Origin of the sequence: Hyunsoonleella aquatilis, from assembly GCF_014270105.1 — a bacterium.
GTDB classification, from domain to species: Bacteria; Bacteroidota; Bacteroidia; order Flavobacteriales; family Flavobacteriaceae; genus Jejuia; species Jejuia aquatilis.
The window spans coordinates 403,701-461,371 of the sequence record NZ_JACNMF010000001.1; the positions used below are offsets into that span (position 1 = coordinate 403,701).

The window sequence follows — 57,671 nt, forward strand, 5'->3', positions numbered from 1 at the left end:
ACAAATGGTTTGGGCCACTGTTTCGCCCATCATGCGCCCCGTATACCAAACGGCTTCGATAGGTCGGCGTTGGCCAATGGCTTCATGCTGTTCGGCGCAATCGCCAATGGCATAAATATCTTTTACGTTGGTCTCCAAAAAACGATTCACTTTTACACCCCTTCCAGTTTCAATTGCAGAATCCTTTAGAAAATTAATATTCGGGGAGACCCCAGCAGTCAACCCAACCAAATCACAGGCAATTTCTTCACCAGTTTCCTGAATCACCACAGATTTTACCTTTCCGTTTTTATCAGCTTTAATCTCTTTTAAATTAGAAGATAAACGCAAATCGATGTGGTGGTTTTTAATATGGCGGTTAATCATTTCACTTTCACCTTCAGGCAAAACACCATTCCAAAAGCTACTTTCTCTAACTAAAAAAGTAACGGGGATACTTCTGGAATTTAGCATTTCGGCAAGTTCAATCCCAATCAATCCACCTCCAACGATCACGGCGCGCTTACAAACTTTATTATTCGGGGCATATTTTTCCAGGTTTTCCAAATCTTGCTTGTGGTACATGCCCATAACGCCATCCAAATCCTGTCCGGGCCAACCAAATTTATTGGGTTTGCTTCCGGTAGCAATAATCAATTTATCGTATGGAAGTGTATCACCTTCAGCAAAAACCAAGGTTTTTTTATCGGTTTCAATCTCCTTTACAAAGCCTTTTTTAAGGTTGATTCGGTTTTTCTCCCAAAACCAATTTTCGTAAGGTTGGGTATGTTCAAATTTCATGTGTCCCATATACACATACATCAGTGCGGTTCGCGAAAAGAAATAATCAGTTTCTGCGGAAACAATGGTAATTTTTTTATCGGATAACTTTCGAATGTGCCTTGCGGCGGTCACTCCCGAAATTCCGTTTCCTATGATAACAATGTGATCCATAATTTTGTGGTTGCTGTGACATTAGGTCGCACCTAAAGATAAGAACTTAAATGCAAGCCCCTAATTTAGAACAAGTTTAAATTGACCTATTTTTGTAAGGAGTTTTACAGTTTTAAGACGCTAAAAATTTCTTATTTTTTTTGAAAGTTTCTTAAAATACGTCAGACTTAGGTTTCAGAAAATTAAAATTCAAATCGATAAAAATGAAAAAATATATCGCTATATTAGTCATCTTCACAGTTAGTTTTTCAGCTACCGCGCAGGACTTAAAAACATTTTTTAATAAGGCAGATGCTTTTTTTAAAGCCAATGTAGCAAACGGAAGGGTAGCTTATGATAATATCCATAAAGACCCTTCACAGTTGAATGAAGTTTTAAAAATTGCCGAAGGGATTTCAGTTTCAAAAGACAATGCCAAAAACTATCAAGCCTTTTGGATTAACGCTTATAATTTATCTGTAATTAAGGGGCTGATCGATAAATACCCCACAAAATCACCTTTGGACAATGCTGGATTTTTTGATAAAACGAAACACAGTGTTGGAGGCAAAAGCATCACTTTAAATGACATAGAACATAAATTGCTAAGAGGTAATTTTACGGAGCCAAGGTTTCATTTTGTGTTGGTTTGCGGTGCCGTTGGGTGCCCACCTTTAATTAACGAGGCATACATGCCCGACACTTTGGATGCTCAATTGGAAACCCAAACTAAAAAAGCCATTAATGGAGATTTTATTAGAGTGAATGCCAAGAAAAATCGAGTGCAAGTGTCTCAAATTATGGAGTGGTATAAAGAAGATTTTAAAACAAAAGATACAGACGAAATCGATTTTATCAATCAGTATAGAACCGAAAAACTGGAAGGCAAATGGAAGCTGAGTTACTTCCCCTATGACTGGACAATTAATAAACAATAGAACACTGAAAGACCTGTCAGGTTTTCAAAACCTGACAGGTCTGAGAAAAACCAATAAACCAAAAATTAAAACAATGAAAAAGATAATAGCAGTATTAGTATTAATTACCATTTCGTTTAACGGATATTCCCAGGAAGATGATCAAGAAGAAAAGCGCAGTGTCATTCAAACCTATACCCCTTCAATTCTGTTGAAAAAAGGGCAGTGGGACATTAAATGGTTCAACAATTTATATACCGAAACCAAGGATTTGTTTGGAAATCAGGAGGGTACTCAAAAACAGGATATTGCAAGAAAAACATTTTTTACCTCCTCAGTTGATATTTTTACCGGTGTCTCTGAAAACAACAATTTCAACGTTGGTTTGTTATTTGAGATTCGATCTAATGCCATTGGAGGCAGAAATGCTCTAGATGTGTTTTCTTTTGATGGCGAAAGAGGGACAGCACGCTCAGGTTTAACATCGTTTGCACCGGCAATTAAATTTAACCCGATAAAAAGTGTGGGGAATTTCACTATTCAAACCGCATTTCATATTCCACTCATCGATAATGAAACCGAGGATGGGGTGTTCTTGGACCAAGATGGATTCATTTTTCAAAATAGATTCTTCTACGATTACAGTTTTGCAGGTGGAGATTGGCAATTGTTTACTGAATTGAACACGGAATATAATTTTGGAGAGCAAGCAAGTTTTGCCTACAACAGTTTGCGCTTAACTCCAGGTGTGTTCTTGAGTTATTTTCCAAGCTCAAAGTTTACTGTACTTGGTTTGGTGCAACACCTTCAGTTGATTTCTTTTGGTGGCAATGACCAAGGGGCAAACGATTTTAATCAAAATGCGACTATTTTTGGAGGTGGTGCTAAATATCAATTAACAGACGAATTGAATATTGAATTTTTGTATTCCAATTTTGCCTTTGGTAAAGCCACTGGCTTGGGCCAAACCTTTAATATCGGTATAAGGGCGTTGTTCTAAAAAACAAAACCCAAAAAATAGTAACTTAGGAGTTTTTATATTGCTATGTAAATGCGATTATTTAAGCTCCTTTTTCTCATTTTATGTATCAGCCTGGAAGCTTGTACAGCGCAAAGCGACAAAATCAACGGCGTAAGCTTTGTGGCGGCCAATGCTGAGGTGTCTGAAGCTCATGTAAAACCTGTAGTGGATGTCAAGGCAAATTATGTTGCCATTATGCCTTTTGGATTTATTCGGGATTTGAAACACCCGAATATTGTTTACAATACCCACAGGCAATGGTTTGGAGAGACAGCAAATGGAGCTCGGCAATATGTGGGTGAATTGAGAAAAAAGAATATTAAAATCATGCTGAAACCTCAGATTTGGGTGTGGCATGGCGAGTTCACTGGATTTATCGAAATGAATAATGAAACGGATTGGACCACTTTGGAAGCGTCGTATTCAAAATTCATTTTAGAGTATGCTCAGTTAGCGGAAGAGCTAAAAGTTGAAATATTTTGTATCGGCACCGAACTGGAGCGATTTATTAAACACAGACCAGAGTATTGGCATCAGTTGGTTTTGAAAATAAGAAAAATGTACAAAGGAAAGTTGACGTATGCAGCTAATTGGGATGAGTTCAAACGCACGCCATTTTGGAATGAGATGGACTTTATTGGGATTGACGCCTATTTTCCCGTGAGCGACAGCAAAACTCCAACTTTAGAAGAGTGCTTGGAGGGCTGGAAACCCCATGTGAACATAATTCGTGAATTATCCGAGGCGGTCGATAAACCTGTATTGTTTACTGAATTCGGATACAGAAGTGTTGATTTTACTGGTAGAGAGCCCTGGAAAAGTGATAGAAATATGGGGGCTGTAAATTTAGAGGCCCAGGCCAATGCCACAAAGGCCCTGTTTAAAACCTTTTGGAAAGAAGACTGGTTTTCAGGCGGTTTTGTTTGGAAATGGTTTATTGACCACACAAATGTTGGAGGAGAAAAAAATACAAGGTTCACTCCGCAGAATAAGCCTGCAGAAACTATTATAAAATACTATTTTAAGTCAAGCCGATGAGAAGTTTAATTACACTATTATTTGTTAGTTTTTTAATGTCGTGCGTGTCCGATGATTCGGAATCCATCCTGTTTAATAATGAACATATTTTATCCGAATTCATTAGCGATAAAACCTTTAGCGAAAATGAAGTCATTGCTTGCTCGGCAAGTGATAATGAGGCGCCCGATTTGATTAATGTGTATTTCTATCCCGAAATGGGGTCAACAGATTTTAGGCTTTACGAATCCTTTGCTGAGGATGGGAAAGATTTTTCTAAATATCAATTGGTGAATTTGAATTCCGAACCGTTATTTCAAGGCGCGATGCAAGTATTTAAAATCCGCTCCCAAAGTAAATGGTTTGTCGTAACTTTTGAATTGGATAACACTATTGAAATATCCACGCCCATTCGCTCAAAGGTGTTTTCGCAACCAACCACTTGGAGCGATGTTGTATCCATTAATCAAGAAGAGTCACTAATGCCGGTATTTTCATGGGACATTAATTCCGTTGAAAACAATGCTATTTTCTTTCAAGTTATTGCAACTGAAGACCTTCAATTCCTATCCGGAACCTATACCCAAGAAAATAAATTCCAATATTATAATTTAAATAACGTAGTTTTGAATGTTACCCAAGGTACCCCACCAAATCTTGTAAAAGGTGAAACTTACGTATTTACATTGATGGACGTCAGCTTGGATAATTGGGTAAACGAGGTAATTATGACCCCATTTGTGGCCGAATGATGAACAAAATCCTGTTTTTTGGTTTTCTTTTAGGTGTTTCTTTCTGTTTGAAGGCTCAGAACGCTATTGTTGCCGATGTAAAGGTTCAGGGCAACGAAAAATTGAAGACGTCTTTTATAAAAAAAATCGCTTCCATAAAAGCGGGTGATGTATTGGATTCCCTTCGGATTGATGCCGATATAAAACTTTTAAAGCGACTGCCTTCCATATCCCATGCGTCGTATCAAGTATTTCTAGCTGAAGATGGCAAATACAACGTGTTTTATAACATCGAGGAAAATTTCACCTTGATTCCTTCAGTCAATTTTTATACCACGGATAATGACGAATTTGCTTATCGCATTGGGCTTTACGAATTCAATACCTTTGGGAGAAATATCATTTTTGGAGGTTTTTACCAGAAGGATGTTTACGATTCATACGCCATAAATTTTAGGGCACCATTTTTGTTTTCGAGGCATTTTGGACTCGCTGTGAATTATCAGGATTTGACCACTCTGGAACCTGTGTTTTTTGATGACAGAACCGAAGACGATCAATATAAATACAATAATGAGAGCTATGAAATTTTAGGGCTGTATCGCTTAAATTTCAATAATCGTTTTGAGTTGGGTGTGAATTATTTTACTGAGGATTACCAATTTAGAGGGGATAATGTGAATAACAGGCCCGAATTGAAGGTGCATAAATGGCTCTTAAAAGGCATTTACGAGTTCAATAACCTCGATTATTTTTACCAGTACGTTGACGGGTTTCGAAGTATTTTAAACCTGCAATACGTTACCTCAATGGACGCGATGTTGCCAGATTTTTTTATCGGATGGAACGATTTTTTCTATTTTAAAAGAATTGGGGAACGGGGCAATTGGGCCAATAGATTACGAATGGGGTTATCTTCAAATGACGAAACGCCTTTTGCGCCATTTTCTGTTGATAATAATTTGAATGTCAGGGGTGTTGGGAACACCATCGATAGGGGTACCGGGGTCGTCGTACTGAATACCGAATATCGACATACCCTGTATGAGAAAAACTGGTTTGTACTTCAGGGGAATGTGTTTGTTGATGCCGGTTCATGGCGCAATCCCGGTGGTGATTTTGGTGATTTTAGTAAGGCTGATAACGTTAAGGTGTATCCAGGATTGGGCCTGCGTTTTATCCATAAAAAAATCTATAATGCAATCTTCAGGATAGATTATGGCTATGGTATCAGCGAAAATGCCACCAAAGGTTTTGTGTTTGGTATTGGGCAATATTTTTAAAACATCCTATTCCAAAACGATCACCAAATCATCAGAATTTACCATAATTCCAGTTTTTAAAACAATCTTTTTAACTGTGGCATCCGTTGTGGCCGTAATTGTAGTTTCCATCTTCATGGCTTCGATGATAAATAAAGGCTGGTTTTTTACAACTTTTTCACCGCGTTTTACCAGAATAGTGGATAGCATCCCTTGCAGAGGAGCCCCAATTTGATGCTCGTCGTCCTTATTGACCTTTACATTTTCCACTTTATCTATCTTGATTGAAGTGTCCTTGATTTGCACACTTCTGCCTTGTCCGTTTACTTTAAAATAAACGGTAACCATACCGTCATCATTAGGTTTGCCAATGGAGTCCAGGGTTACCAATAAGGTTTTTCCTTTATCTAAATGGACAATGATTTCCTCGCCTATGTCCATGCCGTAAAAGAAATTTTTGGTGGGCAGGTTCATAAGATTGTCATATTTTAAATGCTTATTGTAAGCATCCGTAAACACCTTTGGATAAAGCTGATAGGATAAGAAATCCGTAAAGTCTATATTTCTGCTTAAATCGTGTTCAAATATTTTTTTGAAGGCTTGATATTCCTTTTCAATATCTACCGGGGGCATGTGTGCATTGGGTCTATCAGTATAAGGTTTTTGATCCTTCAGCACCAGTTTTTGAAGCTTTTTAGGGAATCCGCCTACTGGCTGTCCTAATTCGCCTTTAAACAGATCCACCACCGATTGCGGAAATGAAATGCTGTCGCCACGCTCGATGACATCTTGAATAGATAAATTATTACTTACTAAATACTGGGCCATATCACCAACCACTTTAGAGCTGGGGGTAACCTTGATTATATCGCCAAAAAGTTTGTTTACCTCTCCGTACATTTTGGTGATTTCATGAAAACGTGCCTCCAGTCCTAAACCTTGTGCCTGCGGTTTCAAATTTGAATATTGTCCTCCAGGTATTTCATGCTTGTAAACCTCTCCGGATCCTGCTTTTAACCCAGATTCAAAAGGATAATAATATTCCCTGACCGCCTCCCAATAATTAGAATATTCGTTTAGGGAATCTATGTTTATGTCGCTTGCCCTTTCGTGAAATTTCATCATCTCTACCAGTGAATTGAAGTTAGGTTGAGATGTTAAACCAGATAAACCGCCAAGGGCGACATCGACTACGTCAACACCAGCTTCAATAGCTTTTAAGTATGTTGCCGCCTGAATGGACGAAGTGTCATGGGTATGCAGATGGATGGGAATTTTCAATTCGGACTTTAATGCTGAAATAAGCTCGTAAGCGGCATAGGGCTTTAATAGGCCCGCCATATCCTTTACGCCCAAAATATGGGCACCGGCTCCTTCAATTTCTTTGGCAAGATTTACATAATAGTTTAAGTTGTATTTTTTGTTATCAGGATTGAGAATATCATTAGTGTAACAAATGGAGCCCTCGGCCAAACCTTTCGTTCGAGTTCTCACATGTTCTATACAAGGGCCCAAGGATTTCATCCAGTTGAGCGAATCGAAAATCCTGAATACATCAACGCCGTTTTTCCAGGATTTTTCTACGAATTCACCTATAATATTATCTGAGTATGCCTTGTAGCCAACACCGTTGGAGCCTCTTATGAGCATCTGTAACAGTAGATTGGGCATAGCTTTTCGCAACAATCGCAGTCTTTCCCAAGGATTCTCTTGAAGAAAGCGTAGGCAAACATCAAATGTAGCACCGCCCCAAACTTCCATACTGAAAATATCAGAATGATTTTTGGCATAGCCTTCAGCTACTTTCAGCATGTCGAAGGTGCGCATTCTTGTAGCCAATAAACTCTGGTGGGCATCGCGCATAGTGGTATCCGTAAAATGAATTTTCTTTTCATTTAATAACCATTGTGCAAACTTATCGGGTCCCATTTTGTTCAACAAGTCTTTAGTGCCTTCTGGGTATTGGGCATTGGCATCAAACTTGGGTACACTTGGTTTAACGAAGGTTTTATTAGGGTCCTTCTTTTTAACGTCAGGATTGCCGTTAACAATAACATCGCCTAAATAGGTAATCAATTTTGTTGCTCTGTTTCTGGGTGCTTTAAAGACGAATAAATCCGGGTTTGATTTTATAAAATTAACCGTTACCAAGCCTTGTCTAAAGGTGCTGTGCTTTAGAATATTATCAAGAAAGGGCATGTTTGTTTTTACGCCTCGAATCCTGAATTCGGCCAATGCCCGGCGGATTTTTCTACTGGCACCATCAAGTGTCCGGCCATGTGCGGTAACTTTTACCAGCATAGAATCGAAAAAGGGCGATATTTTCGCGCCCTGATAAATACTACCAGCGTCTAATCGAATGCCAAACCCCGATGCACTTCTATAAGCGGAAACTGTGCCATAGTCCGGTTTAAAATCGTTTTGGGGGTCTTCCGTAGTTACACGACATTGAAGGGCAAATCCATTAATTTTTAAAGATTCTTGGTTTGGTATTTTTATTTGTTCATCTGATAGTCTGTAACCCCCGGCAATAAAAAGTTGTGTTTTTATCAAATCAATGTTGGTAATAACTTCCGTTACAGTATGCTCTACCTGTACCCTTGGGTTGACTTCAATAAAGTATATGTCATCATCTTCTACTAAAAATTCTACAGTACCAATGTTGTTATAGTTTACTGCTTTGCAAATTTTTATGGCATAGTCGTACAATGCTTGTTTGGTTTCGTCCTTCAAACCATAGGAGGGTGCAAACTCAATCACTTTTTGGTAGCGCCTCTGCACGGAGCAATCCCTTTCAAATAAATGCACCATGTTTCCATGACTATCTGCAACTATCTGTATTTCAATGTGCTTTGGGTTTTCAACAAATTTTTCTAAAAACACAGTATCGTCGCCAAAGGCATTCAATGCCTCTCGTTTACTCTCGTTATATGCTTTTCTCAGTTCTTCTTCTTCCCTGATGACTCGCATCCCACGACCGCCACCACCAGACGACGCTTTTAACATAATAGGATAACCAATTTTTTCTGCTTCAGAAATGGCAACCTCTATATTTTTTAGGGGTTTTTCGTTGCTCCTAATGATCGGAATATTATTATCAACAGCAACTTGTTTTGCCGTAATTTTATCGCCCAAAGCCTTTAGAACAGACACATTTGGGCCAATAAAAATAATTCCGTTGTCTTTACAGGCTTTTGCGAAATTAGCATTTTCGGATAAAAATCCATATCCGGGATGAATGGCATCTGCACCGTTATCAAGAGCAATTTTTATAATGGCACTTATATCCAAATAAGGTTTTAGAGGTTCATTGTCTTCACCGATTTGGTAGGATTCGTCCGATTTGTACCTGTGGAGGGAATATCGGTCTTCATAAGTGTAAATACCAATAGTTTTTAAATTGATTTCTGTGCAGGCCCTAAAAATTCTAATAGCGATTTCGCCACGATTGGCAACGAGTACTTTTTTGATTTCCAATGAATTGTTGATTTTGGTGGTTTAGTTATTTGCAACTAAATATACTTAAAGTCTGTAGAATAATGGAATATATGCTCTATAAATTCTTTTTTTTAATCTTAATTTGATTTACGTATGAATGTTTATTTTTTAGAAACTACTAGCTTTGTGGAAAAATGAAACAGCATGAGGATATTTGCAATAGGAGACATTCACGGTGGCCTAAAAGCGTTGGTTGAACTTTTAAACAAACTGCAAATCAAGGAGGAAGACCGCCTAATTTTTATGGGAGATTACGTGGATGGCTGGAGCGAATCTGCTCAAGTGGTTCAGTTTTTAATTGAACTATCCGAAAAGTTCGAATGTATCTTCATCAAAGGTAACCATGACGTTTGGTGCGAGGAGTGGTTGCGCGATGGCGATGTCAATAAAGTTTGGTATATGCATGGCGGAAAGGAAACCATGGAAAGCTATGAAGGTTTTAGCGATGCCCAAAAAACAAAGCATTTAGCATTTTTTGAAAATCTAAAAATGTTCCATTTGGATGAAGAAAACCGATTGTTTCTTCACGCAGGTTTTACTTCAATGCACGGTGTGGAAAAAGAAGTGTTCAAAACCACTTTGTATTTTGACCGTACCCTTTGGGAAATGGCACTCACAATGGATAAACGCATTGAAAAGAATTCCGAACTATATCCAAAGAGGCTCACCCATTACAATGAAATCTACATTGGGCACACACCAACCATCAACTACAAACGCTACGAACCAATGAACGCCATAAACGTCTGGAATATCGATACGGGTGCTGCCTTTTTTGGCCCGCTTTCAGCCATAAATATTGACACGAAAGAGGTTTTTCAAAGCGATGTGGTGAAAGATTTGTATCCCGATGAAATGGGAAGAAACCGCTCTTAGGCGTTTACCAAATTTTCTTTGTAGTAACAAATCAGTTCCTGTGCCGAGGCACCCATCCTATTTTTTAAATGGATACGCCAAAAATGATATTGGGTTTTCCATATGCCATGTTTTCGATAGCATCTTGCCGAAGTTGTTAACCATTTAGGTATGACAACAAACTGCTTTTTTTGATACAGTTTTTTAATTAAATCGTTGTCTTCGTAAATGGTGAAGTTTTCATCGTAGCCACCAATGTCATTAAATAGTTTACGGGTAATAAACTGGCTTTGGTCACCGCCTCGGCATGCACGAAAGGGCAGGGCAGTTAACCAACCTGCCAATTTTAACCACCAATGGTCGCTATCGAAACGCATTCTAAAACAGCCTGCTGGCTTGTCTTTTTCAACTGCTTCAACAATAAATTGGTCAAAATATTTTGGGGGATAGGAATCAGCATGCAAAAAGTAAAGTACATTGCCCGTAGCATGTTTTGCTCCGGTATTCATTTGTTTGGGGCGTCCTTTTTCGGAATGGATGAGTTTAATTTTTGAGCCATTAGACCTCACAGGTTTTAAAAACTTGTGAGGCCTAAAAGAAGAAATCTTGTTCAAAGTACCATCGGAACTACCACCGTCTGAAATAATAATTTCCAAGTCATTCGCATTAAATGCATTTTCAATGAGATGATGCAACAGTTTTTTTATGTTGCTAGCTTCGTTTAAAACAGGTATGATGATTGATAATTTGTTCATTTAAAAAAATTTTTGTCATTCTGAACTCGATTCAGAATCTATATGAGATACTGAAATAAATTCAGGATGACGCTAGTGTCATTCATTCAAATCCCAATTATAATCCTTAAAACGAATTTTTGCTTCTTTTGATATGCCTACTTCAGAATATGTATTCAGAAAATCAATCAAAGAACCATTTTGCTTAAAATCCTTTCCAAACCATTGAAAGATTTTGGAAAGCTCCAACCGGTTTTCTGAAATTATATTTCTTTCAGAATCACTCAAAAAATCTTTTGTAGCCTTCGTCAATTGCTTTTCTAAATTGGAAGCGGTGAACGCTTCGTTTTGAAGTTTTGGACATGAATAAGACGCACAAACAATAGCAAAATGGATACGTGGTTCGTCCATTTTTCTTAAAATTTGATGCTCGATTTCATCCAAATTGTACCATTTTTCACCCAGCTTCCAATGGCGCTGTTTCCATGGGTTTTTAATGTCCTTAATGCTTTTTACGGGGTAATGTCGTAAAATCAAATCCACGGTCATGGCGTTGTAGGCATTGATCCAATAGGCGAGTTTTTCTTGTTTGGGAGTGTTGTTGTTTGGCAAGTTTTTGTCGAGTTCTTTGATATAATTGTTTAGACTTTTCCTATCGGATTTGAAGCCTTGGTAATTTACATTTCCAAGTTCTGAAACATGTTTTTGAAGTAAATCATTAAAAGTAGAATGACTAAAATTTGCAGAATCCGTGTCATCTTTTTGAATAGATTCCTCAATAATTTCGGTGTGCTTTTCGGACGCATTAACATCCAACGAATCTATGATTTCAGGGATATCCGTAGAGGGTGACTGTAAAGTGTCTGAGCTTATAGAGGGTTTTGGAGCGGAAGTTGAAGGTGCCTTAGCGACCGTTTTTTTAGTCCCGGAACAGGATATCATAAGGACTAAAAAAACAAAAATTAGTAGGTATTTCATTTGAAGCTTAGATTTCCAGATTAATTTGCCTCTTCACTTTCTGACATAAGCGGATACAGTTCTTGTTTTATAAAATCCTTGGGAAAGGATTCGTCACCTTTAAAGCCCAGTTCAATATCTTTTCCGTTATACGGGATATAATCCGTATTAAAAATATAATCCCAAATACTCAGGGTTAGTCCGTAGTTGACACCAAACCTAACATGTTTTGGTAAATCTTTGGCATGGTGCCAAATATGCATCTTTGGGTTGTTAAAAACAAACTTGAGCACGCCGTAGTTCCATCCCAAATTGGCATGGTTTAAATGGCCGATTGCAATGGCAAAAAAATAGACGATGGCGACATCCTGTGCATTGTAGTTGGCGATTAGTGCCAAAGGAATATATAACAAGGATTTATAAACCACGGGCTCCATCCAATGGTATCGCAGATGTGCCGCGAAGCCCATTTCCTTTACGGAATGGTGCACTTTATGAAAATTCCAAAGAAAAGGAATCCGATGTAGGAGCCGATGTGTATTCCACTGCACAAAATCACTGACCAAAAAGAAAATTAACAGACCCAACCATTTTGGAAGATCATCGGAATCAAACAATTGAAAGTCGGAAAGCGCTAGTCCAATACCTGACAAGGCATCGTTTAAAAGTTCCGAAGCTACATTGGAAAGGGCGATTAAAATGATAAGATTTAACAAAAAGAAATTGAAGAACATATAAAAGGTGTCCAGCCAAAAATCCTTCCGGAATATGGGTTGGTCCTTCCGCCAAGGAAACCATAGTTCCAAACACCAAACCAACAGGGAAATACCGATTAAACCATAAAAATAATTGTCCCAGTGGTTTTGAAATAGTATCTCATTTTTTAGATAGTTCCAATACCCAGAATAGGAATTTTTTATGAGCTCAACATATTTATCCAATCACAAGAATATTCTTTGAATTAAAAAATTAACAACAGCCTCCACCGTCATAATGATAGGTAGATTCACTGATAAAAATGTCATCCCGACCCAAATCGGCTAAAGCTTTGGCCGTTTTATCACAAACTGCTAAGGGTTGATTTTTCAATAAAATATGGCCCTTTTTATCGTCCACAAATTCCTCCTCGCCATAATAAATGGCAGCCTTCCCGGTAAAAACGCAGGGCCCGTCTTCGGGCATAGGGTCTTTAATGGCTGCTACTTCAATAGATTCGATATAAATCAACTCGTCTGTATCATAATGGTTTGGACTTAATACTCTGTAAGGTTTTCTTGCCCTAATTTCAATCGTGCCGAAACCGGCATCGGTTAACATTTTAACGTATTCTGAAATAGGCAAGCTACCGCTTAGGCAAAGGGCTCGTAATCTGTCGTCGTTGCGAAGGTTTTCATTCATTGGTTGCTCGCAGGTAGGATCGCTCATTACCAATCTTCCGTGAGGTTTTAGGACACGATACATTTCAGCGATGGCCTTTTTTAAGTCGTCTGCTTTAAAAATGTTAAATAAACAATTTTGCGCTGCTACATCTATGCTGTTATCTTCAACAGGCAAGTTTAAGGCATCCCCTTTTTTGAGCTCTACAAATTCACTTTTAAACCATTCGTTTTGTTTTTCGGCTTCTATGAAATTCTTTTTCGAGGCCTCCAGCATTTCCTCAACCACATCCACGCCAATCACACCGCCTTTTTGGCGATTGAAATAGGAAAACTGCAATAATTCCATGCCGCCACCAACGCCAACATAAAGCATTTTTGGGTTGTTGGTCAAATCTCTGGCATGAACGGTTGAGCCACAGCCATAATTCATCTCCTGCATGATTTTCGGGATTTTCAGTCCTGGCAATTCCCAAATAGGATTGGTGGTGCAACATAAGCCTACATCGGGGGTTAAAGCGGCTTCTTTATATACGTCGTGGGTCGTGTCTAGGTATGTGCTCATTTTTCAGTGTTCAGTATTCAGTGTTCAGTGATCAGTATTCAGTTGACGGTGTTCAGTATGTCGTTTTCCGTGGACTGCATACTGCCACTGCCAACTGTTTACTATAAAGATTCTATTAATTCTTTGAAGAGGTGCACCATATCGGGTTCCGCTTTGGTAGCCATCGCTATGATTTCCTCAATATTTACGGGTTCCAAATTATCTGGGTCGCATTCATCTGTTAAAACTGACACGGCGGCCACTTTCAATTTTAAATGATTGGCGACTATGATTTCAGGTACCGTGCTCATTCCAACGGCATCGGCACCCATAATTTTCAACATTCTATATTCGGCGCGGGTTTCCAGTTGGGGGCCAACAACGCTAACGTAGACGCCTTCGTGCAATTTGATGCCTTTGGATTTTGCAATGCTTTTAAACTTGGTATTGATGCCGGCATCATAAGGCGCACTCATATCCACAAAGCGTTCCCCGAATTGGGACACGCCTTTGAACGCCAATGGCGAACTTCCTTGAAGGTTGATGTGATCTTCTATCAGCATTAATTCCCCTTTTTTGAAATTCAAATTGATAGCACCTGCGGCATTCGAAACTAAAAGAGTTTTAATGCCCAATTGTTCCATAATTCGAACTGGATAGGTGACATCCTGTAAACTGTAGCCTTCATATAAATGAAAACGCCCCTGCATTACTACGACTTTTTTTCCGGCCAGTTTTCCGAAAATTAACTTGCCCTTGTGGAACTCAACAGTAGCAGTAGGGAAGTTGGGAATGTGGTTATAACTTACTTCTTTTAAAACTTCAACGTCATTGATGAGTTGCCCAAGTCCGGTGCCTAAAATGATGCCAATTTCAGGGCTGTCAAAGCCTTTTTCTTTTAGATAGTCTACCGTTTCGTTTATAAACTTAATCATTCAATTGTTTGATTTTTTCTTGAAGTTCCGCGTTCGATTTGTAAAAATCAGAAGCGATAAGATCTTCAAATGTGTCAATATCATTCAAGGTTTCTAAAATACTAAATGTAATGTTTTTTGACTTTAATTCGCTTAAAGTTTCTTGAAGCAAAATAGACTGGCTCCAAGGTTTGTTTTCGAAGACGCAATCGTGGATTTTAGAGAGTCCAATCAAATAATAACCCCCGTCTATCGCTGGGCCAAATACTGTTTCAGAATGCTCCAAGGCTTTTAGCCCATTGTAGATATGAGAGGCATTGATATCCGGTAAATCCGATCCAATTAAAACGATTCGCTCATATCCATCCGCAAATCCTTGGCCGAAGGCGTTTTTCATTCTGGTACCTAAGTCTTCACCTTGTTGTACAAACTTTTCGAAACCGACCCATTTGGTGTCCAAAATGGCATCTGAAAAATAAATGCGCTTATCTGCTTCAACCTCGGATGTCGCCTTTTCGGTAATATCCACTAATTCTTTATAAACTTCAAAAGCACCTTGATTGCCAATGGTTTTGGCCAATCGGGTTTTTACTGTGCCAAGCTTAATATTTTTTACAAAAACGATGACGAGACCTTTAGTCATATACCTTTATGCCTTTTTTGAGCCATTTGCTCCATGATGCCGAAAATGTATGAATCGAATCCGTGGGGATTTCTTTTGAATTTAGGACTTCCAGGTCATTGTTTTTCCATTCAAAAATACCGCCATATAAATTTAAAACATTAGTGTATCCTGCCTTTTTTAGTTTTTCGGCAATATCCTCGGAACGGATGCCTAAAGAACAGTACACCACTATTTTGACGTTTTTATCGGGCAGTTGGTTTATTGTGTTTTCCAGATTGAAATGGTCGTAGCCTACACAAATGGCATCTTTTAAATGACTGGTTTTGAATTCTTTTTCTTCTCTCGAATCTAATAGAATGACCTCGTTTTGTATTTGATACAAAGAGTCCACCGAAATATAGGGGATGGATTCTGTGTTTTGCTGCTTCAAAAGCTTAGCCAATTTCTTTTGGGAAAACCCTGCAAAAGCACTACAAATAAATAAAAGTAGTATTATGTTTTTCATCTGAAGAATTTATGCAACTGTACCCTGGCAACTACTTCCGGCACCAGCAGTGCATCCATAACAATGTTGCGAAATTACAATATTCCTGCCTTCTAAAAGATTTTCATTATAGTCTGAAATGTGTTTCACCTTGCTATTTACAGGCAATTCCAGCATTTGGTTAAAATCGCAGTCGTACAAATAGCCGTCCCAACTTACAGAAAGTGTGTTGGTGCACATTACATTTGCTACTGCCATGGGGTTATAGGCTTCAACCAATTGATACATGTAATCCTCATAATTTTCAGAGGCAATTAAATAATCCAAGAATCTTGAAATTGGTAAATTTGTTATGGCGAAAAGGTTATGAAAATGGATATCAAAATCCTCTAAAAGTGCCTTTTTAAAGTCTTTCTCCATTGAGGCTTGATCACCGGGTAAAAAAGCTCCCGAGGGATTGTACACCAAATCCAAACGCAAACCGCTGCCCGGCATGCCATAACCTTCGGCATTCAACATTTTTAGTGCCTCAATGGAAGCGTCAAATACCCCGTCACCACGTTGTTTATCTGTTTTTCCCCGTGTCCAATGGGGCATGGAGCTAACGACATGCACATTATGTTTTTTAAAGAATGTAGGTAAGTCGTGATATTTTTTATTGGCTCGAATAATCGTCAAGTTAGAACGTACAATAAAATCTTTGATACCTGCTTTTGCTGCTTCCTCCACAAACCATCGGAAATTAGGGTTCATTTCGGGTGCGCCGCCCGTTAAATCCAAGGTGTGCGCGCCAGTGTTTTTAATCACTTCCAGACATTGTTGCATGGTGTCTTTGGTCATGATTTCTTTTCTGTCGGGGCCGGCATCTACATGGCAATGCGTGCACACTTGGTTGCACATATAGCCTACGTTGATTTGCAGGATTTCCAGTTTTTGCGCCTTGAGCGGAAACTGATTGGTTTCAGCGATTTTTGAGGCAAACTTTGGTAATTCCCCATTTTGGAAAATACCGTTTGAGAGGATTTCCATTTGCCGTTTGCTATTGGCCAAAGCGCTTTCGCGTTTATGAAGGGATTGTGTTTTTACTTTCGTCATTGTACTTTCTTAAGTTCTAATAGTCTTGAAAATTTTGGATTCTGCGTTAGGGATTAAACGGCCTGTTTGAGCTCCTCGAAGAGAGCGAGTAGTGAAAGCCCGATCTCCCGATAGCTATCGGGAGTGGTAACGCCCAAAACTTACTCAATAACCCCATTCATTTTAAAACTACTATTTTTTGTGTTTGAGTAAAGTTCCTCCCCTTGGGGAGGCCACGAGGGGCTTCTTTACCCATCCAACTTATTCACCTTATTCATCATCTGTACCCCATGCACCAACGTTGCACCACTTTTTATGGCGGCACCAACATGTATGGCTTCCATCATTTCTGCTTTGGTAACACCGCGTTGCAAACCGTCCTTGGTATAGGCATCGATACAATAGGGGCATTGCTCGGTATGCGCAACCGCTAAGGCAATCAATGATTTTTCTCTGGCGGTAAGGGCGCCTTCTTCAAACACTTTGCCGTAATACTCAAAAAATTTAGTACCTAGTTCCTCGCTCCATTCAGTGATGTTCCCAAATTTTCGGAGGTCTGCGGGATCGTAATATGTCTTTTGCATTTTAAAATTTTAGCTGTAAATATAAGCATCTAGTGGTTATGTCGATAAAATTAACTGGACTTAACAGAATTTAGAAATATTTAGTATCACTTAAATTTTTCGTAGAAACGAAAAAAGTATATCTTGTAATTTCCTTAAAATTTAGGGTGAATGTTTAACTTTCATCCCTCTAACTAACAAACTAAAATAAGTGTACTACATAGGATATGATTTGGGGAGCTCTTCGGTAAAAGTAGCCATTGTGAATGCCGAAACAGGGGCAAGCGTCATTACTCTCAATGAACCGGTAAACGAAATGGAAATTGTGGCGCCACAACAAAATTGGGCAGAACAAGACCCAAATTTGTGGTGGAATTATGTGTGTATTGGCACAAAACGGGCTACAAAAGAGAGTGGTATTGATGCTTCCAAAATTGCAGGAATAGGTATTTCTTATCAGATGCATGGGTTGGTTGTGGTTGATGCTGACGGCGAACCATTGAGAAACTCTATCATCTGGTGCGATAGTCGTGCCGTAGATATTGGAAATACTGCTTTTGAAGCTTTAGGGGAGAATGCTTGTATGCAAAAATTATTGAATTCACCAGGCAATTTTACGGCGTCCAAATTAAAGTGGGTTCTAGATAATGAACCGGATGTTTATGCTAAAATTCACAAGTATATGTTGCCAGGGGACTTTGTTGCTCTTAGGCTATCCGGTGATATCAATACCACAAAAAATGGGCTTTCTGAAGGTATACTTTGGGATTATAAAGCCGATGCCGTTGCCGATTGGCTATTGGAATACTATGGCATTGACAAGAATTTAACGCCGGAAATAGTTGAAAATTTTAGCGACCAATGTCGTGTCAACAGTTCTGGAGCAAAAGCAACCGGATTGCTAGAGGGTATTCCTATTGTATACAGAGCGGGCGACCAGCCCAACAATGCTCTGTCGCTAAATGTATTCAATCATGGCGAAGTAGCGGCAACCGGTGGTACATCTGGAGTGGTGTACGCCGTAACCGATGTGCTAAAGTCCCAAGAGCCGTCGAGGATTAACCACTTTGCCCATGTCAATTATGGGGAAACTTCTAAGACTTTAGGAAAACTGCTATGCATCAACGGTGCAGGGATTCAATACCGTTGGCTCAAGGATAACTTGGCTTCCAATTCTTATGAGGAAATGAATGCCAAGGCAGATGTTATCCCCGTTGGGTCAGAGGGTGTTTGCGTAATTCCATATGGGAATGGCGCCGAGCGTATGTTCAACAACAAAATAGTGGGAACCCACATTTGTAACTTGAACTTAAATACACATAGCGAAGGTCATTTATGTCGTGCGGCACTGGAAGGCATTGCCTTTTCCTTTGTCTATGGCATGGATATTTTAAAAGCTGATAATGCCGAAATCAAAGTCATAAGGGCAGGCAATGACAACCTGTTCCGTTCCGAAATATTTTCAAAAACCGTGGCCACGTTAATCGGACACGATATTGAAATTTATAATACCACGGGTGCCGTGGGTGCGGCCCGAGCGGTAGGGTTGACCGATGGCGATTTCAAAAAATTTGGCGAACACATCTCGGCAAACGACCATGTGATGACCTACAAACCCTTGGGCAACAAAAAACCCTACGAAACAGCATATCAAAACTGGAAAAAGCAATTGGAATTGATTTTGAATAATTAGGGCGTTACTGCTCCCGATAGCTATCGGGAGGTCGGGCTTTCGGCAGTCGCTTTTTTGTGTTGCATAGGTGCAACAACACAAAAAGAGCTTCAATTCCGATAGCTATCGGGACCTCAATCCAAAACGCAAGTACAGAACAAATAAACATATCAACGCATAAACATTAATAAAATGGCAATTTTAGGAGACAAAGAATACTTTAAAGGAATCGGCGAGATTAAATTCGAAGGCAAAGATTCCGACAACCCATTAGCATTTAAGTACTACAACCCAGACCAAGTGGTTGCAGGTAAAACCATGAGGGAGCATTTTAAATTTGCAATAGCGTATTGGCATACCTTCTGCGGACAAGGGGCAGACCCATTTGGGCCAGGAACCCAAAGTTTTGAATGGGACCAATCTAATGACCCTATTCAGGCTGCAATGGATAAAGCCGATGCCGCCTTTGAGTTTATTAGTAAAATGGGTTTTGATTATTTCTGTTTTCACGATTTCGATTTGGTAGCGGAAGGGGCATCGTTATCGGAGTCAGAACAGAGGTTGGAAACCATTACGGACTATATTAAAGGGAAAAAGGCCGAATCTGGTATTAAACTGCTTTGGGGAACAGCCAACTGTTTTTCAAACCCAAGATATATGAATGGTGCATCTACCAATCCTGAATTTAATGTAGTAGCCAGAGCAGGAGCCCAAGTGAAATTGGCTTTGGACGCTACGATTAAATTGGACGGCGAGAACTACGTGTTTTGGGGCGGACGTGAAGGCTACATGTCCCTATTGAATACGGATATGGGGCGCGAACTTGATCACATGGCACAGTTTTTAACTATGGCAAGGGATTATGCCAGGGCGCAAGGCTTTAAGGGTACGTTCTTTATTGAGCCAAAACCTATGGAACCCATGAAGCACCAGTACGACTTTGATGCGGCTACAGCAATCGGTTTCCTTCAAAATTATGGATTGGATAAAGATTTCAAAATGAATATTGAGGTAAACCATGCAACATTGGCACAACATACTTTTCAGCACGAGTTAGAAGTATCGGCGAAAGCAGGTTTGCTAGGAAGTATCGATGCCAACCGTGGCGACTACCAAAATGGCTGGGATACCGATCAGTTCCCAAATAATATTCAAGAAACTACAGAAGCTATGCTAGTTTTCTTGAAAGCAGGTGGTCTGCAAGGGGGCGGTGTTAATTTTGATGCTAAAATCAGAAGGAACTCTACTGACCTCGAGGATATCTTTTTAGCGCATATTGGTGGAGCGGATACCTTTGCAAGAGCGTTGATTACTGCCGATAAAATCATATCATCTTCGGCGTACGACAAGTTAAGAGAGCAACGTTATGCGTCATTTGATTCTGGAGACGGAAAGGCTTTTGAATCAGGAAAACTGGATTTTAACGACCTGTTCAAAATAGCCCAACAAAATGGAGAACTACAATTGAAGAGTGGTAAGCAGGAATTATTTGAGAATATTATAAATCAGTATATTTAAGCACTTAATGCATTAGTTTATCGCATTTAAAGTCCCTAAAGAAAAATTACAAACATTTAAAACATATTATTTTGGAAACAGAAGAACAAGTAAATAAATTATATGTCATTGGAATTACCATAGTTGCTACTTTGGGAGGTTTTCTTTTTGGATTTGATAGTGGTGTTATAAACGGGACGGTAAAAGGACTTGAAATAGCCTTTGAGGCGCAAAATATTGGTAGTGGTTTCAATGTAGCGTCCATGTTGTTAGGCTGTGCTGTGGGTGCGTTTTTTGCAGGTAAATTGGCCGACTTATATGGTAGGAGGTCCATGCTTATCGCGGCTTCTATTTTATTTATAATATCTGCTTGGGGCTCAGGAATTTCTACATCGTCAATAGAGTTTATAATTTATAGAATTCTTGGGGGATTAGGTGTAGGTGCAGCTTCGGTTATGGCACCCGCATATATTAGCGAAATTGCGCCCGCAAAATATAGGGGTGCTTTGGCTACTACTCAGCAAATTGCCATTATCGCAGGCTTATTTTTTTCCTTTTTGAGTAATTATAAACTGGCCGATATTTCTGGTTCCTCCTTGAATCCATTTTGGTGGGATTACGAAACATGGCGTTGGATGTTTTGGGTGGAATTAATTCCGGCCACTATTTTCTTTGTTTCTCTATTGTTTATACCGGAAAGTCCACGTTATCTGGTAGCAAAAAGACATAAGGATAAAGCACAGAAAGTGCTCAGTAAAATTTATGGTGCGCTGATGGGAGAGCAAAAAGTTGAGGAAATAGATTCATCATTAGCTTCGGACCATCACAAACCACGATTTTCAGACTTATATGATAAAACCCTTGGACGTATAAAACCGATTGTATGGGTAGGGATTGGACTTGCCGCATTTCAACAATTTGTTGGTATTAATGTGGTGTTTTATTATGGTGCTGTGCTCTGGCAAGCGGTCGGGTTTGATGAAGGCGATTCATTATTGATTAATGTGATTTCTGGTGCCCTAAGTATTGCTGGCGTTGTGCTCTCCTTATTCTTGGTTGACAAAATTGGAAGAAAACCGATACTTATGATTGGTTCTATTGGAATGAGTGTTACATTAGCTTTGGTAGTGTATGCATTTTCTACGGGAGCACTTGAGATTAATCCAACAACAGGACAGGAAACCTTACAATTAAGTGACGCCATGGGCATACTTGCACTAATAGCGGCTAATGCCTATGTTATGCTGTTTAACTTCTCATGGGGCCCTGTAATGTGGGTAATGCTCGGTGAAATGTTCCCAAATCAAATCAGGGGTCTTGGACTGGCAATTGCAGGACTATCCCAATGGATAGCGAATTTTATTGTAACATTAACCTTTCCTATGTTACTCGGTTCAATGGGGCTTGCTTTTGCTTATAGTTTATATACATTGGGTGCTATACTATCGATATATTTTGTATTTAAAAAAGTCCCAGAAACCAAGGGCAAAACCTTGGAGGAAATGGAAAGTATTTGGAAAACATAGTAAAACAACTTTTAAAAGCTCTTTTAGGGACGGCAGGTGGCTTTGGCAACTGCCGTCACTTTTTTTATCAAAGTTTTTTCGGGGGGATTCTCGTCAAACTTTTCTCGTGCTTTCGCGTTCGATAAAACTTGTTTTCACCACTTTTGTAGCGTTAGGTTTGTTCTGATCGTCCTTTTCAATCCGATCTATCAAAATGCTTGCTGCGGTTTCCCCTATATGTTTGCCATGTTGGCTAATGGCGGAAATGGATGGGGTCAAATGTTGCAAAATTTTGCCATTGGTAAAACAGGCAATGGACATTTCTTCAGGAATCCGGTATTTCATGTGATTTACAATGCGAAGTGCATTTATAGCTGCGCTTTCTTCCAGGCACAACAAACCGTCTATGGTTTTATCCGATAGAGTAATTTTTAAGGCAGTATCAAAATCTTCAAATCTACCCAAGCGTATAATGAGTTTTTCCTCAACCGGAATGTTGTGTTTTTCTAAGGCATTTTTATAGCCCTCAACCCTTAGTTTGCCCACACTTAAATTATCAATTACTGAAACCAACGCTATGCGCTTGCAACCCGTTTTTAGCAAGTGTTCGGTGGCTTCAAAAGCACCTACTTTGTCGTTTACAATCACTTTATCACAATCGATTTTATCTGAAACTCTATCAAACATCACCATTGGCACCCCTTCATTAATGGCGTTTTTTAAATGGGCATATTGCTGTTTCATTTGGGTTTCTTCCGCAAGCGAAATAATGATGCCGTCCAGAGTATCACTTTTTAAAAGCTCTATGGTTTTTACCTCTTTTTCGTAGGATTCATTGGAAATACAGGAAATCAAATGGTAGCCATGTTTATTAGCTGTAGCCTCAATGCCAACAAATACCTTGGCAAAAAAACTGTTCATAATATTTGGGATAATAACCCCAATGGTTTTTGTTTTTTTGCTTAATAAACTGAGGTCAATGCTTTTTGACTTATAGTTGTGCTCCCTAGCATAAGCCACAATTTTTTCCTTGGTGCTGGTACTGATTTCATAGCTATCGCTCAAAGCCTTGGACACCGTGGCAATGGACACACCAAACGTATCGGCAATATGTTTTAGGGTAATGCGTTTAGGCATTGTTTTTTAGAGTTACTTGTTTATTCTCTAAAGTAGTTCAGATAAATGACAAAAACAAAAAATCCCGTAAACATTGAAGTTTCGGGATTTTTTTGTGGTACCTCCAGGAATCGAACCAGGGACACAAGGATTTTCAGTCCTTTGCTCTACCAACTGAGCTAAGGTACCTCATACTATGCGATTTTTTCTTTGCTCTAACTCCCGATAGCTATCGGGATGAGCTAAGGAACCTCGCCAAAGCGGATGCAAATATATATTCATTTTTGTTATTCGCCAAAATAAAAATAATAAAAAGTACCCGATTTTTTATCGGAACAATTATAAATTTTTTAAGATATTAATTAATGCGGTTTTGTAGATTTACGCTTTTCATATGGGGATGAATTTAGTTATTGACGTAGGGAATACTTATGTAAAGCTGGCGGTTTTTGAAAAGGACGAGCTCGTTTTTAAAACAATCACCAGACTTGCAGAGGTTGTAGATGAAGTGATGGCTTTGAACAGCAAGTATTCGAAACTAAAAAAAGGTATCGTTTCCTCGGTTGGCAGGTTAAGTAAAACCCAGGTTAAGTCTATCAAAAAGACTATAAATCTTTTAGAGCTTTCCCATACCACCAAAGTGCCTTTCAAAAATAAATATGATACCCCCAAAACCTTGGGTATCGATAGAATTGCTCTAGTCAGTGCATCCGTATTGCATTACCCAGATAACAACGTGCTGATTATAGATGCCGGTACGTGTATCACTTATGATTTTATCACGGATAAAAATGAATATCTCGGTGGTGCCATTTCACCTGGTATTAGAATGCGCTATAAATCACTAAATAATTTTACTGCAAATTTACCGTTTTTAGAGACAGAAGCTTCATCCAATATTATTGGGACGTCAACCAGCAGTTCTATACATTCAGGTGTGGTAAACGGTGTTGTAAATGAAATAGATGGCTTTATAAAAGCCTATCTAGAAAAATATTCGGATTTAACAGTTATTTTAACAGGAGGGGATGCTAATTTCTTGTCAGAACAATTAAAAAGTAGCATATTTGCCAACTCAAATTTTCTGTTGGAGGGTTTAAATTATATTTTGGAATTCAATTCAAACTAATGATAAAAAAACTTTTAGTAGTTTTTATTGCTGTATTTAGTATTTCATCTTTTGCGCAAGAAGGCATTGCCTCACCTTATTCGTTTTATGGTATCGGTAGTTTAAAATTTAAGGGTACGGTGGAAAATCGCAGCATGGGAGGTTTGAGTATTTATACCGACAGTATCCATGTGAATCTTAGAAACCCGGCGTCCTTCACGGGACCGAATTTGGCCAGTTTTAATAATGAAAACCGTCCTGTTAAATATACCATTGGAGGAAGTTATACTTCGTCAACCTTAAAAAGTAGCTCGGGCGAAGCCAATGTATCCTCAGCGTCAGTAGATTACTTGGCAATGGCCGTACCTATCGGGAAATTTGGTTTTGGCTTTGGGCTTCTGCCTTATACAGCTGTGGGCTATAAGTTGGAAACCTTGAACGATGAAGGCCAAACCAAAAATCGTTTAAATGGGGAAGGAGGTTTAAATAAAGTGTTTGCCGGCTTGGCTTACTCGGTTACGGATGAGTTAAGCATTGGTGTCGACCTTAATTATAACTTTGGAAATATTAGAAATAGCGCTATCGAATTTCGTTTCGACAGTGATGGGGTGCCATTGAACCTGCAGTCTCGTGAAAACAACCGTTCTGACCTAAGCGGTTTAAATTTAAATCTCGGGGTGTCATATAAAAAGATGCTCAAAAATAATTTGGAGCTAGTAACGGGTGCTACATATACCCCCGAAAGTAAACTAACGTCCCAAAACCTACGTTCGTTTTCAACGGTTAACATAGGTACTGCCGGAAGGGAATTTACTATTGCTACCGTTGATGTTGATCTGGAAGATAGCGGTTTGCAGGAGACGGATTTAGTATTGCCCTCTAAATTTTCTTTTGGTGCAGGGATCGGAAAACCCCTAAAGTGGTTTGTGGGTGCCGAATATACTTTCCAGAAAATCAGTAACTTTGGCAATCCTTTATACGATGATGTGGCAACTGAAACTATTTACGAGGATGGGTCAACGTTCTCGTTTGGAGGATTTTATATCCCCAAGTACAATTCGTTTTCCAGTTATCTCAAACGAATAGTTTACAGGGCTGGTTTCAGAACTGAAAGAACAGGCTTGGTTATCGAAAATAACTTGGGAAAAGAGTCTATAAACGAGTTTGGCATATCTTTTGGAGTAGGTGTTCCGGTTGGGGAATTTGGCTCCAACGCCAATCTAGGATTTGAAATTGGTAGGCGAGGAACGACTAACAGTAATTTAATACAAGAGAATTTTATAAATTTTCAGATTAGCTTATCTTTGAACGATAGATGGTTTCAAAAGCGAAAATATGACTAACAGCATAATTTAATTATCATGAAAACAAGAATTACATTATTTTTTACACTTTTAGTTGCAGGCTTAGGCTTAGGATTTGCGCAGGATGAAGAGTGTATGACTAAACTTTCAGTATTCCACGAATATACAAAGGCAAAAAACTTCGATGAGGCATATGAGCCATGGATGGCAGTAAGAAATAAGTGCCCTAAATTTAATAATGCCATTTATATTGATGGTGAAAAAATTCTAGACCATAAAATTGAAAATTCTTCTGGGGCAGAAAAAAAGGCCTTTATGGAAGACTTGCTTTTGCTTTGGGAACAACGAGCTGAGTACTTCACAAGCAAAACGCCCAAAGGGGAGTATATGGCCAAGGCATGTCAGCTAATGTATGATAATAGAGATATTTTAGGCAAAACAGACGAGGAGCTTTTTGAGTGTTTTGATAATGCCTATCATATGGATAAAAGCACTTTTAATAATCCGAAAAGTTTATATACCTATTTTTCTCTGATGGTGGATTTATACGATGCAGGAAAGAAACCGCCAAAGGATTTGTTCAATAAATACGATGATGTGGTTGAAAAAGTGGAAGGTGAAGTTCAGAACTACTCTGAAAAATTGAACAAACTTGTTGCTAAAGAAGAAGGTGTAGATGGGCAAGAAGGAGTTGCCTTATCCAAAAAAGAGAAAAGCTATAAGAGATATTTTGAAAGCTATTTAAAAGCGTATGACCAAATTTCTGGTAGTATTGATGGAAAGCTTGGAGACAGAGCAAATTGTGAAAACTTGATACCTCTTTACACAAAAGACTTTGAAGCCCATAGGGCTGATGCAGTTTGGTTAAAACGTGCGGCTGGAAAAATGTCCGAAAAAGAATGTACGGACGATCCGTTATTCTTTAAATTGGTAAACGCATATCATGAAATCAGCCCATCTGCAAATTCTGCATTCTATCTGGGAATATTGAAGGATAAAGATGGGGATACAAGAGGAGCTATCGACTTTTACAAGCAAGCCATTAGTTTGGAAACAGACGACTTTAAGAAATCAAAGTTGAACTACAGAATTGGTTTGAAATTGAAATCAAAAGGGAATTACGGAGCTGCTAGGGGTTTCTTCAGAGAGGCCTTAAAGTTGAACCCATCTAATGGTCGTCCACATTTATCTATTGCAACAATGTATGCCTCTAGTGCTAAAAACTGTGGGGATACTAACTTTAATAAAAGAGCAGTGTACTGGTTAGCGGCTCAAGAAGCTAGAAAAGCTTCTCGTGTTGATCCAACTTTAAAGAAAGCGGCGGCGCAGTCTGCGGCAAATTATGAAGCAAAAGCACCTCAAAGAGCTGAAATTTTTACAGCTGGTAATGCAGGACAAACTATTAAAATTGGTTGTTGGATAGGGGCTTCAGTACAAGTGCCTAATCTTTAGTGCGAAAACTTAATATAAATAATATTTTAACCATAGTCATGGCAATTTCCATGACTATGGTTTTTTCATGTAAAAACAACTTCAAAGAAGTTCAGAAAATCGGTATTTCAGAAAATGAACCTATCGGGGAAGCTGAAAATATTCACTTGAAATATACAGATTCTGGAAAGGTAAAAGTTATACTGCAAAGCGATAAAATGTTGGATTTTACAAATCGCAATTTTCCTTACAGGGAATTTACGGAAGGAATATTTTTGGAGCTATTCGGTGAGGGCGGTGAAAGGAATGTTATAATTTCAGACTATGCTGTTTTGTACTTAAAAACAGATTTGATAGATTTACAGGGCAACGTTAAGATTGCTATGCATAGTAAGGATACGCTTTTTGCCCAACAACTGTATTTTGATCAAGGTAAGGAATGGCTGTTCACAAACAAACCCGTTACGTTTCGAACGGGTCAGGATTTGATTCACGGTAATGGTTTTGATTCTAACAGAGATTTTACAAATGCAGAGGTGCTGGAAATCACGGGGATAATCACTTTGGATGAGTAAATAATCGTCCGGTTTTCATTCAGTTAAACATTTCAATTTTGACTATCTTTGCATACATTTTATGTCCAAATGATGAAATACACCAAGTTTTTTCAATACGCTTATTTGATATTTGCCATCCTGTTTTTCTACGATGCCATTTCGAAATATTCGAATAACGGCGAAATTGCTTATGCTTCTATCTTGTTGGGGGCTACGGCAATATTTATGTTCTTTTTCCGAAGACGGTTCAATAAAAAGTTCGATAACAAAGATCAATAAATGACGCTGTCCGCTGTTATTATTGCATTATCACTAATTCTTTCCGCTTTTTTTTCGGGTATGGAAATCGCTTATGTGTCCTCCAATAAAATCCATATTGAAATTGAAAAGAAACAAGAAGGCATTTTGGCAAATGTACTAACTAGATTGACTGCCAAGCCTTCAAAATTTATTACCACCATGCTTATTGGAAACAATATCGCTTTGGTAGTTTACGGGTTTTTTATGGGTGATGTTTTGGTCAATTGGTTTCAATCCATGTTGCCGTCGGATTCGGCCTTTGTTAACTATATGTTTACGGATTTAAGCCTGCTTTCGCAAACGATAATTTCAACTTTTGTCATATTGATAACTGCGGAGTTTTTGCCCAAAGTGTTTTTTCAGATTTATGCCAATTCATTAGTGAAAATACTGGCTATTCCAGCTTTTATATTTTATGCACTGTTCACCTGGGTTTCCGATTTTGTGATTTGGATTTCGGATATGGTGTTAAAGTACTTCTTTAAGACCGAAGGCGATAATATCCAGATCGCATTTAGCAAAGTAGAGTTAGGCAATTATATAAGCGAGCAGATGGAATCGGTGGAGGAGCACGACGAGGTAGATTCCGAAATCCAGATATTTCAAAATGCTTTGGAGTTTGCTGAGGTAAAGGCCCGCGAGGTGATGGTGCCCCGTACCGAGATTATTGCCGTAGACATCAACGATACCATTAAATCTCTGAGTGCTTTGTTTACCGAAACAGGCTGTTCTAAAATTTTGGTCTTCAAAGATTCCATTGATGATATTTTGGGCTATGTCCATTCTTTTGAGCTCTTCAAAAAACCTAAAACTATCAAGTCTATTTTGATGCCAGTGGAGTTTGTGCCGGGCACTGTTCTGATTAGCGACGTGCTGAATATTTTAATCAAAAAGCGCAAAAGTATTGCTGTGGTTTTGGATGAATATGGTGGCACATCAGGAATTATGACTGTTGAGGATATCGTGGAAGAATTGTTTGGCGAAATTGAGGACGAACACGACACGGCCGTGCTGAAAGAAGAGCAGGTGGACGAGCAAACTTATGTGTTTTCTGCCCGTTTGGAAGTGGACTACCTTAATGAAACCTATAAAATTAATCTTCCTGAGGACGAAGCATATGAAACTTTGGGGGGCTTTATCGTGAACCATACCGAAGAAATCCCCGAGCAAGGTGCAATAATTGACATTGAATCTTTGCAGTTTACAGTTTTGGAAGTATCAAATACCAAAATCGATCTAGTAGAGCTCAAAATTATGGAGTCGGATTAACGAATACCCCCAGCATCGCTTTTTAGTCCAATTAAACCTGATTTCCCCTTTTATTATTAAACAGAAAATGGTATTTTCGCGCACGATATTTTTGTCAACCCCCCAAAGTTAAAGTCCTTTAGGGATTTTGTTTTAACGGTGTCAAGGCAAATTCGCATAACAAAAAACCAACAATAAACGGTTAAAATTTAAAGACAACCCCATGGCAGTTTTAAATAAAATTAGACAGCGTTCATTAATCCTGATTTTGGTCATTGCATTGGCCTTATTTTCATTCGTATTGGCGGATTTGTTCCGTAATAGTGATGCCCTTTCCGCGAGATCTCAGGATACAGTGGCTACCATTAACGATATTGAAGTAAAGCGCGATGACTTTTTGCAAAAAGTGGAAATTTTGCAACGCCAAATGGGGCCAAACGCTACCAATACGCAAGTAATGAACCGAGTGTGGAACCAAGAACTGCGAGAGGCTGTTTTTAAAACGCAATATGAAAAATTGGGCATTACAGTAGAGCAAGATCAAATGCGCGATTTGTTGAAAACACCCTTGTCTGCCAATCCTGAGTTTCAAAATGCCGCAGGTCTTTTTGATGAAAATAAACTGAATGAATTCATTGCCAACTTAAAGGAAATCGCACCACAACCAGGTTTTTTGGGTGGTCGTCCCATAACCTATTCTGATTGGGTAACCTATGAAAAGCAATTGGCTAATAGAGCTTTAGAACAAAACTATTTCAACTTGGTAAAAGCTGGTTTAGTCGGTACTCTTGCTGAAGGTGAATTGGACCATAAAATGGAGGGTAATTTGGTGGACATCAAATATGTTCAAATTCCATATTCTTCAATTATAGATAGCACGATTAATGTAAGCAAAGCTGATATTAAGGCCTACATAAAGGAACACGCTAGCGAATTTGAAGTAGAGGCTTCCCGCGATATCAAATATGTAGAATTTAAGGAAGAGGCTACCATAGAAGATGAAAATGCAATTAAAGCCATTTTGGAGAAGTATAAAAACGGAACCGTTGAATACAATAATGGAAGAACGGATTCCATAAAGCCTTTTGCTGAGGTTGCCGAGCATGAAAGTTATATCAATTTGGTTGGTGATTCGGATGAGAAATTCAATGATGGTTTCGTGTTTAAATCAAGTTTGCCCGCTTCAGTGGCAGATAGCATTTATAATTTGAAACAAGGCGATGTTTTTGGGCCTTACAAGGACAATGGTATGTTTAAGTTAACCAAGCTTATTGAAACCAAAAATCTTCCAGATTCGGCTAAAGTGAGACATATTTTGGTCCCTTTTATTGGAGCACAAAGTGCTGGCCCGGATGTTACGAGAACTGAAGACCAAGCAAAAGCTTTGGCGGATAGTTTACTATCGGTTATTAAGCGAGATAAATCCAAGTTTCCAGAATTGGTTACTGAGTTTTCTTCGGACCAAGGAAGTGTTGCTAATGAAGGCCGTTATGATTGGCACCCTTACGGACAGATGGTTCCGGAGTTCAACGCTTTTGAGTTCGAAGGCAAGGTTGGTGATATTGGTGTGGTGAAGACTATTTTTGGATTCCATGTGATTGAGGTTGAAGGCCAAAGTGACAAAAAGAAGGCCGTTAAAGTTGGTACTATTGCCAGGAAAATTGAGCCATCAGAGACAACCATTAATGCCATTTTTAGGGATGCTTCCAATTTTGAAATCAAAGCTGGCGAGGGCGATTTTGAAGCTGTGGCTAAAGAAAATAATTATACCATTCGTCCAGTAAACGGTGTAAAGGCTTTGGATGAGAATATTCCAGGAATCGGTAATCAAAGACCAATAGTGCGTTGGGCATTTGAGGAGGATGTCAAAGTGGGAGATGTAAAGCGTTTCACGACTTCAAACGGTTATGCTATTGCGCAGTTGGTGGCTGTACACGAGGAAGGCTTAATGTCTGTTGAAGATGCTTCAGCAACGGTATTACCAAAAATAAGAAAAGAGAGAAAGGCAGCTTTGATTAAAGAGCGTGTGTCAGCATCTACTTTAGACGATGTGGCTGCTGCAGAAAACACAACGGTTAGAACTGCATCTGCAATAAACATGAAAAACCCAACTATTTCGGGAGCAGGAAGGGAGCCAGTGGTTGTTGGAGCAGCTTTTGCTTTGAATGAGGGGGAAACTTCTGGTCTTATAGAAGGCGAAAAGGGTGTGTATATGATTGAGGTGACCAAGAAAACACCGGCAGTAGAGTTAGATAACTATCAAGCGGCAGCCAATAGGATTGAGCAACAAAAATCTGGAGCGGTAAACTCGAAACTCTACAATGCGCTAAAAGATGCCGCAGATATTGAGGATAATAGGGCGAAGTTGCAGATTCAATAGTGCCCACCTTCCCGATAGCTATCGGGACTCCTTATAGGGCAGGAAGTCTGATTCAGATAAAAAGAAAACCATATGGCTCTGGAATTTCCAGAGCCATATGGTTTTTTAGTTTCTCACGTTTGAGTGAACACATTCCCTATAGGGAGGGCGGGAAGGGCTTTACCATATCGCTGTAGGGTATCACGGTTTTAAACCCCTTTTCATTAAAATAAGCGGTTGGATTACTTTCAGAACAGGCCAAAACAAAATCTCCACCCCACGCACCTAGACTTTTTATAGCTCCATTAAAATCATTGAAGTAAATGGACTTTACGGTTTCCATCTTATTTAAGTTTGAAATAATAGCTTCGTGACTCGAAACTAAGTGTTGAAATGCATTCAACTCCTTACAGGTAATCATTCGTGAAGTGATGTCATTTATTTCAGAAATAATAGGTTTTAAACCTGTATTTAAGGATTTGTAATGTGCAATACCCTCTCGGCTATTTTGTTTTTTATTTAGGTAAACAAAATAAAGATGTTCTTTAAATGGAGGATTGAAACCAGCTATTTGAACTTCTGGTTTTCCATCAACTAATTGAAAGGTAATGGACGAATTGTGCTGCGCACAGGCAATATCATAACCGCTACCACCAAAGGTCATTTCTAAGAGTTTATAGGCATCTATGTTTGTCCATTGAGCAATATTATTGATTAACGTTGAAGACGTTCCCAATCCCCAATTCCTTGGGAAATCCAAATGTGTTTCGACATTAAAACCTTTTTGGTCGTCAAAAAACCGAGGATTTAAAGTTTTAACGGCATATAAAATCTGAAGCAGTCGTTTTGAAGTCTCATCCTTTTGAAGCGCATTTAATTCGCCATCTTTCATTATTTCGAAAGTGCCGTCGAACCAAGAATTCCCTTTTTCGTCAAAGCTTTTCCAATGGAGTAGAGGGTCTTCATGGCTTTCAACGGTTAATGATTGCCCATATTTAGTTGGTATAGCTAGGCTTTTTGCACCGTCAAGTACTACATACTCGCCTGATAATAATAATTTCCCGTTACTTCTAAATATTTTCAAAAGGAAGGTGTTTTGAGTAATACTTTGTGCCTTTGCGCGACTAATCAATTTCGTAACTTATTCAAAGCCTCCACCACCGCACCATGGGTAACGGGAGTACTTTTAAAATGTTCTGTCAAAGTCTGTTTTTCTTTATCGTTGGCGCCAAATTGATTTAATATATTCAACAAATGCATTTTCATATGGCCTTGTTGTATTCCCGTAGTCGTCAAAGAGCGCAAAGCGGCGAAGTTTTGTGCCAAACCTGCAACAGCCACGATTTGCATCAATTCTTTGGCAGAGGGTTGATGAAGAAGTTCCAAGGACAATTTCACCAATGGATGCAAGCCAGTAAGCCCGCCAATAGTACCCAAAGCCAGAGGAATATCCATCCAAAATCTAAAAATGCCATCCTTGATTTCGGCATGGGACAAACTGCTGTATTTCCCATTTCTAGAAGCATAAGCATGTACCCCTGCCTCAATAGCTCTAAAATCATTTCCAGTAGCCAGAACCACAGCATCCACACCGTTCATAATACCTTTATTGTGGGTTACGGCACGATAGGGCTCAACTTCAGCAATATTAACTGCCTGCACAAACTTTTTGGCAAAAGCCTCCCCAGAAATGGATGCGTTCTCGCTCAAATTTTCTACAGGACAACTTACTTCTGCCCTAACCAAACACTCAGGCACATAATTGGACAAAATGCTCATCACAATATCAATTTGTCGCTCTTCATCAGTAAACGCTTCAAAGTTAAAGGCTTCTTTCTTAAATGTCTGCGCAAATTGTTCCAAACAGGAATTGATAAAATTAGCACCCATGGCATCTAGGGTTTCAAAGGAAGCGTGCAATTGGTAATACCCTTTGATATCATTGGTTTTATCGCGAAGTTCAATATCGAAAATACCACCACCGCGTTTTTCCATATTGGCAGTAATATGTCTGGCGCCAGCAATGAGTTTGGGTTTTACAATGTCAAAAAAACGTTTCAAGGCTTCAAATTCACCATAAAACATAAAATGTACTTGCCCGATTTTTTTGGTCGAAATCACTCTAGCCTTAAAGCCTCCTCTGTCCAACCAAAATTTGGCCGCTTTACTAGCCGCAGCCACAACCGAACTCTCTTCAATAGCCATCGGAATAGTATACATTTTCTCATTAATCAGAAAATTAGGAGCTACCCCAAGCGGTAAATAATAGTTGGTGATGGTGTTTTCAATAAACTCATCATGAAGCTGTTGCAGTTGTTCGTCTGTATTCCAATACTGTTTCAAGATGCCTTTGGCATATGAGGCATTTGAAAAACAGGAACTCACTATCCAATCAATTTTTTCGGACTTTGACAGCTTTGAAAAGCCAGATATGGTTTTACTCATCACCCTTTATGTTAAAGTGCAAAGATACCACTCTTGCTACGAATATTGAATGGCTTTGGAAAAGAGGTGATTTATCTGTTAATAATTTCGTTTAATTACATAATTTTTAGTAAACTTGACAACTCTTTATAAAATAGGTAGTTTTTTTATTCAAAAGCCCATAATTTGTAATATTTTTTCAATAAAATGATAAGATGTGGAAGTTAGAAACTACTATTGAATAAGCTAGCGATACGTGTATGAAATATTTGAAAATCTCCCTTTTAATTTGTCTTTTTCTTTCTTTTTCATTCAATGCTCAAACTAAAAACATTACCCTTGAAGAGATTTGGAGCGGAGCGTTTAGCACCGAAAGTATGGATGTTCTCCATTCCATGAAAGATGGAAAACAGTATTCCGTTTTCAATTTTGAAAGAAGCATTCCTGCCACTATGGTGGATATCTACGACTATAAAACCTTAAAAAAAGTTAAGACCTTGGTGTCTTCCGCAGATATTCCAGAAATAAACTACTTTACGGATTATACTTTTAGCAACGATGAATCCAAATTACTTTTAGTAACCGAGGAGGAACAAATCTACAGGCATTCCTCAAAGGGGATTTATTTTGTTTATGATATTAGTACAAAAAGCGTTCAAAAAGTTTCAGAAGAGAAAATACAGGAGCCTACATTTTCTCCGGACGGGACAAAAGTAGCTTTTGCCTTAAATAACAATTTGTACGTTAAAGATTTAAATTCCGGTGAAACCAAGCAAATCACTTTTGACGGCGAAACCAACAAAATTATCAATGGGATTACGGATTGGGTTTACGAAGAGGAGTTTTCCTATTATTCCGCTTTAAAGACCTTTCCTTTTGTAAGGGCTTTTGAATGGAATTCGGCTGGTGATAAAATCGCGTTTATCAAATTTGATGAAACTGATGTCCCTGAGTTTTCCATGGATATTTATGGTAAAACATTGTATCCAAACCAGCAAGTGTTTAAGTACCCAAAAGCTGGTGAGGCCAATTCAAAAGTGTCGTTGCACATTTATGATTTGGGTGATGAAAAGACAGAAGATGTAAAGGTAGATAAGCACTATAAAGATTTCTATATCCCAAGAATGAAGTGGGCCAATAATCCTGATATCTTGAGTATTCAGTTCATGAATCGCAGGCAGAATGAATTGGATTTATGGTTCGTTAATGTCAAAGAAAACAGGCCAACTTTAGTGCTCAAAGAAAGAGATGAGGCATATGTAGATATCACTTATAATGTCACCTTTTTAAAGGACGACAGCTTTATTTGGACTAGTGAAAAGGATGGCTATAATCATATTTACCATTATTCAAAAAGCGGGGATTTGATTAATCAAATTACCAAGGGAAATTGGGAAGTCACTGCTTATTATGGGTATAACCCCAAAGCTAATTTGGTGTACTATCAATCTACCGAAAATGGGTCCATCAACAGGGATGTGTACAGCATAAAATTAAACGGCCGACATAAAAAACAATTGACCCAAAAGGAGGGTAATAATGATGCGGACTTTAATGCGGATTTTTCATATTTCATCAATAAATTTTCGAATGCTTCAACGCCTCCGGAATATACGCTGAACAGTGCTTCTAATGGAAATTTACTCAAAGACATTTTGGATAATGACCAATTGTCCAAAAAGTGGTCGACATATCAAACTTCAAAAAAAGAATACAGTACCATCAATGTCAATGGAAACGACCTAAATATGTGGATGTTAAAGCCTGCGGATTTTGATGCCTCAAAGGAATATCCGTTGTTGATGTTTCAATATTCAGGGCCTGGTTCTCAAAGAGTGGTAAATTCTTGGCATGGTTATAACGATTATTGGTTCCAGTTTTTGGTCCAAAAAGGCTATGTCATGGTTTGCGTGGATGGCCGAGGGACAGGGTTTAAGGGCGCAGATTTTAAAAAGGTCACTCAAAACAATTTGGGGAAATTTGAAGTTGAGGACCAAATTCAGGCCGCTAGGCAATTGGCAGATTTGCCGTATATTGACAAAGATAGAATAGGTATTTGGGGATGGAGTTTTGGCGGTTTCACGAGCGCCAATGCATTGTTTAAAGCGAATGACGTTTTTAAAATGGCCATTGCCGTTGCGCCCGTTGCCAGTTGGCGTTTTTACGATTCCATTTATACTGAGCGATATTTGGGCAAACCGCAGGACAACCCGGAAGGGTACGATGATAACTCCCCCATCAGCTACGTGAGTAAACTAAAAGGAGACTTTTTGCTAGTACACGGTTCGGGCGATGATAATGTGCATGTGCAAAACACCATGCGTTTGGTAGAGGCTTTGGTGCAGGCCAATAAGAAATTTGATTGGGCCATTTACCCAGATAAAAACCATGGAATTTATGGAGGGAATACCCGATTACATCTATTTCAAAAAATGACTGACTTTATTGACGAAACCTTAGGCAATAAAACCGAAGAATAGGAGCAGGAATCACAGTTAAAAAGATAAAACACTAACATCATATTATATGGCAACTTCAACAATTGCAAAACAAAAAGAACTATTTGGGCATCCGGTAGGGCTGTACATTTTGTTTTTAACTGAAATGTGGGAGCGCTTCTCTTTTTACGGAATGAAGGCGCTTTTAATTTTTTATTTGGTTAAATATCATTTGTTTTCTGATGAGGCCGGAAATTTGTTAGTTGGAAGTTACGCCGCATTGGTTTATGCCATGCCAGTAATTGGGGGCTACCTAGCGGATAAATTTTTGGGTTTTAGAAAGGCAGTTACTTTCGGAGGAATTATGCTGGTTCTTGGTCATTTAGGTATGGCATATGAGGGCAACGCCGCAACGGAAATGGCTAATGGTATTATTGAAAGAGATGATTTTGCTTTACAGGTGTTTTACTTTTCATTGGCTCTGATCATAGTAGGTGTGGGTTTTTTAAAAGCCAATATTTCATCGATTGTAGGTGAGTTATATAGAAAAGGCGATAAACGCAGGGACTCTGGGTTTACAATATTCTACATGGGAATAAATCTGGGTTCTGCACTTGCTACTATTATATGTAGTTGGTTGGGTGAAACTTATGGTTGGAGTTATGGCTTTGGGGCAGCGGGCGTTGGAATGTTGTTTGGTTTGGTGACCTTTATTTATGGCAAAAAATATTTTTATGGTAAAGCCGAGCCAAAGGATTTAAATTTATTGGAAAAAAAGTCTGTTCTTGGAATTAATAATGAGTGGACGATTTACATCCTTGCCATTTTAGGAACCGTTGTGGTTTGGCAAATGGTCCAAAACCATAGTGTTGTTGAAGTTTTATTGATGATTGCAGGGGCTGGTTCGTTGATTTATATAATTTGGTATGCCACTTCAAAAGCGACGAAAATTGAAAGAGACAGGCTGTTTGCGCTAACGGTTTTAATTTTATTTTCGGTAATTTTTTGGGCACTTTTTGAGCAAGCATATACTTCCTTGAATTTGTTTGCAGACAGGGCTTTGGATAGGGAAACCTCTATGTTTGGGGAGATAGCCCCTGGAGCATTTTTAAGTCTCAATGCCATATTTATTATTCTTTTAGCTCCCGTTTTTGCATGGCTGTGGATTAAACTTGATAAGAGGGGGTTGAACCCCAATGCGGCAGTTAAGTTTTCTATTGGTATTTTGTTAGTAGGTTTAGGATTTGGCGCATTGGTTTTCGGAGGCGAAATTTCAGGTGCTGGTAAGGTGGCAATGATATGGCTAGTATTAGCCTATTTTTTACATACATGTGGGGAACTTTGTTTATCACCAGTTGGCTTGTCTTATGTGACTAAGCTTTCACCTGGAAAAATAGTTGGGTTCATGATGGGGGTTTGGTTTTTGGCAACCGCTGGGTCGGAGTATATTGCATCATTATTGGCTAATTTGGCAAGTATTGATACATCAGGTGGTAAGGCTACAGATTTGGCTGGGGCCAAGGCAAGCTACTTAAGTCTGTTTGAAAGCTTATTTTATACGGGTCTTATTTTTGGAGTCATCTTATTGATATTATCACCTTTTGTGAAAAAAATGATGCATGGAATAGATTCTGATGAAAGTGGCGAAGATGAAGTTTTGATGGAAAAAAAGCACTAATGAATTAAATTAAAACCAAGTTATATGACAACCGAAATAGAAGATCTATTTAAAGACAAGGTGTTAGGGCATCCAGCGGGATTATTTGTTCTGTTTTTTACCGAAATGTGGGAACGCTTTTCGTACTATGGTATGCGAGCCTTATTAATATTATTTTTTACGGCTTCCATAATGGATGAAGGCGGTTGGGGTTGGCCTCCAGAATGGGCATATGCTATTTTTGGGACCTACACATCCTTGGTATATCTCTCTACCATGTTGGGAGGCTATTTTGCCGACAATGTTATTGGAATCCGAAAGGCAGTTGTGCTTGGGGCGTTATTAATGACGCTTGGTCATGCCTGTATGGCCGTAGAAACGACTTTTTTCATCTATTTGGGATTGACGCTTTTGGTTTTTGGGAGTGGTTTTTTTAAACCTAACATGACCTCGATAATTTCAGAAATGTATAAGACAAAGCCGGAAAAAAAGGATGGCGCTTATACCATTTTTTACATGGGAGTAAATGCGGGTGCATTTTTAGGAATTTTACTTTGTGGTTATTTAGGCGAAAAGGTAGGTTGGTCATGGGGTTTTGGCGTTGCTGGAATTTTTATGCTTTTTGGCTTACTCCAATTTTGGTATGCTCAAGGTATTTTTGGGAATATTGCGTTAAAACCTAAAAATAAAAATGAAGATGTTATTGATATAATTGCAGATACCTCACCTGAAGTTCCAGATGACCTATCCGAAAATAAAAGAAACCCTTTTACACTGTTTCAAAGGATTATTATTGTTGTGGCTGCATCATTAGGCTTGGCATGGGTTCTCAATGATCCTATTTCCAAAATCTCAGAAGGGGTGATAAATTTATTCCGATTTGAATTATTTGGTTTGCAGGGGCCAACCGTGGCTATTTTATTTGCATTGGCCTTATTCGTTTTATTGTTAATTATAAGAATTCCAAAATACGTTAAAACAACGAGGGAAAAGATGATAGCAATAATATTCTTTGCGTTTGTAACCATGTTTTTTTGGGCTATTTTCGAGCAGTCTCCTAGCTCTTTAACTGTATTCGCTAGAGATTATACGCAACGCACATTAGAAGGTAGTGCAGGGCTAACTTTCAAAATTGTCAATTCATTAATGACGATTATTCCTTTGGGGCTAATTACCTGGGTTTTAGTAATGTTATTTAAAAAGACCTTTGCGAAATATGCGCTATCAAATATATTTTTATCCTTAAGTTTTCTAATTGTTTGGGGTATTGCCATTTGGATGTTGACAGCTGAATTCCAAAAAGACCAGACCGAAGTCCCTGCGTCATGGTTTTCCGTTTTAAACTCACTTTTTATAATTACTCTAGCACCATTGTTTTCTAAATGGTGGGAGAGTAAATACAATCCTAATGCTAACATGAAATGGGCTATAGGTATGGGACTTTTAGGTTTAGGTATGGCATGCGTGGCATTCGGAGCGGGCGGTATAGAACCAGGTGCAAAATCAGCATCAGTAAGTATGATTTGGCTGATATTGGTTTATCTGTTTCATACAATGGGCGAGTTGTGTATTTCTCCAGTTGGTTTATCCTATGTTAGTAAGTTGGTGCCGGCAAGAATGATTGCCACAATGTTTGGTATTTGGTATTTGGCTATAGCAATTGGTATGAAAATGGCAGGAATGTTTGCTGAATCTTCTGAAGCTATTGCAGAAGAGAACGGGATCAGTCATTTTTTCTGGATACTAACCGGGGTGTCTTTTGCATTGGCGGTATTATCAGCAATACTTTATCCAGTTATTAAAAAGCTAATGCACGGCGTACGTTAATCGAAAAAAACGTTAAAAATCAACGAAAATGCACCGACTTAGGTGCATTTTTTGTAAGTTGGGCACAACATTTGCAACAAATTTACCATGAAACGAATAGTATTTATTGTAGTCATAACGCTTCTAACTTCATTAAGTGGCGTAGCACAAAAGATAAATTGGGTGTCCTTTGACGAGGCTTTAGAGCTTCAAAAAAAGAATCCTAAAAAAATAATGATGGACGTGTACACCAAATGGTGCGGGCCGTGTAAAATGTTGGATAAAAACACCTTTCACAACCCGGATGTTGTGGATTACGTCAACAAACATTACTACGCTGTAAAGTTTAATGCCGAAGGGGAAGATGTGGTAACTTATAAAGGCAAAACCTATTCAAACCCTAATTACAATCCAGCAAGGGCGAATACTAGAAACAGTGCGCATCAATTGTCGAGATATTTACAAGTAAATGCTTATCCAACCATTGTGTTTTTTGATGAAAAGGCCGATGTGCTTGCACCGATTAGAGGCTATCAAAAACCTACACAATTGGAGCTATACCTGAAGTTGTTTAAAAACGACGACCATAAGGAAATGGATACTCAAGAAAAATTCAATGAATATTATAAGGCGTTTAAACCCGAGTTCAAAGGTTAAACGAAGGCATTAGTAATTAATAATATAGGCTCCCCTTTCTAAAGTATAGTGAAACGGGAGTTTTTTCTTTATACAAATCGCTTTCCACCGTTCCGCATAGGATTTATAATTACTGCCATCAGCAATGATCTGCTTGGGCTGTATTGAATCAATCAAACGGTTTAGATTGATTCTCGGGGATTGGCGTAACAATACATAATCCGGTTGCATTGATTTTAGATTATAAATCCCTAAGCTGTCCACCACCAGTAGTTTTTTGCTCTTCAAATTGTAAAAATCCTTTAACCCATCTGTTTCAACCGTTCTAATATGGTTGGCCACGCGATAGTTGGTAATAGTGTTGTTTTTTGCCCAAGTGAGGCTGTCCATATCATGGTTGACTATAATGGTATTGCCGAGAGTGTTTCCAATCAAACTGTTTCGGCTTTTATGAAAAACGATGAATTCGTCGTCTGGTTCTGAAAGGTTCGAATAGATAAATGTGCACTGGGCAAGAATCACGACTACTAAAAACAATCGGAGGTTAGCATAGTTCTTTCTAAAAATCCATTTAAATAAGGCCATAAAAACGGTATAGGCCATAATGACATATAAAAGGCTAAACGGAATGTCCTTAAACAAAAAAGTATCCTGTTGTGCCACCCATCCAATGAAATCATTCATCCATCCAATAATTTGACCAAATGTTGAAGCCAAAAGGTTCGGTAAGGCATTAATGGTAGCTAGGAATATTACCAAAATGCCACAACCAAGGATGAGGCCTAAAAGTGGAATAATCACCAAATTCGACACAAAAAATAATCCCGGGAATTGGTGGAAATAATACAGGCTAACAGGAATAATCCCCAATTGGGCGGCAAGCGTTACGGTAAGGGTATGCCAATATAAATCCAAAATTCGATTTTTGGGTCGCCAAAGTCTGTACAAAAGCGGGTCGATGGTTACAATAGAGAACACAGCCAGATAGCTTAGTTGAAAGCCCACTTCAAAAATAAATAGCGGTTTAAAAAGTAGGATGATAAACATTGAAATAGCCAGCGTGTTATAGGTATTTGCAGGCCGATTCAAATTCATCCCTATGGCCACCACGCTAAACATGGTCACTGCCCGAGTAACCGAAGGAGATAAGCCAGCAATAATTGCAAAACACCAAAACAAGAACACCAAAAGGGAAGCCTTAATGAGTTTGCCTCGTTTTAGCCGTTCCAAAGGCTTAAGCCCCCAACTTAAAATCAAAAGGATAATCCCAACATGGAGCCCGGAAACCGCCAAAATATGAACGGCTCCGGCATCAATATAATTGGAATAGACTTCCTCGCTAATGTCCTGCCGTTGTCCCAAAAATAGCGCGTTGATGATGGCAAGTTCATCCGGTTTGAAGTTGTATTGTACCAGTTTTAAATTGATAAAATCCCTGATGCTGTTTGCAATGCCGAGAATTGTAATTTCTTTTGAATCCGCTTTCAGCAATAAATCATTATCGACCACAATTTGATGGTAGATGTACTTTTTCTTTAGGTAGTTTCTATAATCAAATTGCCCAGGATTTAAGGGAGGGTTGATGCTTCTAAATTGAGTTTCAACAATGTAAATGTCGTCTACTTTCAAAGTCGAATATGTGCTGCCTTTTTCAATATTCAAAAGCGTTTTTCCGGTGACTTCTTGGTCGTTTAGTTTTAATACATCAACCACATATTTGTCGTGATAAAAGCCAGGTTTCAAAACTTCACGTATTCTAAACGAAATCGTATGCAAACTATCTTTTGAAAGGTCAACATGATGGGAATAATGGTAGTCAAAATTGGTTTCGTCATGAAGATTCACGGTTAGAATTCCAATGGAAATCATTGATAGATATGTGACTAATCCAAACCAAATGGTTTTGGTGAACTCTTTTTTTGCAATGAAATATAATAGCAATAAAAGGAGAAGAAAAACAGCGACAATACCAATTGAGAGATGTAATTCAACATCCAGAAAATACCCAAGTAAGATGCCAGCAACAAGGCAAATGGTAAGTTTGATAATGGTGAAATTGAGTAGTTTCATCAGGTTGTAAGTTACTAAAATAACTTACAAAACCCGTCTCACTTCTGTGAAAGCCGATTTCCAGTACTCTTCATTTAAAGAAGAAATAATGACCCCTTTTTTAGTGGTGGCATGGATAAAATAAATGGCATTGTCACGAATATCCACTACCAAGCCTACGTGATTAATGGCGTTACGTCGAGACCTTCCGGTTTTAAAAAATAGTAAATCGCCTTTTAATGTTTCTTTTAATTTGATTGATTTTCCCTTTTTGGCCATGTCGCGCGAAATCCTCGGCAGATAAATTTGATGAGCCTTAAAGGATTCATGGACTAGACCTGAACAGTCCATTCCCGATTTTGTGGTGCCACCCCATTTGTAGCGTACCCCCAAAAACTGTTTGGAGTAATCGATAATATGAGAAGATTTGGAAATTGGGGGTTCTTCTTTTTTGACGCCCACAGAGTTTTTGGTTGAAATAGTCGATTCCCGTTTTTCAACTTTGGATTTTTTGGTGACTACTTTAGGCCGTTTTGAGGATTTGCAATTTGAAAAACCAACTAATAGAAGCAATAAAAGCAGGGTTTTTTTCATGTAGGGATTATGATTTTAGGGACTCGTAAATCAATTTTGCGGTTTTTTCACTGGCACCTTTACCACCAAGTTTTTGTTCCAGTTCGTAGTAATCGCTGAACATTTTAGTACGGTTATCAGATTCTAAAATGCGTTCCAATTCGGATTTCAGTCGTTTTTTGTTGAAATCGTTTTGAATCAATTCGGTCACAACTTCTTTATCCATTACCAAATTCACTAACGAAATAAACTTTAAGGTTATTATCCGCTTTGCGATATGGTATGAGATAGAGTTCCCTTTATAACAAACCACCTGTGGCACTTTAAACAGAGCGGTTTCCAAAGTGGCTGTGCCCGAAGTGACCAATGCAGCATAGGAAACGCTAAGTAAATCGTATGTTTTGTTAGCAATAAAACTGACGTTTTGGTCTTTTATAAACGATTTATAAAACTCATAATCCTGACTTGGAGCGCCAGCAATTACAAATTGATAATCAGTAAAATCATCCACCAAACTCAGCATCACAGAAAGCATTTTAGTGATTTCCTGTTTACGGCTTCCCGGCAAAAGGGCGATAATCGGTTTACCGCTCAATTTATGTTTTTGCCTAAATTCAAACTCATCTGCCTGCTCCCGATTAGCAATAGCATCAATTAAAGGGTGTCCCACAAAAGTAACCTCGTAGCCATATTTCTTATAAAAAGGTTTTACAAAAGGAAGGATAACATACATGGCATCAATATCCCTTTTGATATCTTTAACCCTGCTGGCCCGCGATGCCCAAACTTGTGGTGAGATATAATAATTGGTTCTGAAATTATTGGCTTTGGCCCATTTCGCAATGCGAAGATTAAACCCAGAGTTGTCAATAAAAATGATAACATCGGGATTGTAAACCTCAATATCGCTCTTGCAAAACGCAATCATTTTATAGATTTTCCGGATGTTTGCCAGTACTTCGGCAAAGCCCATAAACGCACGTTCTTTGTAGTGTTTTACCAAATGCCCGCCAACTTGTTCCATCAAATCTCCACCCCAAAACCTGAAATCCGCTTCGTTATCTACCTGTTGTAGCGCTTTCATTAGGTTAGAGCCGTGCAAATCGCCTGATGCTTCTCCAGCAAGTATATAGTATTTCATTTTTTATTTGATAGAGATCTTGAAATCTATTGTCATTAAGATTACTATTTGTATTAATTTGACACACCCCTAAATCCCCTCTTAATAGAGGGGACTGGTGTCGATTATTTAATTTAAGTTCAGTTTAACCTCAACAGTTTCCCTCCTAAAAAGGAGGGAGTAAGGGAGGTGTAAAGCATATTTTTTTTTAAAATTAAATTAAATCATTTTAATCACAAAGGTAAAAACAGCTATCAATACCGTTATCAAAAGCACGCCTCTAGCGCGATAATCTTGTCTTTTTCTTATGAAAAAGAAAAATACCAACAAGTTAAGAATGGCTCCAAGGCTAATCATTTTTCCCAAAAATCCTTCGCTGTAAGCAGCCATAATAACTGTCACCACATCGTCACCATTGCCTAAAAATGTGGCGGCCAAAAATAATCCAATCGCATTAGCTATTAAACCCACAACCATTCCAATTCCTAAATCTTTATTCATAGATGCTTTTGATAATTAATTATCGTTTAAATTCCAATCGTTTAAATTTTGAATACAATGATGCGCCGTTAAATCAAACTGCACGGGTACAACCGAGACATAATTATGCTCCAAAGCCCATTCATCGGTGTCCTCGCCTCCGTCTAAATTAACAAATTTACCTGTCAGCCAATAATAGTCGCGTCCCGATGGGTTTTTACGTTTGTCAAATTCCTCCACCCAGTTCGCTCGTGCTTGTCGGCAAATCTTGATGCCTTTAATTTCATCCTCTGGAAGGTCGGGGATGTTCACATTCAGTACAACCCCTTTTTGCAATCCATGTTTCAGCACATTTTCGGTAATGGTTTTTACAAAAGTCTTACAGTCGTAAAACTTGGCACTCCATTTATAGTTCAAAAGCGAAAACCCAATGGCTGGAATCCCCTCGATGCCTGCTTCGATTGCTGCACTCATAGTTCCAGAATAAATCACATTAATAGATGAATTGGAGCCATGGTTGATTCCCGATACGCAAATATCTGGTCGCCTATCCAAAATTTCCCTAACAGCAAGTTTCACGCAGTCTGCCGGTGTGCCAGAACAAGTGTATTCTAAATGATTTCCCGTGGTCGATTCTACCTGTTCAACGTATAAAGTGGAATCTACAGTGATGGCATGTCCCTTGCCGCTTTGTGGACTGTCCGGTGCTACTACTACCACCTCGCCAATAGAGGCCATCACTTCAATTAAAGTGCGAATTCCCGGAGCGGTAATGCCGTCGTCATTGGTCACTAAAATCAGGGGTTTTTTCGCCATAATTCGGTTAAGATTTGTGTTAGGCTAAAATAAACAAATTCTTAGAGGCTGTTTAGAAATATGTGGTTAGAATTTTTATTGGTGATTTTTGATGACCTTTTAGGCCAAATTTTCTAGCATAGCCATAGCTACGATATAAAATTTTAACGACAAAGGGCGCAAAAAGAAGCATAAAAAAATAATTGACATATTTTTAATCAACCGCTTTGCAACGCCTCAATTTGTTTGGTTTAACAAAAAATTAGCGGCCCGTCCGTTCAATGGCACGGTTTTTTCAGTAATTTAGTAAATTCAAAGCTCATAAAAATTGCTTTAGTAAAGACATGAAGGATATGATGAAAAAGAATTTTAAAGCCCTATTACTTGTACTACTGCTGGCATTTGCGTCCTGCAGTTTCACCTCAAAAACTTTTGATAACCCCGATAAGGACAAATTATTGGTCCAGGTGATTACTTATGTTTTACAACAAGGTCATTTTGATCCGATTCAAATTAATGACCAATTTTCAGAAGAGTTATTTGAGGATTATTTAGAGCGCATCGACCCGGTAAAGCGGTATTTTTACCAATCAGATTACAAGGAATTTCAAAAGTATAAAACCGAAATTGACGATCAGCTAAAAGCCTTCGATATTACATTTTTTAATGTAGTGCACGAACGCATGTTGCAACGCATCGACGAGGCCAAAAGTATTTACAAAGAAGTACTTGCAAAGCCTTTTGACTACAATATCGATGAAACTTTTGATACGGATTATGAGAATATGGGTTTTGTTTCAAACAAAAAACAAATGAAGGAGCGTTGGAGAAAGCAATTGAAATTTTCTACGCTTTCCAATTATGATGATATTCACGAAGGGGAAAAAAGGGCCAAGGAAAATGACCCCTCCTATGTGATGAAAACCGAAGCCGAAATTGAAAAACAGGCAAGGGAAGCAACACTGAAATCCTTGAATATTTACTTCAATGACAATGTTGATGATTTGACCCGAGAGGATTGGTTTTCTACTTATGTAAATACTATTGTTGAGGAATTTGACCCGCATACTTACTATTTGGCACCTAGAAGCAAAGAGGATTTTGACCAGCAAATGTCCGGGAAATTGGAAGGTATCGGGGCGCGACTTCAAAAGCGAATGGACTACATCAAGATTGTAGAATTAATTTCCGGTGGCCCCGCTTGGCGAAGTCAATTGTTGGAGGTTGAAGATGTTATTTTGAAGGTGAAGCAGGAAGATGATGAGCATCCGATTGATATCGTGGGTATGCGTATCAATGATGCGATCAAGTATATCAAAGGTCCAAAAGGCACAAAAGTAACGCTTACTATTAAGAAAGTGGACGGTACAATAAAGGACGTTACCATAGTTAGAGATGTGGTAGAATTGGGTGAAACCTACGCCAAGGCATCTTTGGTGGAAAAGGGAGATAAAAAGTTTGGTATCATCAACTTGCCACGTTTTTATGTGGATTTTCAAGACTATAAAAATTTGAATGCCGCAATTGACGTTAAAAAGGAAATTGAACGTTTGAAGGATGAAGGGATGGAAGGTTTGATTTTGGATTTGCGTAATAACGGAGGAGGTTCATTGCCTGCTGTTGTGGACATGGCAGGGCTGTTTATCAAGGATGGACCAGTGGTTCAAGTACGTTCTACGGGACAGCCAAAAGAAGTGTTGAAGGACAGGGACCGCTCGATTGTGTGGGACGGCCCATTGGTGATTTTGGTGAATGAACTATCCGCGTCGGCTTCTGAAATTATGGCCGCCGCTATGCAGGATTACAAACGTGCCATTGTCATCGGTAGCAAACAAACTTATGGAAAAGGAACAGTTCAAAATGTATATAATTTGAACAACTTGGTTCGAAATAACACCAGTGGCGATTTGGGTGCTTTAGCTTTTACCACCCAAAAGTATTATAGGATCAACGGCGGTTCGGTGCAATTGGAAGGTGTGAAAAGTGATGTGCAGGTGCCAGGGCGTTATAGTTTTATCGACGTAGGTGAAAAGGAAAAGGAAAACCCATTGCCATACGATGAAATAGACCCGGCTGATTATGAAATTTGGGATAATTATTTTGATTATGATAATACCATTAGCAAAAGTAAAGAGCGCATGAGTGGCAACGACCAGTTGAAGTTGATTGAGGAAAATGCAAGATGGGTAAAAAGTAAAATTGACGAAACCGTGTTTTCTCTGAACTACAAAACCTATAAAAATCAGTTGGAATTGAATGAAGAGGAGGCCAAACGTTTTGACGCCATTTCAGATTATAAAACGGATTTAACATTCGCGCCCACAAAGTTTGAAAAGCAACTGTTTGAAAGCGATACCACCAGCTTGCGGGAAAAACGAGAGCGTTGGTATGAAAACTTGAGCAAGGATGTATATGTTGAAGAAGCAGTCCATGTACTTGAGGATCTTAAAATGGCTTACAGTATTAAAAAGGTGGCGAAAGTAAAAGATTAACCTTGAATGGGTAAAACATCAAACTCATTAAAACAACTGGCGCTCCAAAAGTTTAAACGCAACTTTTGGGGCGTTTTCAGTTTCTGCTTTATTGTTTTGGTTGGGCTGATTTCTATTTTCGCTTATGCGTTTGCCCCGGATAATTCGCAATATGCCAACCAGATGCATTTGTCCATTCATTCGAAACCGCCCGGTTTTAAGATAACCATGCTAACCATCCCTTCACAAGTCCAAAACCAACAAAATGGATTGAGCAAGCTTTTTTTTGGGGTAAAGAATACGGACACGGAGGTCCCCATTTCGGATTACAACATTGAGGGCAATCATCTAACTTATACAGAATATGCCTCAGACGGATTGAAAGGTGTAGAAAAAAACATTCCATTAAGCAGTTTTTCAAACAATGATGCCAATGCTTTTATAAAGGAAAAAACCTTTGTATTTGGAACCGACAAATACGGTCGGGATTTGTTGAGCAGGGTGTTGGTGGGCGCCAGAATTTCATTTTTTATTGGCTTTGTGGCCGTATTTATTTCGTTGGTCATTGGAATTTTCATGGGCAGTTTGGCCGGTTATTTCGGGGGAAAAGTAGATGCCGCTATCATGTGGATTATTAATGTCACTTGGTCTATTCCAACATTATTGTTGGTAATCGCCATTACCTTGGCCTTGGGCAAAGGCTTTTGGCAAGTGTTTATTGCGGTGGGCTTAACCATGTGGGTAGAGGTGGCTCGTGTCGTACGGGGCCAAATTATCAGCACCAAGGAAATGCAATATGTTACCGCAGCAAGAGCCTTGGGCTACAATGATTTTAGAATCATTACCAAACATATTCTACCCAACATTATGGCTCCAGTCATTGTGATTTCTGCAGCCAATTTTGCGGCGGCCATATTAATTGAAAGCGGCCTCAGCTTTTTAGGGATAGGTGCGCAACCACCTATGGCCAGTTGGGGTGCGATGATTAAAGACCACTACAATTACATAATTCTAGGAAAACCTTATTTGGCAATGATACCCGGGCTATGCATCATGAGTTTGGTAATGGCTTTTATGCTGATAGGGAATGCGCTGAGGGATGCTTTGGATGTTAAGGGGTAGGGGGTGTTTACTTAGCCCTTTGTTGTCAATTCTCTGGCAAAGTCAATAAATAGTTTATAAGCCTTAGTAAATGAATATTTGTCATCAGAATGTTTTATTGCTATGTTTCTTTTTACCATAGTCGAACCAACTAATCTTTTGATGCTTTCACCATCATTTAATTGTTTGTTCGCTTTTACGACATCTATCCAAGTACTGTTTTTTATATATTCTACTATCTCTTCAATATGGAAGTCTGAAAAACCTAGTTCATCCATAAAGTTTTTCCCATCCTTGTCTAATTCGTAGCATAGAACCGAGAAGAAGATGCTAATATCACGAGAAGTGTTCTCGTTTGTTTCATCTGAAATTAGATAATAAAATTCTTGAGTGTTTTTAAGTTCAAATCCAAATGATTTGTCAAAAAACTCAACATAGAAGTCTTGATTTTCCTTTAGAATATCAAAATAAGATTCATCAATTGTGATAAATCTACCATCCATTAAAGATGTCACTATTTGCTTATGTTTATTCGGATACATTCTCTTTTTTGCTGATTTTTAGTTTGGGCATAATAAATTCTCCTTGTTTTGTTTTCAAGGAAATATTCTCCCTTTCTTTATCTTGTTCAATATCGTATTCTTCCTCAAATATTAGACTTGTTAACATAAAATAGTTGTTAATGTCAAAATCTTTATTTTCATTTTCAATTGCTTTCTTGCACCAAGAGAAGAAATCAGTTACTGGAAGCTTTGAGTTTAGTTGGGATTTATACTCCCTCTTATTGAAAATCCATTGTTTAATATCGTAGGCTTCTTCTTCAACAAAAACATCTTCTTCATTTTTGAATTGCTCAAAATACTCCTTTGTGTTTTCGTAGATATACTGATTGTATAGATTATCTCTGGACGTACTGAATAGTCTTGGTGGCTTTATTCCTTTGTAACAATTCATATTTGTCAGATACAAATGAAAACCTTGAAGATATTCACTTTCGGTTCTAATCCTGTCCAATAAAGGCAAAAGCTCGTTGCTTAAGACTGTCGATTGTTGACTGATGTCCTTAACGACTTGTCGTAAAAGATTGTAGAGTTTTTCAAATTGTCTTCTGATACTTTCGTCTGAATAATCAAATCGTTTATTGTTAGAAAATTGGGAAATCGCAAGTAGTTCGTTATAAATCGATTGTGAGTGATTAATATCCAAAATTGTATTCAAAGGAATAATGTAGTATTCAATTAAATATCTGGCATTTTGAACTTTTTCCTGATATTCAATCTTTCGGGTATTGGCCTTTAATTCTCTTGATTCATTTAAAAGGCTAACCGTATTGTTCGTTACAGCATTTCGGAACTTTTTGATTTCATTGGATAAAGCTTCAATTCTGTCCAACAAAATGTTCTTGTCTTGATTGATACCTTCTTTTATGTTCAAAAACAAGGTTCTAATTGACTGACCAAATTTTTCAATTTCTTCTGGAAGCAAAGGTTTAAATTGTTGCAGAACAAACTCAAATAGCACAAAATAGGGTTCATAAATCACAAAGTCATTATTCTGTTCAACGAGTATTTTGTGCTCAAAAAGTTGATTTTCAATATCGCTTCCGAATTCTTTTAGTGTTTCATCAACTTGACTTTTTAGGATGATTTCATTCTTAACTTGAATGTCAAAGAGTTGGCGTAGCAAGTCAAAATGAGTTGCTAAAAATTGTACTATGCTCTTTGGTTCTGACTTAAACATTGATGAGCGTTTCTTGTTCTAAAAATCTATTGGTTCGGGCAACTTGTTCTCTGATTTTTACGACTGTTGAATCATCTGATGTCTTAACAGCCTTACTCATTTTAGCTTTGTTTCCTTTTAAAGATGCCGAATGCTTTTTAAAGAGTTCACTGTAATTATTTGGCAGATACAATTCTGCATTTCCAAACACTTCTTTGATTCTCAAATATTCGTCAAGTCCGTTAAAGTCATAGTCAACAAAAACCAAAACCTCCTTTGCTTTAATCATTGAAATGGATTCTTTGCCTATTCGTCCGTATTTGTGGGCAAATAGAAATTCGTTGCCCAATAATTTTTCCGCATTCAAAAAGGTTTCCAAATTCTCGACAAAACATATTTTATCAGCTATAACAGAAATAGGGATTACAGAGAACAATCCAAAATCACGAGTTAGTTTTTCTAAATCAATTATCTTCTCATTGATTTGATAAGCAGAAAATCCTCTGAATAAAAAAATGGGGTTGCTATCAACTTTTGTAGCCTTTGAGTTTCTGTATTTTTTGATGTTTCCCGATTTGGATTTGGAAACGTCTTGTTCCGGAAATGACGTTTTGAAGAATTTTTCAAATTCAGTTTCTTTGGAAATTTCAATCTTAAATCCTCTGCCAAGTTTTGAAGATTTAAGAATTTCAGCTTCAAGCAGATTTTTAAACGTATCGGACTGCAAAACACTTTTCGGAACAGCCGATTTTGAAATAGATTTGTTTTCAAGCAATAATTTATATGTTTTGAAATCGACTTCTTTCATTGGGTTTCAACGGGTTTTCTTAAAATAACATTTCCATTTTTCTCACTTACCACTATTTTCCCTTTACTTCTCCTCACCAAATAGTATTTGTCAAAACCATCATAAGGATGCAATGGTGCCGCTGAAATCGGTATGAAGTTATGTTCTTTACAGAAGTTCAAAATTTCAATTCTATTTGCCTCGTCAATGGTTCCGATTTCATCAACAAATATCACAATTTTGTTTTCATGATCTTTCACAACGATTTGATTGATAATTGACATAATCAGAACCAAGCGTATCATTTTGTCTGTTCCGTCCGATTCGATTTGGTTTTTTAGGTCTACGACTTTGTGCTGTCCTTTTTTATGTAGATGAAGTTTAATGTCAAATAAATCATTAAACGAAATTGTGGTTTGACTATCCAAATATTTGTTGAGTGTATTTAGGTTTTCAGATTGGTCGTCAAAAATCAGTTCAGAAGTTAAATCTCTAATTTGGATGATTTTGTTTAAGTCCTTAATGAGTTTTTCATTCTCAATGATTTCTATCTTCAAAGTATCGATATCCGAAATCTTTATCTTCCGAATTTTAGAATTGAACTGATTGGTTATAAAAGAGTTAAATTCTGCAAACCTTGTATATAGTGTGCGACAAGGATTTGCAAATTGGGTGGAAATATTTTTTAATAAGCCATCAATGGCTTTTTGTTTGTCGTCTAAGGTTACAAGCTCAGACTCAACGTATCGGATAAATTCATTTTCGTCTGCTTCTAATCTCTCAGTTTTGTTTTTTAATTTTTCAAAAAGTTTAAACTTATCATTTTTAATTTGCTCTCGTTCTTGAAAATTTCTTCTTATGTTGGCATAAATATTATCTAATGAATCTGTTGATTGATAATCTTTAGGTTTGATTCCAAATTGCTCAAGCTCAACTTTCCATTTTTGTATATCATTTATTCTTTGTTCCTTTTGAATTATTTCAGAATTAGTTTTCTCAATTGTTTCTGAAAGCTTCCTGACTTCTTCTTCAATTAACCTAATGTCTTTAGCAGATTGCTCTTTTTGTTTGAATAAACTTTCAAATTCTAATTTTAAAGACTCAAGTTCCTTCTCAAGTTTTGGAAGTTGTTTTAGCTTTTCTATTTTATCGGTTACACCCTTGATTTTCTTCTTTATTTCTAGTAAATCCTTTTGATGTTTCTCTAAATCCTTGGCTATAGGAAGTAGCTTTTCATTAAAGCTTTTTTCCTTTTCAAATTCCTTGATCTGTTTTTTCAACTCTTTAATGGATTCTATTGGTTTTCCTTTCAAGTCATTTGGCAACATTATAACTCCGTCAAAGAGTTTCATCAAGTTTTCCGTTCGCTTGATTTTCGTAGAAATGTTTTCAAATGGCAGACTTGAAATATCAGTTGACAGAATCCTGTTCAGTAATTCCTTGTTATCTTGATTATCTGAAATTTGATGAATCAATTGATTGGAATAGGTATCAACTTGACTCGTGATTCTTCTGATTTGAGATTCGGCTTTTTCAATCTTGCTATCAATTGCTTTACTATTTAGATTTTGATTTTCAATTTGGGTTAGTTGGCTCTCAATGGTTTTCCTTTCGGCATCTAAATTTTGAAAGGATTGCTCTAAAAACTGTAAACTTTCATAAGACTTGATTTCTTTTACCAATCCATCTTTTTGGTCTATGTCTTCCTGTTTTTGTTCCAATAGGGTTTCTATTTTACCAAATTCTTGGTTTAGTTTATCTTTTTTTGGATTGAGCGTTTCGTTTAAATGGGTTCTATTTTTGTCTCTTTCTGTTTTTATTTTTGAAACAGAAGTTCCCAATTCTGAATAAAGCGATGAATATTGATGGTCAAAAGCAAATATCAACTCTGAAAGTATCGTACTTTTTCCAGCATACTGATTTACCAATTCTTTAAAGCCATTAAAGCTACGCTGGATACTTTTGATAACTTTTATATCCCGATTGTGCTTCAATAAGGTTTGTATGTCCTTTTGGTTTTTCTTTGAGAAAGAAACTCTTTCGTTTTCTTTATTATCTGCAATTATCAATGACTCTTTTAGCGAGTTGTTGTTTATAAGCTGTGAGTTTATCAGGTACTTATAGATTTTGGAAAAATTGTTGCTAATTCCCCGTCCATCTTGGTTTACATTTTGGTTTAACCAAACAACCGCATTGTTTCGTTTCCCTTTCTGATAGACAAAGTTGAAAACTTCCCTGCGGTTTGGGAATTTACTGTGTTCAATTCCATTTGTGGCAAATTCGGAAAGTAATGAATCAAACTTTTTTAGTTTTTGGCCTTTCGCTGTGTCGGTAAAATAGTGTTCTTCTTTATATTCACTATCGATTTTATAATAGTTGAGATTGCCTTCGGCATTTCTTTTGACCAAAATAGAGTAGTAGCGATTTTTGAAAATCTCAAAGACAATAAAACTTGAATTTATAGAAGGGAAATAGTGATTGAATGTGGTTTTGTCTCCCGTTCTGTTTCCACTAAACGTCATTTCTCGCCCGTCAATTATAAACAAGAAATTAAGTGCATAAATTAGCGTACTTTTTCCGATATTGTTTGGTCCAACAATTTGAAGTGAATTGCAGTCGTCAAGCTCAATATCAGCTTTCGAGTAAATGTCAGAATTCAAAATTATCAGTCTTTTCAGCATTTTTAGAGTAAAAGGGGTTAAACCTTAAATAAAGAGTAAAAAGATAAGAGAATTTTTCTACAAAAGGATGCTGTAAATGAGAAATCATCTTAGTCAATGATGAACATTTCCATTCAACCCCTCAACATACCCCAAAACCGCTTCCTTCCCCATCCCATTCGATGAAGAAGTCACAAAATAATTGGGCATTTCTTCCCAAAATTCAAGCATTGCATTTTGATATTCGGAAACATGCCGTTCAATGGCCTTGGGTTTTAACTTGTCGGCTTTTGTGAAAATGATGGAAAACGGGATGCCGTTTTCACCCAACCATTGCATAAAATCCAAATCAATGGGCTGTGGTTTGTGGCGGATATCCACTAAAACAAAGGCTGTCACTAATTGTTCCCGATGACTAAAATATTGGGTGATAAACTTTTGAAAGGTCTTTTTATCCCGTTTGGACACCTTGGCATAACCGTACCCCGGCAAGTCCACCAAGTGCCAATTTTTGTTGATTAAAAAGTGATTAATAAGCTGCGTTTTTCCAGGTTTTCCAGAGGTTTTGGCCAAGCTTTTACGTCCTGTAAGCATATTGATGAGCGATGACTTTCCTACATTACTACGCCCGATAAAGGCATATTCGGGCAGACTGCTCTTTGGGCATTTTGCCACATCGGAATTGCTTACCACAAATTCAGCAGACTTTATCACCATAATTTTGGAATTTTAAGCTTTGGAGTTGTTATTTAGTCCCGATAGCTATCGGGATTGGAATTTGACGCTTAAAGATCACGCTTTGTGAGCCAAGCATCCATTAATTCGTTAAAGGTGTCTGGGTGTTCCATCATTGCAGCGTGCCCACATTTATCGATCCAAAACAGTTCGGAGTCTGGTAGTAGCTCATGGAATTCCTCCGCAACCTCTGGAGGGGTAACGTTGTCGTTCTTGCCCCAAATAATGCAAGTTGGGGTTTGCATTTTTGGTAAATCTTTCGCCATGTTGTGTCGGATGGCGCTTTTGGCTATGGCCAAAGTTTTTACCAGTTTGTTGCGATCGTTAACGGATTTATAAACTTCGTCAACAATTTCCTTAGTTGCCACTTTAGGGTCGTAAAATACATCTTGGGCCTTCTTTTTAATTACTTCGTAGTCGCTACGTTTGGTATAGCCACTGCCCATGGCACTTTCATAAAGCCCTGAACTTCCAGTAATTATAAGACCTTTAACTTTTTTGGGATATAACTTGGTGTGGTATAATCCAATATGGCCTCCTAAGGAATTCCCAAGCAGAATAACTTCCTTAAACCCTTTAAATTCAATAAAATCATGCAGGTATTTGGCAAAGTTTTTAACGTTGGTTTTAAGCAACGTCATCGTGTAGATGGGCAGTTCAGGAATAACTACCTTGTAGCCCTTGGCACTGAAATAGTTCTTTACGGAATCAAAATTACTCAAGCCCCCCATTAAACCATGCAACACAATAATTGGCGTGCCTTCGCCAACTTCAATATAACTGTAATTTTTTTCTTTCTTTAAGCTATCCCCCATGTATTTCGGTTCATCCTTTTCCTAATAAAACAAATATAGGCAAATCATTCAAATTTCAAGGGGTTTAATATGTTATGGGCAAAACTTGCATTTTCGATTCATGTCAACACATGTTAACAAACATTTATCCCACTTTATAACCTATTGAAAATCAGAATTCATCATATTGAATTTATATAAAAACTAAAGCAAAAGACACACTTCATCGAAAACTTATCAACAAAAAGTGGTAGGAAGTGGTAAATGGTGGTAAATTTTCGATATATTTGAAACTTAAAGTTCTAAATCTAGGGTCGCCTCATTGCATTCATTAATAGGAACATACAGTTGTAAAGTAGATGTCAAAGGACGTTTGATGATTCCTGCTGGCATGAAAAAACAGTTGATGCCAATTCTTGATGATGGTTTTGTATTGAGGCGGTCCGTGTTTCAGCAGTGTCTAGAATTGTACCCTATGGCAGAGTGGCAATTGCTAATGCAAAAGATGAACAAGCTTAACCGATTCAAGAAAAAGAACAACGATTTTATCCGTCGGTTTAGCGCGGGTGCTAGAATTGTGGAAGTAGATAGCAATGGAAGATTGTTGATTCCTAGGGATTTAATGGGAATCGCGAATATTTCTAAAGACATCGTGCTATCACCATCGATAAATATTGTTGAAATCTGGGATAAAGATTTGTACGAAAAGGCTATAGATGATGCGGCGATGGATTTTGCAGATTTAGCTGAAGAGGTAATGGGTCAAGATGACGACGATGTATCATAATCCTGTGCTTTTGAAAGAGACTGTGGATGGTTTGGCGATAAAGCCTGATGGAGTTTACGTTGATGTGACCTTTGGAGGCGGAGGCCATAGCCGCGAAATTCTTAACAGATTGGGAAATGAAGGCAGGTTGTTGGCTTTTGATCAGGACGAGGATGCATTGGACAACGCTATTGATGATCAGAGATTTGTTTTGATACATGAAAACTTCAGATACGTAAAGCGCTTTTTGAGGTTTCATGGGGTTCGGGAGGTCGATGGGGTTTTAGCTGATTTCGGGGTGTCGTCCCATCAATTTGATGTAGCTGAGCGCGGGTTTTCAACGCGATTTGATGCCAAATTGGATATGCGAATGAACCAGCAAAATGAATTATCGGCATACCAAGTCATAAACGAATACGAAGAAGAACAGTTGAAACAAGTGCTTTTGCAATATGGGGAATTGAGGTCGGCACCAGCCATGGCACGGTTGATTGTGGTCCACAGGCAAAATGAAAAAATTGTAACAAGCGTACAGTTAAAAGAAGTGCTTAAGAAGTTTTTGTCTCCCAAGCATGAGAATAAAATTTTGGCGCAAATCTATCAAGCGATTCGCATTGAGGTGAACCAAGAAATTGAAGTACTGAAGGAGTTTTTATCTCAAACACCTAAGATTTTAAAGCCAGGTGGGAGGTTGAGTTTTATTTCGTACCACTCATTGGAGGATAGGTTGGTAAAACGTTTTATTAGAAATGGATTGTTTGAAGGGGAGCCGGAGCGCGATGTATTCGGAAATTTTGAAGTGCCGTTGAAAAAAGTGGGCGGTTTAATTGTGCCAACGCAAGAGGAAATCAAAAATAACAATCGGGCACGCAGTGCCAAATTAAGAATAGCCGAGAAACTGTAAAAGTGAAGGATAAATTCTATAACATACTTAAAGGGACCTTTCTGGTAAGTGACGATTCGTTCAAAAATTGGCGTGTCATCATTTTTATTTCGGTGTTGGCCGTTATAATGATAGCGAGTTCCCATAGTGCGGATAAAAAGGTATATGAGATTGCGAGGTTGGAAAATGAAGTTAA

General features: G+C 38.2%; 50 protein-coding genes and 1 tRNA gene (2 of these 51 cut by a window edge). 25 read left to right on the forward strand and 26 right to left on the reverse strand.

All coding sequences use genetic code 11. The annotated features are described in order from the left end of the window. Window positions 1-933: the 5' portion of an NAD(P)/FAD-dependent oxidoreductase gene (locus tag H7U19_RS01745; protein WP_186558117.1), read on the reverse strand. 378 nt of this gene lie to the left of the window's left edge; only the first 933 of its 1,311 coding nucleotides appear in the window; it begins with the start codon at window positions 931-933; the stop codon falls past the left edge of the window. Between the two features lie 203 nt (window positions 934-1,136). Here H7U19_RS01745 and H7U19_RS01750 point away from each other — a divergent pair, with 203 nt between their 5' ends. The 5 genes from H7U19_RS01750 to H7U19_RS01770 all read left to right on the forward strand — a co-directional run bounded on the left by H7U19_RS01750 (window position 1,137) and on the right by H7U19_RS01770 (window position 5,881). Then, window positions 1,137-1,850: a DUF547 domain-containing protein gene (locus H7U19_RS01750; RefSeq protein WP_186558118.1), complete on the forward strand. Its 714-nt coding sequence runs from the start codon at window positions 1,137-1,139 to the stop codon at window positions 1,848-1,850. A gap of 73 nt (window positions 1,851-1,923) precedes the next feature. Next, entirely contained in the window at window positions 1,924-2,829 is a 906-nt protein-coding gene (locus tag H7U19_RS01755) for a hypothetical protein (RefSeq protein WP_186558119.1), read from the forward strand. Between the two features lie 51 nt (window positions 2,830-2,880). After that, window positions 2,881-3,888, forward strand: a complete 1,008-nt coding sequence (locus tag H7U19_RS01760; protein WP_186558120.1) for a glycoside hydrolase family 113 — start codon at window positions 2,881-2,883, stop codon at window positions 3,886-3,888. Beyond that, the gene (locus H7U19_RS01765) at window positions 3,885-4,619 is read left to right on the forward strand and encodes a hypothetical protein (RefSeq protein WP_186558121.1); all 735 of its coding nucleotides are present in this window, start codon (window positions 3,885-3,887) and stop codon (window positions 4,617-4,619) included. The genes H7U19_RS01760 and H7U19_RS01765 overlap by 4 nt, the downstream gene beginning before the upstream one ends. After that, window positions 4,619-5,881 (forward strand): POTRA domain-containing protein, encoded by a 1,263-nt coding sequence (locus H7U19_RS01770; RefSeq protein ID WP_186559841.1) that lies wholly within the window; start codon window positions 4,619-4,621, stop codon window positions 5,879-5,881. The genes H7U19_RS01765 and H7U19_RS01770 overlap by 1 nt, the downstream gene beginning before the upstream one ends. A gap of 6 nt (window positions 5,882-5,887) precedes the next feature. Here the strand turns inward: H7U19_RS01770 and H7U19_RS01775 are convergent, their stop codons facing one another. After that, entirely contained in the window at window positions 5,888-9,337 is a 3,450-nt protein-coding gene (locus tag H7U19_RS01775; RefSeq protein ID WP_186558122.1) for a pyruvate carboxylase, read from the reverse strand. Between the two features lie 165 nt (window positions 9,338-9,502). Between H7U19_RS01775 and H7U19_RS01780 the strand changes: the two genes are divergently transcribed. Next, entirely contained in the window at window positions 9,503-10,234 is a 732-nt protein-coding gene (locus tag H7U19_RS01780; RefSeq protein ID WP_186558123.1) for a metallophosphoesterase family protein, read from the forward strand. On the opposite strand, the gene H7U19_RS01785 is transcribed toward H7U19_RS01780, so the two are convergent. The 9 genes from H7U19_RS01785 to H7U19_RS01825 form a co-directional block, all read right to left on the reverse strand. Beyond that, the gene (locus H7U19_RS01785) at window positions 10,231-10,968 is read right to left on the reverse strand and encodes a TIGR04283 family arsenosugar biosynthesis glycosyltransferase (RefSeq protein ID WP_186558124.1); all 738 of its coding nucleotides are present in this window, start codon (window positions 10,966-10,968) and stop codon (window positions 10,231-10,233) included. The two genes, H7U19_RS01780 and H7U19_RS01785, sit on opposite strands and share 4 nt — an antisense overlap. A gap of 78 nt (window positions 10,969-11,046) precedes the next feature. Next, window positions 11,047-11,925 (reverse strand): DUF547 domain-containing protein, encoded by an 879-nt coding sequence (locus H7U19_RS01790; protein ID WP_186558125.1) that lies wholly within the window; start codon window positions 11,923-11,925, stop codon window positions 11,047-11,049. A 20-nt stretch (window positions 11,926-11,945) separates the two neighbouring features. Continuing rightward, window positions 11,946-12,845 carry a sterol desaturase family protein gene (locus H7U19_RS01795; protein ID WP_186558126.1) on the reverse strand — a complete coding sequence of 300 codons (900 nt, stop codon included), beginning with the start codon at window positions 12,843-12,845 and terminating at the stop codon, window positions 11,946-11,948. A 28-nt stretch (window positions 12,846-12,873) separates the two neighbouring features. Beyond that, the gene (gene arsM / locus H7U19_RS01800; protein WP_186558127.1) at window positions 12,874-13,845 is read right to left on the reverse strand and encodes an arsenosugar biosynthesis arsenite methyltransferase ArsM; all 972 of its coding nucleotides are present in this window, start codon (window positions 13,843-13,845) and stop codon (window positions 12,874-12,876) included. A 101-nt stretch (window positions 13,846-13,946) separates the two neighbouring features. Next, the gene (locus H7U19_RS01805) at window positions 13,947-14,759 is read right to left on the reverse strand and encodes a purine-nucleoside phosphorylase (RefSeq protein WP_186558128.1); all 813 of its coding nucleotides are present in this window, start codon (window positions 14,757-14,759) and stop codon (window positions 13,947-13,949) included. Continuing rightward, window positions 14,752-15,381, reverse strand: coding sequence for a TIGR04282 family arsenosugar biosynthesis glycosyltransferase (locus H7U19_RS01810; protein ID WP_186558129.1), 630 nt, complete (start codon window positions 15,379-15,381; stop codon window positions 14,752-14,754). Before H7U19_RS01810 ends, H7U19_RS01805 begins: the two co-directional genes overlap by 8 nt. Continuing rightward, a complete protein-coding gene (locus H7U19_RS01815) occupies window positions 15,374-15,868 on the reverse strand; it encodes a rhodanese-like domain-containing protein (RefSeq protein WP_186558130.1) in 495 nt (164 codons plus the stop codon). The genes H7U19_RS01810 and H7U19_RS01815 overlap by 8 nt, the downstream gene beginning before the upstream one ends. Before the next feature lie 9 nt (window positions 15,869-15,877). Beyond that, window positions 15,878-16,942, reverse strand: coding sequence for an arsenosugar biosynthesis radical SAM (seleno)protein ArsS (gene arsS / locus H7U19_RS01820; protein WP_186558131.1), 1,065 nt, complete (start codon window positions 16,940-16,942; stop codon window positions 15,878-15,880). Between the two features lie 227 nt (window positions 16,943-17,169). Next, window positions 17,170-17,505 (reverse strand): arsenosugar biosynthesis-associated peroxidase-like protein, encoded by a 336-nt coding sequence (locus tag H7U19_RS01825; protein WP_186558132.1) that lies wholly within the window; start codon window positions 17,503-17,505, stop codon window positions 17,170-17,172. Window positions 17,506-17,695: 190 nt separating this feature from the next. Here H7U19_RS01825 and H7U19_RS01830 point away from each other — a divergent pair, with 190 nt between their 5' ends. The 3 genes from H7U19_RS01830 to H7U19_RS01840 all read left to right on the forward strand — a co-directional run bounded on the left by H7U19_RS01830 (window position 17,696) and on the right by H7U19_RS01840 (window position 22,179). Continuing rightward, window positions 17,696-19,177 (forward strand): FGGY family carbohydrate kinase, encoded by a 1,482-nt coding sequence (locus H7U19_RS01830; protein WP_186558133.1) that lies wholly within the window; start codon window positions 17,696-17,698, stop codon window positions 19,175-19,177. Window positions 19,178-19,348: 171 nt separating this feature from the next. Then, window positions 19,349-20,674: a xylose isomerase gene (xylA, locus tag H7U19_RS01835; protein WP_186558134.1), complete on the forward strand. Its 1,326-nt coding sequence runs from the start codon at window positions 19,349-19,351 to the stop codon at window positions 20,672-20,674. A gap of 11 nt (window positions 20,675-20,685) precedes the next feature. Further along, the gene (locus H7U19_RS01840) at window positions 20,686-22,179 is read left to right on the forward strand and encodes a sugar porter family MFS transporter (protein WP_343069073.1); all 1,494 of its coding nucleotides are present in this window, start codon (window positions 20,686-20,688) and stop codon (window positions 22,177-22,179) included. 93 nt (window positions 22,180-22,272) lie between these two features. Here H7U19_RS01840 and H7U19_RS01845 read toward each other — a convergent pair whose 3' ends face one another. Further along, complete coding sequence (locus H7U19_RS01845; protein ID WP_186558135.1) at window positions 22,273-23,295, reverse strand: LacI family DNA-binding transcriptional regulator; 1,023 nt, start codon at window positions 23,293-23,295, stop codon at window positions 22,273-22,275. 95 nt (window positions 23,296-23,390) lie between these two features. Then, window positions 23,391-23,463: transfer RNA gene (locus H7U19_RS01850), tRNA-Phe, on the reverse strand. Between the two features lie 211 nt (window positions 23,464-23,674). Here H7U19_RS01850 and H7U19_RS01855 point away from each other — a divergent pair. The 7 genes from H7U19_RS01855 (at window position 23,675) to H7U19_RS01885 (ending at window position 31,602) form a co-directional block, all read left to right on the forward strand. Further along, window positions 23,675-24,403: a type III pantothenate kinase gene (locus H7U19_RS01855; protein WP_186558136.1), complete on the forward strand. Its 729-nt coding sequence runs from the start codon at window positions 23,675-23,677 to the stop codon at window positions 24,401-24,403. Next, on the forward strand, window positions 24,403-25,725 hold the full coding sequence (gene bamG, locus H7U19_RS01860) for a BamG family beta-barrel-assembly machinery protein (RefSeq protein ID WP_186558137.1): 1,323 nt from the start codon (window positions 24,403-24,405) through the stop codon (window positions 25,723-25,725). Before H7U19_RS01855 ends, bamG begins: the two co-directional genes overlap by 1 nt. Window positions 25,726-25,743: 18 nt before the next feature. Further along, on the forward strand, window positions 25,744-27,138 hold the full coding sequence (locus H7U19_RS01865) for a hypothetical protein (RefSeq protein WP_186558138.1): 1,395 nt from the start codon (window positions 25,744-25,746) through the stop codon (window positions 27,136-27,138). Next, window positions 27,138-27,692, forward strand: coding sequence for an LPS export ABC transporter periplasmic protein LptC (lptC, locus tag H7U19_RS01870; RefSeq protein ID WP_343069062.1), 555 nt, complete (start codon window positions 27,138-27,140; stop codon window positions 27,690-27,692). Before H7U19_RS01865 ends, lptC begins: the two co-directional genes overlap by 1 nt. A gap of 69 nt (window positions 27,693-27,761) precedes the next feature. After that, entirely contained in the window at window positions 27,762-27,953 is a 192-nt protein-coding gene (locus H7U19_RS01875; protein WP_343069063.1) for a hypothetical protein, read from the forward strand. After that, a complete protein-coding gene (locus H7U19_RS01880; protein WP_186558140.1) occupies window positions 27,954-29,243 on the forward strand; it encodes a hemolysin family protein in 1,290 nt (429 codons plus the stop codon). It abuts the gene before it with no gap. A 202-nt stretch (window positions 29,244-29,445) separates the two neighbouring features. Beyond that, window positions 29,446-31,602 carry a peptidylprolyl isomerase gene (locus tag H7U19_RS01885; protein WP_186558141.1) on the forward strand — a complete coding sequence of 719 codons (2,157 nt, stop codon included), beginning with the start codon at window positions 29,446-29,448 and terminating at the stop codon, window positions 31,600-31,602. A gap of 136 nt (window positions 31,603-31,738) precedes the next feature. Here H7U19_RS01885 and H7U19_RS01890 read toward each other — a convergent pair whose 3' ends face one another. Together H7U19_RS01890 and H7U19_RS01895 are read right to left on the reverse strand one after the other, a co-directional pair. Beyond that, window positions 31,739-32,665 carry a GYDIA family GHMP kinase gene (locus H7U19_RS01890; RefSeq protein WP_186558142.1) on the reverse strand — a complete coding sequence of 309 codons (927 nt, stop codon included), beginning with the start codon at window positions 32,663-32,665 and terminating at the stop codon, window positions 31,739-31,741. 44 nt (window positions 32,666-32,709) lie between these two features. Beyond that, window positions 32,710-34,026: a hydroxymethylglutaryl-CoA reductase, degradative gene (locus tag H7U19_RS01895; RefSeq protein WP_186558143.1), complete on the reverse strand. Its 1,317-nt coding sequence runs from the start codon at window positions 34,024-34,026 to the stop codon at window positions 32,710-32,712. Window positions 34,027-34,265: 239 nt separating this feature from the next. Between H7U19_RS01895 and H7U19_RS01900 the strand changes: the two genes are divergently transcribed. The 4 genes from H7U19_RS01900 (at window position 34,266) to H7U19_RS01915 (ending at window position 40,563) form a co-directional block, all read left to right on the forward strand. Next, complete coding sequence (locus tag H7U19_RS01900; protein WP_186558144.1) at window positions 34,266-36,485, forward strand: S9 family peptidase; 2,220 nt, start codon at window positions 34,266-34,268, stop codon at window positions 36,483-36,485. Between the two features lie 46 nt (window positions 36,486-36,531). Next, on the forward strand, window positions 36,532-38,121 hold the full coding sequence (locus H7U19_RS01905) for a peptide MFS transporter (protein ID WP_186558145.1): 1,590 nt from the start codon (window positions 36,532-36,534) through the stop codon (window positions 38,119-38,121). A 24-nt stretch (window positions 38,122-38,145) separates the two neighbouring features. Further along, window positions 38,146-39,927: a peptide MFS transporter gene (locus H7U19_RS01910; RefSeq protein WP_186558146.1), complete on the forward strand. Its 1,782-nt coding sequence runs from the start codon at window positions 38,146-38,148 to the stop codon at window positions 39,925-39,927. A gap of 87 nt (window positions 39,928-40,014) precedes the next feature. Next, entirely contained in the window at window positions 40,015-40,563 is a 549-nt protein-coding gene (locus H7U19_RS01915) for a thioredoxin family protein (RefSeq protein ID WP_186558147.1), read from the forward strand. A gap of 9 nt (window positions 40,564-40,572) precedes the next feature. Here the strand turns inward: H7U19_RS01915 and H7U19_RS01920 are convergent, their stop codons facing one another. The 5 genes from H7U19_RS01920 to surE form a co-directional block, all read right to left on the reverse strand. Then, window positions 40,573-42,612 carry a ComEC/Rec2 family competence protein gene (locus tag H7U19_RS01920; RefSeq protein WP_186558148.1) on the reverse strand — a complete coding sequence of 680 codons (2,040 nt, stop codon included), beginning with the start codon at window positions 42,610-42,612 and terminating at the stop codon, window positions 40,573-40,575. 24 nt (window positions 42,613-42,636) lie between these two features. Continuing rightward, entirely contained in the window at window positions 42,637-43,185 is a 549-nt protein-coding gene (locus H7U19_RS01925; RefSeq protein ID WP_186558149.1) for a C40 family peptidase, read from the reverse strand. A gap of 7 nt (window positions 43,186-43,192) precedes the next feature. Then, window positions 43,193-44,305, reverse strand: a complete 1,113-nt coding sequence (gene lpxB / locus H7U19_RS01930) for a lipid-A-disaccharide synthase (protein ID WP_186558150.1) — start codon at window positions 44,303-44,305, stop codon at window positions 43,193-43,195. A 198-nt stretch (window positions 44,306-44,503) separates the two neighbouring features. Continuing rightward, a complete protein-coding gene (locus H7U19_RS01935; RefSeq protein WP_186558151.1) occupies window positions 44,504-44,785 on the reverse strand; it encodes a hypothetical protein in 282 nt (93 codons plus the stop codon). Between the two features lie 15 nt (window positions 44,786-44,800). Next, a complete protein-coding gene (gene surE / locus H7U19_RS01940; protein WP_186558152.1) occupies window positions 44,801-45,580 on the reverse strand; it encodes a 5'/3'-nucleotidase SurE in 780 nt (259 codons plus the stop codon). A 335-nt stretch (window positions 45,581-45,915) separates the two neighbouring features. On the opposite strand from surE, the gene H7U19_RS01945 reads away from it, so the two are divergent. Together H7U19_RS01945 and H7U19_RS01950 are read left to right on the forward strand one after the other, a co-directional pair. Next, window positions 45,916-48,051, forward strand: a complete 2,136-nt coding sequence (locus H7U19_RS01945) for a carboxy terminal-processing peptidase (RefSeq protein WP_186559847.1) — start codon at window positions 45,916-45,918, stop codon at window positions 48,049-48,051. 6 nt (window positions 48,052-48,057) lie between these two features. After that, complete coding sequence (locus H7U19_RS01950; RefSeq protein ID WP_186558153.1) at window positions 48,058-49,152, forward strand: ABC transporter permease; 1,095 nt, start codon at window positions 48,058-48,060, stop codon at window positions 49,150-49,152. Window positions 49,153-49,163: 11 nt separating this feature from the next. Here H7U19_RS01950 and H7U19_RS01955 read toward each other — a convergent pair whose 3' ends face one another. From H7U19_RS01955 to H7U19_RS01980, 6 genes are all read right to left on the reverse strand, one after another. Beyond that, window positions 49,164-49,673 carry a condensin complex protein MksE gene (locus H7U19_RS01955; RefSeq protein WP_186558154.1) on the reverse strand — a complete coding sequence of 170 codons (510 nt, stop codon included), beginning with the start codon at window positions 49,671-49,673 and terminating at the stop codon, window positions 49,164-49,166. After that, complete coding sequence (locus tag H7U19_RS01960) at window positions 49,660-50,871, reverse strand: hypothetical protein (protein ID WP_186558155.1); 1,212 nt, start codon at window positions 50,869-50,871, stop codon at window positions 49,660-49,662. The genes H7U19_RS01955 and H7U19_RS01960 overlap by 14 nt, the downstream gene beginning before the upstream one ends. Beyond that, entirely contained in the window at window positions 50,864-51,658 is a 795-nt protein-coding gene (locus H7U19_RS01965) for a hypothetical protein (RefSeq protein ID WP_186558156.1), read from the reverse strand. The genes H7U19_RS01960 and H7U19_RS01965 overlap by 8 nt, the downstream gene beginning before the upstream one ends. Further along, complete coding sequence (locus tag H7U19_RS01970; RefSeq protein WP_186558157.1) at window positions 51,655-54,318, reverse strand: ATP-binding protein; 2,664 nt, start codon at window positions 54,316-54,318, stop codon at window positions 51,655-51,657. The genes H7U19_RS01965 and H7U19_RS01970 overlap by 4 nt, the downstream gene beginning before the upstream one ends. Window positions 54,319-54,411: 93 nt before the next feature. After that, window positions 54,412-55,014: a ribosome biogenesis GTP-binding protein YihA/YsxC gene (gene yihA / locus H7U19_RS01975; protein WP_186558158.1), complete on the reverse strand. Its 603-nt coding sequence runs from the start codon at window positions 55,012-55,014 to the stop codon at window positions 54,412-54,414. Between the two features lie 68 nt (window positions 55,015-55,082). Beyond that, entirely contained in the window at window positions 55,083-55,847 is a 765-nt protein-coding gene (locus H7U19_RS01980; RefSeq protein WP_186558159.1) for an alpha/beta fold hydrolase, read from the reverse strand. Window positions 55,848-56,148: 301 nt separating this feature from the next. Here H7U19_RS01980 and mraZ point away from each other — a divergent pair, with 301 nt between their 5' ends. The 3 genes in view from mraZ to H7U19_RS01995 are tightly spaced (at most 2 nt apart) and all read left to right on the forward strand, a layout consistent with a single transcriptional unit that may run on beyond the window. Beyond that, complete coding sequence (mraZ, locus tag H7U19_RS01985; protein WP_186558160.1) at window positions 56,149-56,613, forward strand: division/cell wall cluster transcriptional repressor MraZ; 465 nt, start codon at window positions 56,149-56,151, stop codon at window positions 56,611-56,613. Next, window positions 56,594-57,496 carry a 16S rRNA (cytosine(1402)-N(4))-methyltransferase RsmH gene (gene rsmH / locus H7U19_RS01990; RefSeq protein WP_186558161.1) on the forward strand — a complete coding sequence of 301 codons (903 nt, stop codon included), beginning with the start codon at window positions 56,594-56,596 and terminating at the stop codon, window positions 57,494-57,496. The genes mraZ and rsmH overlap by 20 nt, the downstream gene beginning before the upstream one ends. Window positions 57,497-57,498: 2 nt before the next feature. After that, on the forward strand, window positions 57,499-57,671 hold the 5' portion of the coding sequence (locus tag H7U19_RS01995) for an FtsL-like putative cell division protein (protein ID WP_186558162.1). 145 nt of this gene lie beyond the right edge of the window; 173 of the gene's 318 nt are visible here — the first part of the coding sequence; its start codon is at window positions 57,499-57,501; its stop codon lies off the right edge, out of view.

Excerpts from the sequence above, each read along its gene's own strand:
- H7U19_RS01750 (WP_186558118.1), top strand. The coding sequence starts at position 1,137 with ATGAAAAAATATATCGCTATATTAGTCATCTTCACAGTTAGTTTTTCA.
- H7U19_RS01755 (WP_186558119.1), top strand. The coding sequence starts at position 1,924 with ATGAAAAAGATAATAGCAGTATTAGTATTAATTACCATTTCGTTTAAC.
- H7U19_RS01760 (WP_186558120.1), top strand. The coding sequence starts at position 2,881 with ATGCGATTATTTAAGCTCCTTTTTCTCATTTTATGTATCAGCCTGGAA.
- H7U19_RS01765 (WP_186558121.1), top strand. The coding sequence starts at position 3,885 with ATGAGAAGTTTAATTACACTATTATTTGTTAGTTTTTTAATGTCGTGC.
- H7U19_RS01770 (WP_186559841.1), top strand. The coding sequence starts at position 4,619 with ATGAACAAAATCCTGTTTTTTGGTTTTCTTTTAGGTGTTTCTTTCTGT.
- H7U19_RS01780 (WP_186558123.1), top strand. The coding sequence starts at position 9,503 with ATGAGGATATTTGCAATAGGAGACATTCACGGTGGCCTAAAAGCGTTG.
- H7U19_RS01785 (WP_186558124.1), bottom strand. The coding sequence starts at position 10,968 with ATGAACAAATTATCAATCATCATACCTGTTTTAAACGAAGCTAGCAAC.
- H7U19_RS01790 (WP_186558125.1), bottom strand. The coding sequence starts at position 11,925 with ATGAAATACCTACTAATTTTTGTTTTTTTAGTCCTTATGATATCCTGT.
- arsM (WP_186558127.1), bottom strand. The coding sequence starts at position 13,845 with ATGAGCACATACCTAGACACGACCCACGACGTATATAAAGAAGCCGCT.
- H7U19_RS01805 (WP_186558128.1), bottom strand. The coding sequence starts at position 14,759 with ATGATTAAGTTTATAAACGAAACGGTAGACTATCTAAAAGAAAAAGGC.
- H7U19_RS01810 (WP_186558129.1), bottom strand. The coding sequence starts at position 15,381 with ATGACTAAAGGTCTCGTCATCGTTTTTGTAAAAAATATTAAGCTTGGC.
- H7U19_RS01815 (WP_186558130.1), bottom strand. The coding sequence starts at position 15,868 with ATGAAAAACATAATACTACTTTTATTTATTTGTAGTGCTTTTGCAGGG.
- arsS (WP_186558131.1), bottom strand. The coding sequence starts at position 16,942 with ATGACGAAAGTAAAAACACAATCCCTTCATAAACGCGAAAGCGCTTTG.
- H7U19_RS01825 (WP_186558132.1), bottom strand. The coding sequence starts at position 17,505 with ATGCAAAAGACATATTACGATCCCGCAGACCTCCGAAAATTTGGGAAC.
- xylA (WP_186558134.1), top strand. The coding sequence starts at position 19,349 with ATGGCAATTTTAGGAGACAAAGAATACTTTAAAGGAATCGGCGAGATT.
- H7U19_RS01845 (WP_186558135.1), bottom strand. The coding sequence starts at position 23,295 with ATGCCTAAACGCATTACCCTAAAACATATTGCCGATACGTTTGGTGTG.
- H7U19_RS01855 (WP_186558136.1), top strand. The coding sequence starts at position 23,675 with ATGAATTTAGTTATTGACGTAGGGAATACTTATGTAAAGCTGGCGGTT.
- bamG (WP_186558137.1), top strand. The coding sequence starts at position 24,403 with ATGATAAAAAAACTTTTAGTAGTTTTTATTGCTGTATTTAGTATTTCA.
- H7U19_RS01865 (WP_186558138.1), top strand. The coding sequence starts at position 25,744 with ATGAAAACAAGAATTACATTATTTTTTACACTTTTAGTTGCAGGCTTA.
- H7U19_RS01875 (WP_343069063.1), top strand. The coding sequence starts at position 27,762 with ATGATGAAATACACCAAGTTTTTTCAATACGCTTATTTGATATTTGCC.
- H7U19_RS01880 (WP_186558140.1), top strand. The coding sequence starts at position 27,954 with ATGACGCTGTCCGCTGTTATTATTGCATTATCACTAATTCTTTCCGCT.
- H7U19_RS01885 (WP_186558141.1), top strand. The coding sequence starts at position 29,446 with ATGGCAGTTTTAAATAAAATTAGACAGCGTTCATTAATCCTGATTTTG.
- H7U19_RS01895 (WP_186558143.1), bottom strand. The coding sequence starts at position 34,026 with ATGAGTAAAACCATATCTGGCTTTTCAAAGCTGTCAAAGTCCGAAAAA.
- H7U19_RS01900 (WP_186558144.1), top strand. The coding sequence starts at position 34,266 with ATGAAATATTTGAAAATCTCCCTTTTAATTTGTCTTTTTCTTTCTTTT.
- H7U19_RS01905 (WP_186558145.1), top strand. The coding sequence starts at position 36,532 with ATGGCAACTTCAACAATTGCAAAACAAAAAGAACTATTTGGGCATCCG.
- H7U19_RS01910 (WP_186558146.1), top strand. The coding sequence starts at position 38,146 with ATGACAACCGAAATAGAAGATCTATTTAAAGACAAGGTGTTAGGGCAT.
- H7U19_RS01915 (WP_186558147.1), top strand. The coding sequence starts at position 40,015 with ATGAAACGAATAGTATTTATTGTAGTCATAACGCTTCTAACTTCATTA.
- H7U19_RS01920 (WP_186558148.1), bottom strand. The coding sequence starts at position 42,612 with ATGAAACTACTCAATTTCACCATTATCAAACTTACCATTTGCCTTGTT.
- H7U19_RS01925 (WP_186558149.1), bottom strand. The coding sequence starts at position 43,185 with ATGAAAAAAACCCTGCTTTTATTGCTTCTATTAGTTGGTTTTTCAAAT.
- lpxB (WP_186558150.1), bottom strand. The coding sequence starts at position 44,305 with ATGAAATACTATATACTTGCTGGAGAAGCATCAGGCGATTTGCACGGC.
- H7U19_RS01935 (WP_186558151.1), bottom strand. The coding sequence starts at position 44,785 with ATGAATAAAGATTTAGGAATTGGAATGGTTGTGGGTTTAATAGCTAAT.
- surE (WP_186558152.1), bottom strand. The coding sequence starts at position 45,580 with ATGGCGAAAAAACCCCTGATTTTAGTGACCAATGACGACGGCATTACC.
- H7U19_RS01945 (WP_186559847.1), top strand. The coding sequence starts at position 45,916 with ATGAAAAAGAATTTTAAAGCCCTATTACTTGTACTACTGCTGGCATTT.
- H7U19_RS01950 (WP_186558153.1), top strand. The coding sequence starts at position 48,058 with ATGGGTAAAACATCAAACTCATTAAAACAACTGGCGCTCCAAAAGTTT.
- H7U19_RS01955 (WP_186558154.1), bottom strand. The coding sequence starts at position 49,673 with ATGTATCCGAATAAACATAAGCAAATAGTGACATCTTTAATGGATGGT.
- H7U19_RS01960 (WP_186558155.1), bottom strand. The coding sequence starts at position 50,871 with ATGTTTAAGTCAGAACCAAAGAGCATAGTACAATTTTTAGCAACTCAT.
- H7U19_RS01965 (WP_186558156.1), bottom strand. The coding sequence starts at position 51,658 with ATGAAAGAAGTCGATTTCAAAACATATAAATTATTGCTTGAAAACAAA.
- H7U19_RS01970 (WP_186558157.1), bottom strand. The coding sequence starts at position 54,318 with ATGCTGAAAAGACTGATAATTTTGAATTCTGACATTTACTCGAAAGCT.
- yihA (WP_186558158.1), bottom strand. The coding sequence starts at position 55,014 with ATGGTGATAAAGTCTGCTGAATTTGTGGTAAGCAATTCCGATGTGGCA.
- H7U19_RS01980 (WP_186558159.1), bottom strand. The coding sequence starts at position 55,847 with ATGGGGGATAGCTTAAAGAAAGAAAAAAATTACAGTTATATTGAAGTT.
- rsmH (WP_186558161.1), top strand. The coding sequence starts at position 56,594 with ATGACGACGATGTATCATAATCCTGTGCTTTTGAAAGAGACTGTGGAT.